General features: G+C 68.0%; 47 protein-coding genes, 1 tRNA gene and 1 pseudogene (1 of these 49 running past the window's edge). 23 read left to right on the forward strand and 26 right to left on the reverse strand.

All coding sequences use genetic code 11. The features are described from left to right. Positions 1–748: 748 nt before the first annotated feature. A complete protein-coding gene (locus AB0E90_RS36880) occupies positions 749–958 on the reverse strand; it encodes a hypothetical protein (protein ID WP_360416284.1) in 210 nt (69 codons plus the stop codon). Between the two features lie 110 nt (positions 959–1,068). On the opposite strand from AB0E90_RS36880, the gene AB0E90_RS36885 reads away from it, so the two are divergent. Together AB0E90_RS36885 and AB0E90_RS36890 are read left to right on the forward strand one after the other, a co-directional pair. After that, on the forward strand, positions 1,069–2,517 hold the full coding sequence (locus AB0E90_RS36885; RefSeq protein ID WP_360416286.1) for an Ig-like domain-containing protein: 1,449 nt from the start codon (positions 1,069–1,071) through the stop codon (positions 2,515–2,517). A gap of 205 nt (positions 2,518–2,722) precedes the next feature. Next, complete coding sequence (locus AB0E90_RS36890) at positions 2,723–3,487, forward strand: hypothetical protein (protein WP_360416288.1); 765 nt, start codon at positions 2,723–2,725, stop codon at positions 3,485–3,487. A gap of 42 nt (positions 3,488–3,529) precedes the next feature. Here AB0E90_RS36890 and AB0E90_RS36895 read toward each other — a convergent pair whose 3' ends face one another. After that, positions 3,530–6,259, reverse strand: a complete 2,730-nt coding sequence (locus tag AB0E90_RS36895; RefSeq protein ID WP_360416290.1) for a hypothetical protein — start codon at positions 6,257–6,259, stop codon at positions 3,530–3,532. Between the two features lie 294 nt (positions 6,260–6,553). Between AB0E90_RS36895 and AB0E90_RS36900 the strand changes: the two genes are divergently transcribed. Both AB0E90_RS36900 and AB0E90_RS36905 read left to right on the forward strand, forming a co-directional pair. Continuing rightward, complete coding sequence (locus tag AB0E90_RS36900) at positions 6,554–7,663, forward strand: WD40 repeat domain-containing protein (protein WP_360416292.1); 1,110 nt, start codon at positions 6,554–6,556, stop codon at positions 7,661–7,663. Between the two features lie 136 nt (positions 7,664–7,799). Beyond that, the gene (locus AB0E90_RS36905; protein ID WP_360416294.1) at positions 7,800–9,149 is read left to right on the forward strand and encodes an FAD-dependent oxidoreductase; all 1,350 of its coding nucleotides are present in this window, start codon (positions 7,800–7,802) and stop codon (positions 9,147–9,149) included. On the opposite strand, the gene AB0E90_RS36910 is transcribed toward AB0E90_RS36905, so the two are convergent. Continuing rightward, entirely contained in the window at positions 9,142–11,643 is a 2,502-nt protein-coding gene (locus AB0E90_RS36910) for a hypothetical protein (protein WP_360416296.1), read from the reverse strand. The genes AB0E90_RS36905 and AB0E90_RS36910 overlap by 8 nt on opposite strands. Positions 11,644–11,778: 135 nt before the next feature. Between AB0E90_RS36910 and AB0E90_RS36915 the strand changes: the two genes are divergently transcribed. Beyond that, complete coding sequence (locus AB0E90_RS36915; protein WP_360416298.1) at positions 11,779–13,266, forward strand: HEXXH motif-containing putative peptide modification protein; 1,488 nt, start codon at positions 11,779–11,781, stop codon at positions 13,264–13,266. A 4-nt stretch (positions 13,267–13,270) separates the two neighbouring features. Here AB0E90_RS36915 and fxsT (AB0E90_RS36920) read toward each other — a convergent pair whose 3' ends face one another. The 3 genes from fxsT (AB0E90_RS36920) to AB0E90_RS36930 form a co-directional block, all read right to left on the reverse strand. Further along, positions 13,271–17,170 (reverse strand): FxSxx-COOH system tetratricopeptide repeat protein, encoded by a 3,900-nt coding sequence (fxsT, locus tag AB0E90_RS36920; protein WP_360416300.1) that lies wholly within the window; start codon positions 17,168–17,170, stop codon positions 13,271–13,273. 121 nt (positions 17,171–17,291) lie between these two features. Continuing rightward, positions 17,292–18,533, reverse strand: a complete 1,242-nt coding sequence (gene fsxC, locus AB0E90_RS36925) for an FxsC protein (RefSeq protein ID WP_360416302.1) — start codon at positions 18,531–18,533, stop codon at positions 17,292–17,294. An 88-nt stretch (positions 18,534–18,621) separates the two neighbouring features. After that, entirely contained in the window at positions 18,622–19,185 is a 564-nt protein-coding gene (locus AB0E90_RS36930; RefSeq protein WP_360416304.1) for a hypothetical protein, read from the reverse strand. A gap of 267 nt (positions 19,186–19,452) precedes the next feature. Between AB0E90_RS36930 and AB0E90_RS36935 the strand changes: the two genes are divergently transcribed. Together AB0E90_RS36935 and AB0E90_RS36940 are read left to right on the forward strand one after the other, a co-directional pair. Then, positions 19,453–19,659 (forward strand): hypothetical protein, encoded by a 207-nt coding sequence (locus AB0E90_RS36935; RefSeq protein WP_360416306.1) that lies wholly within the window; start codon positions 19,453–19,455, stop codon positions 19,657–19,659. A 54-nt stretch (positions 19,660–19,713) separates the two neighbouring features. After that, on the forward strand, positions 19,714–20,877 hold the full coding sequence (locus AB0E90_RS36940; protein WP_360416308.1) for an FxsB family cyclophane-forming radical SAM/SPASM peptide maturase: 1,164 nt from the start codon (positions 19,714–19,716) through the stop codon (positions 20,875–20,877). Here AB0E90_RS36940 and AB0E90_RS36945 read toward each other — a convergent pair. Next, positions 20,846–21,658, reverse strand: coding sequence for an AAC(3) family N-acetyltransferase (locus AB0E90_RS36945; protein WP_360416310.1), 813 nt, complete (start codon positions 21,656–21,658; stop codon positions 20,846–20,848). The genes AB0E90_RS36940 and AB0E90_RS36945 overlap by 32 nt on opposite strands. A 138-nt stretch (positions 21,659–21,796) precedes the next feature. Here AB0E90_RS36945 and AB0E90_RS36950 point away from each other — a divergent pair, with 138 nt between their 5' ends. The 4 genes from AB0E90_RS36950 to AB0E90_RS36965 all read left to right on the forward strand — a co-directional run bounded on the left by AB0E90_RS36950 (position 21,797) and on the right by AB0E90_RS36965 (position 29,182). Beyond that, positions 21,797–23,497: a RyR domain-containing protein gene (locus AB0E90_RS36950; RefSeq protein WP_360416312.1), complete on the forward strand. Its 1,701-nt coding sequence runs from the start codon at positions 21,797–21,799 to the stop codon at positions 23,495–23,497. A gap of 93 nt (positions 23,498–23,590) precedes the next feature. Next, on the forward strand, positions 23,591–24,829 hold the full coding sequence (locus AB0E90_RS36955; protein ID WP_360416314.1) for a TIR-like protein FxsC: 1,239 nt from the start codon (positions 23,591–23,593) through the stop codon (positions 24,827–24,829). A 9-nt stretch (positions 24,830–24,838) separates the two neighbouring features. Further along, positions 24,839–28,735 (forward strand): FxSxx-COOH system tetratricopeptide repeat protein, encoded by a 3,897-nt coding sequence (fxsT, locus tag AB0E90_RS36960; protein WP_360416316.1) that lies wholly within the window; start codon positions 24,839–24,841, stop codon positions 28,733–28,735. A gap of 258 nt (positions 28,736–28,993) precedes the next feature. Next, on the forward strand, positions 28,994–29,182 hold the full coding sequence (locus AB0E90_RS36965; RefSeq protein WP_360416318.1) for a hypothetical protein: 189 nt from the start codon (positions 28,994–28,996) through the stop codon (positions 29,180–29,182). Here AB0E90_RS36965 and AB0E90_RS36970 read toward each other — a convergent pair. Continuing rightward, the gene (locus tag AB0E90_RS36970) at positions 29,179–30,786 is read right to left on the reverse strand and encodes an HEXXH motif domain-containing protein (RefSeq protein WP_360416320.1); all 1,608 of its coding nucleotides are present in this window, start codon (positions 30,784–30,786) and stop codon (positions 29,179–29,181) included. The two genes, AB0E90_RS36965 and AB0E90_RS36970, sit on opposite strands and share 4 nt — an antisense overlap. Beyond that, on the reverse strand, positions 30,783–32,000 hold the full coding sequence (locus tag AB0E90_RS36975; RefSeq protein ID WP_360416322.1) for an FxsB family cyclophane-forming radical SAM/SPASM peptide maturase: 1,218 nt from the start codon (positions 31,998–32,000) through the stop codon (positions 30,783–30,785). Before AB0E90_RS36975 ends, AB0E90_RS36970 begins: the two co-directional genes overlap by 4 nt. Positions 32,001–32,125: 125 nt before the next feature. Between AB0E90_RS36975 and AB0E90_RS36980 the strand changes: the two genes are divergently transcribed. Further along, a complete protein-coding gene (locus AB0E90_RS36980) occupies positions 32,126–32,314 on the forward strand; it encodes a hypothetical protein (protein WP_360416324.1) in 189 nt (62 codons plus the stop codon). Between the two features lie 7 nt (positions 32,315–32,321). Here the strand turns inward: AB0E90_RS36980 and AB0E90_RS36985 are convergent, their stop codons facing one another. Both AB0E90_RS36985 and AB0E90_RS36990 read right to left on the reverse strand, forming a co-directional pair. Continuing rightward, positions 32,322–33,599, reverse strand: coding sequence for a DUF4407 domain-containing protein (locus AB0E90_RS36985; protein ID WP_360416326.1), 1,278 nt, complete (start codon positions 33,597–33,599; stop codon positions 32,322–32,324). 17 nt (positions 33,600–33,616) lie between these two features. Further along, the gene (locus AB0E90_RS36990; RefSeq protein ID WP_360416328.1) at positions 33,617–34,195 is read right to left on the reverse strand and encodes a hypothetical protein; all 579 of its coding nucleotides are present in this window, start codon (positions 34,193–34,195) and stop codon (positions 33,617–33,619) included. 192 nt (positions 34,196–34,387) lie between these two features. Here AB0E90_RS36990 and AB0E90_RS36995 point away from each other — a divergent pair, with 192 nt between their 5' ends. Then, a complete protein-coding gene (locus tag AB0E90_RS36995) occupies positions 34,388–35,386 on the forward strand; it encodes a hypothetical protein (protein WP_360416330.1) in 999 nt (332 codons plus the stop codon). Here AB0E90_RS36995 and AB0E90_RS37000 read toward each other — a convergent pair. Next, positions 35,373–36,263: an oxidoreductase gene (locus AB0E90_RS37000; RefSeq protein WP_360416332.1), complete on the reverse strand. Its 891-nt coding sequence runs from the start codon at positions 36,261–36,263 to the stop codon at positions 35,373–35,375. The two genes, AB0E90_RS36995 and AB0E90_RS37000, sit on opposite strands and share 14 nt — an antisense overlap. A gap of 116 nt (positions 36,264–36,379) precedes the next feature. Here AB0E90_RS37000 and AB0E90_RS37005 point away from each other — a divergent pair, with 116 nt between their 5' ends. After that, entirely contained in the window at positions 36,380–37,249 is an 870-nt protein-coding gene (locus AB0E90_RS37005; RefSeq protein ID WP_360416334.1) for a helix-turn-helix transcriptional regulator, read from the forward strand. Here AB0E90_RS37005 and AB0E90_RS37010 read toward each other — a convergent pair. The 3 genes from AB0E90_RS37010 to AB0E90_RS37020 are packed head-to-tail and all read right to left on the reverse strand — an operon-like array spanning position 37,243 to position 40,564. Further along, entirely contained in the window at positions 37,243–38,202 is a 960-nt protein-coding gene (locus AB0E90_RS37010; RefSeq protein WP_360416336.1) for an aldo/keto reductase, read from the reverse strand. The two genes, AB0E90_RS37005 and AB0E90_RS37010, sit on opposite strands and share 7 nt — an antisense overlap. A 57-nt stretch (positions 38,203–38,259) precedes the next feature. Next, positions 38,260–38,583 (reverse strand): hypothetical protein, encoded by a 324-nt coding sequence (locus AB0E90_RS37015; protein WP_360416338.1) that lies wholly within the window; start codon positions 38,581–38,583, stop codon positions 38,260–38,262. Beyond that, positions 38,576–40,564 (reverse strand): hypothetical protein, encoded by a 1,989-nt coding sequence (locus AB0E90_RS37020; RefSeq protein ID WP_360416340.1) that lies wholly within the window; start codon positions 40,562–40,564, stop codon positions 38,576–38,578. Before AB0E90_RS37020 ends, AB0E90_RS37015 begins: the two co-directional genes overlap by 8 nt. A 265-nt stretch (positions 40,565–40,829) precedes the next feature. On the opposite strand from AB0E90_RS37020, the gene AB0E90_RS37025 reads away from it, so the two are divergent. Continuing rightward, entirely contained in the window at positions 40,830–41,543 is a 714-nt protein-coding gene (locus AB0E90_RS37025) for a class I SAM-dependent methyltransferase (protein ID WP_360416342.1), read from the forward strand. Between the two features lie 75 nt (positions 41,544–41,618). On the opposite strand, the gene AB0E90_RS37030 is transcribed toward AB0E90_RS37025, so the two are convergent. Next, positions 41,619–42,149 carry a YbhB/YbcL family Raf kinase inhibitor-like protein gene (locus AB0E90_RS37030; RefSeq protein ID WP_360416344.1) on the reverse strand — a complete coding sequence of 177 codons (531 nt, stop codon included), beginning with the start codon at positions 42,147–42,149 and terminating at the stop codon, positions 41,619–41,621. A 327-nt stretch (positions 42,150–42,476) separates the two neighbouring features. Here AB0E90_RS37030 and AB0E90_RS37035 point away from each other — a divergent pair, with 327 nt between their 5' ends. After that, positions 42,477–43,661 (forward strand): ATP-binding protein, encoded by a 1,185-nt coding sequence (locus AB0E90_RS37035; protein ID WP_360416346.1) that lies wholly within the window; start codon positions 42,477–42,479, stop codon positions 43,659–43,661. Here AB0E90_RS37035 and AB0E90_RS37040 read toward each other — a convergent pair. The 6 genes from AB0E90_RS37040 to AB0E90_RS37065 all read right to left on the reverse strand — a co-directional run bounded on the left by AB0E90_RS37040 (position 43,651) and on the right by AB0E90_RS37065 (position 50,481). Then, the gene (locus tag AB0E90_RS37040; protein ID WP_360416348.1) at positions 43,651–44,292 is read right to left on the reverse strand and encodes a GNAT family protein; all 642 of its coding nucleotides are present in this window, start codon (positions 44,290–44,292) and stop codon (positions 43,651–43,653) included. The genes AB0E90_RS37035 and AB0E90_RS37040 overlap by 11 nt on opposite strands. Positions 44,293–44,335: 43 nt before the next feature. Next, positions 44,336–44,758, reverse strand: coding sequence for an NlpC/P60 family protein (locus tag AB0E90_RS37045; RefSeq protein ID WP_360416350.1), 423 nt, complete (start codon positions 44,756–44,758; stop codon positions 44,336–44,338). Between the two features lie 640 nt (positions 44,759–45,398). Continuing rightward, positions 45,399–45,989, reverse strand: coding sequence for a DUF4352 domain-containing protein (locus tag AB0E90_RS37050; RefSeq protein ID WP_360416352.1), 591 nt, complete (start codon positions 45,987–45,989; stop codon positions 45,399–45,401). 178 nt (positions 45,990–46,167) lie between these two features. Then, the gene (locus AB0E90_RS37055; RefSeq protein ID WP_360416354.1) at positions 46,168–47,130 is read right to left on the reverse strand and encodes an NAD(P)H-quinone oxidoreductase; all 963 of its coding nucleotides are present in this window, start codon (positions 47,128–47,130) and stop codon (positions 46,168–46,170) included. Between the two features lie 88 nt (positions 47,131–47,218). Beyond that, on the reverse strand, positions 47,219–48,625 hold the full coding sequence (locus tag AB0E90_RS37060) for a ricin-type beta-trefoil lectin domain protein (RefSeq protein ID WP_360416356.1): 1,407 nt from the start codon (positions 48,623–48,625) through the stop codon (positions 47,219–47,221). Next, positions 48,622–50,481: a ricin-type beta-trefoil lectin domain protein gene (locus AB0E90_RS37065; protein ID WP_360416358.1), complete on the reverse strand. Its 1,860-nt coding sequence runs from the start codon at positions 50,479–50,481 to the stop codon at positions 48,622–48,624. Before AB0E90_RS37065 ends, AB0E90_RS37060 begins: the two co-directional genes overlap by 4 nt. 219 nt (positions 50,482–50,700) lie before the next feature. Here AB0E90_RS37065 and AB0E90_RS37070 point away from each other — a divergent pair. Next, positions 50,701–50,785, forward strand: a tRNA-Ser gene (locus tag AB0E90_RS37070). 460 nt (positions 50,786–51,245) lie between these two features. Here the strand turns inward: AB0E90_RS37070 and AB0E90_RS37075 are convergent. Beyond that, a pseudogene (locus AB0E90_RS37075) lies at positions 51,246–51,491 on the reverse strand (integrase); the annotation flags it as partial. 102 nt (positions 51,492–51,593) lie between these two features. Between AB0E90_RS37075 and AB0E90_RS37080 the strand changes: the two are divergent. The 5 genes from AB0E90_RS37080 (at position 51,594) to AB0E90_RS37100 (ending at position 54,477) form a co-directional block, all read left to right on the forward strand. After that, positions 51,594–51,809 (forward strand): HAD-IA family hydrolase, encoded by a 216-nt coding sequence (locus tag AB0E90_RS37080; RefSeq protein ID WP_360416360.1) that lies wholly within the window; start codon positions 51,594–51,596, stop codon positions 51,807–51,809. A 234-nt stretch (positions 51,810–52,043) separates the two neighbouring features. Beyond that, complete coding sequence (locus AB0E90_RS37085) at positions 52,044–52,559, forward strand: hypothetical protein (protein WP_360416362.1); 516 nt, start codon at positions 52,044–52,046, stop codon at positions 52,557–52,559. 74 nt (positions 52,560–52,633) lie between these two features. Next, positions 52,634–53,101, forward strand: coding sequence for an SAM-dependent methyltransferase (locus AB0E90_RS37090; protein ID WP_360416364.1), 468 nt, complete (start codon positions 52,634–52,636; stop codon positions 53,099–53,101). 23 nt (positions 53,102–53,124) lie between these two features. Further along, positions 53,125–53,805 (forward strand): SDR family oxidoreductase, encoded by a 681-nt coding sequence (locus AB0E90_RS37095; RefSeq protein WP_360416366.1) that lies wholly within the window; start codon positions 53,125–53,127, stop codon positions 53,803–53,805. A 195-nt stretch (positions 53,806–54,000) separates the two neighbouring features. Beyond that, positions 54,001–54,477, forward strand: coding sequence for a crosslink repair DNA glycosylase YcaQ family protein (locus AB0E90_RS37100; protein ID WP_360416368.1), 477 nt, complete (start codon positions 54,001–54,003; stop codon positions 54,475–54,477). 242 nt (positions 54,478–54,719) lie between these two features. Here AB0E90_RS37100 and AB0E90_RS37105 read toward each other — a convergent pair whose 3' ends face one another. From AB0E90_RS37105 to AB0E90_RS37115, 3 genes are read right to left on the reverse strand one after another with little or no spacing between them, the layout of a single operon-like run. Next, a complete protein-coding gene (locus tag AB0E90_RS37105; protein ID WP_360416370.1) occupies positions 54,720–55,460 on the reverse strand; it encodes a CDP-alcohol phosphatidyltransferase family protein in 741 nt (246 codons plus the stop codon). Between the two features lies 1 nt (position 55,461). Continuing rightward, positions 55,462–56,523, reverse strand: coding sequence for an iron-containing alcohol dehydrogenase family protein (locus tag AB0E90_RS37110; RefSeq protein ID WP_360416372.1), 1,062 nt, complete (start codon positions 56,521–56,523; stop codon positions 55,462–55,464). Then, a complete protein-coding gene (locus AB0E90_RS37115; protein ID WP_360416609.1) occupies positions 56,511–57,242 on the reverse strand; it encodes a phosphocholine cytidylyltransferase family protein in 732 nt (243 codons plus the stop codon). The genes AB0E90_RS37110 and AB0E90_RS37115 overlap by 13 nt, the downstream gene beginning before the upstream one ends. 126 nt (positions 57,243–57,368) lie before the next feature. Here AB0E90_RS37115 and AB0E90_RS37120 point away from each other — a divergent pair, with 126 nt between their 5' ends. After that, positions 57,369–57,671: the 5' end (the start) of a PLP-dependent aminotransferase family protein gene (locus AB0E90_RS37120; protein WP_360416374.1), read on the forward strand. The gene runs 792 nt beyond the window's last position; only the first 303 of its 1,095 coding nucleotides appear in the window; it begins with the start codon at positions 57,369–57,371; its stop codon lies beyond the right edge, outside the window.

The raw sequence follows: 57,671 nt of genomic DNA on the forward strand, positions 1-57,671 counted from the left end.
TGAGGACAACCCCTCTATAGCGGGAGTTCCGCTGTTCCATACGCATCGACACACCCGCTTGACACCCCGCCACCACCGCTAACTACGCGGCATTGGCGTTAGCGTGGGGCATAGAGGACCTCTCGGGTGAAACGGAACTCTCGACAAGCTCCACTTCACCCGGAGGTCCTCACCCATTTCCGGACTTCCGCAGCGTTACCAACGTCCGTGGACAGAACACCTAGGGCCCGGTGGTGCTGGCGTTCAAAGTGTCGCCCGAGGTTCCCTTGAGGTACGCGGACTGCATGCGCATCTTCAGGTTCGTCGGGTGCGTGCCAACCGCCGAGATCGCGGATTTGCCCGTGCTGGACAGCCGGAAGTATTGGCTCCCGTCGGTGTGCCACTAGCCGTTGTAGTAATACTGCAGCGTGAAGAGCTGAGAACGCCCGACGCCGCGGTCATAGGGATACAAACCGGCACGACGCCGGACTTGCGCGCCGACTCGCCGTCCGATCTAGTGCATTGGTCGGCCGGACCAGCAGAAACGCAGCTGGACTCAAGTGGACGTGGCGCCCTCAAATTGGTACGGCAATTTATTTTGAGCCCTCGTAACTGAGTGGAGTGACCATCTGACTACGTCAGCACACGGCGAACTCCCGGAAGACCATGGGCATGGGCTTCCGGTCGAGACCTGGCGCGCGACTCTGGTGACTCTCGGCGGAGTGATCGACAAACTCCCGCGCCGAGCCGCGATCGCCGCTCTCGGGCATCACATCGACTTGCCCACGCTGAATCGGCCGCTCACGGCGACGTTGTAGTTCTGCCGGCACCCGTCGTCTTGGCGTGACGAGAGATCGGCACGCAGCCGCGAAAGAAGCTCTACTTCCCACTCACGGCCCTGGGACGGAGGCTGGCCGCTCTCGGCGTCGGGCCACTCCCAGGACATGCGTTCAGCGTAGGCGGCCGCGTCCACGATCACTATGGACACCGGGTCGCTGCCGGCCCGGCAGGATCAGCGGCAGCTCCGCTGGGCCCCCTACGCGCGCCCCCAAGATCGTATGCTCAAGCATCGATCGACGGGTGAGGGCGATGAGAGCAGCGAAGTGGACAACCTTTATCGGCGCCGCGGTCATGACCGCGACTCTGACCATGCCCTCCGTGGCGCTCGCCGATGGTCCGACGATCGTCGACGTCGGCCTCACCGCAGGGCAGATCGTCAACGGCACGGTGAAGGTGCAGCCGGCGTTCGCCGATGAGAGCCTGATCAGCCGAGTCGAACTGAAGGTCAACCACTACCCGGCCGGGAGCAGCGTCAAGGCACCCTTCGCGCTGTCCTGGGACTCGCGCAGCCTCTACGACGCCGACGCCTGGGTGGAGATCGTCGCCTACGACCGCGACGGCAACGAGACCACCTCGCCGGTCGTGGTCGTGCACGTCGACAACAACGCACCGTTTATCTACTTCCCGTGGATTCTCAGCGACGCCAACCCGCAGATGCCGAACATGAGCTTCACCGGGGTGGTGCCGGTCGACTTCGCCAAGAACGGCGTCGACGACGACACCGCCGGCATCCAGCTGTCGATCGGCTCGCAGACGATCGGCGTGGTCAACGAAGCGCCGTGGACCATCAACTGGGACACGACCGGCTATAACGGGCGGACGACGCTCACCGCGCGCGCCTGGGACCGTTTCAACAATTCGCACTCGACCAGCAGCACGGTTTGGGCCGACCACACCGGTCCTACGGTTGCCGTCGACTACGACATGTCACCGGGCTATGTCCGGGCCGGTGGCCGCATCTCCGCCACGATCGCGGACGGTGCCGGCATCGGGCCGGCCGACCTGCTGGTGAACGGAGTTTCCGTCGGCACCTATCCCGGCGGCGACGGGTTGGCGGCATTCACCTGGCCGCGCACCGTTCCGAGCGGCCCGGCCACCATGACGGTCCGGGCGCGCGACCTGCTCGGGAACGTCACGGACCTCAGCCGTACGGTAATTGTGGACAACGACCGCCCGGTCGTGACCGCCTCCCCGGCCACAACGCTGCTGCGCGGCAACGTCACCTCCGCCGTGACCGTTCGCGACTCATCCGGCGTCTACTCCTTCGGCACCGGCTTCGACCACGTGCAGACCGTCACCATGAAGTCACCGCTTCGCATCACGCTGAACAGCAACGCGATCCGAACCGGCAAGCACACGCTGATCTGGCAGGTCAGCGACCGGGCCGGCAACCTCACGGTGGTCACGCGCACGGTGACCGTCGACAACGCCAAGCCCTCGCTCCGCGTCACGGCGGCTCCGGCGAGCAACAGCAAGCTGCGCAAGCCCACAACGATCAAGGCCACGGCCACCGACACGTACGGCGTGAGCCGCGTCGAACTGCTGATCAACGGCAAGATCGCCGCCGTGGACCAGAAAGCCGCCTACCGGTTCACCGTGAACCCCAAGAAGTACGGCAAGAAGTTCACCTTCCAGCTCCGCGCCTACGACAAGGCCGGCAACGTCACCTACAGCCCGAAGCGCACCTACCGCCGCTGACCCGGGACCAGTCAGCCGGAAATTTTCGGCGATGAGCAAGCAGACTGGGCAGGTCACGACCCTTTTCCAGTCTCATTGACGCGCTGTTCGTCAGGTGAAATTTGGCTGAACGGACGGTACGGTTGCGTCGCGTCGTATTGGAAGATCACTTGCCCCGGCTGGTGCCTCGCCGGGTCGTTGATCCTCTCTCGTGACTGGGACTTTCATGACTTCTGTGCGCCACCGCGCCCTTGCTGTTCTGCTCGCTGTCGCGCCGGCTGCCGGTCTGCTGATGGCCGCCGCGCCGGCTCAGGCCGCGCCCTCCACCGCCTTGCCGACGGTCAAGTCGGTGTCGACGAGCAAGACGAGCTTCGTGCTCGGCTCGAAGGCGGGCTGCAGCAAGATCACCTTCACGGCGGTGCTCAGCGCGACCATGCCGTCCACCGACTACCTGTTCTCGGCCGTCGGCGTCGACCTGTTCGCGCCCGGCGCCTCCGGCGACGACAGCTACGACGGCACCGCGCTCAAGCAGGTCGGCACCAGCGCCACCTACTCCGGCTCGCTCAACTTCTGCGGCAAGTACACCGCGGGCAACTGGCGCGCCGAGGTCTATGGCGCGGCCGTCCCGAGCGACGCCGATGACGAGAGCGACGTCCAGATCACCAACGTCGTCAAGGTCGGCATCTCGCTCAAGCGGCCGTCGACGCTGTCCTTCAACGCGTCGCCGGAGCCAGTCAAGAAGGGCAAGAAGCTCACCGCCGCCGGCACCCTCAAGGTCGACGGCAAGGTGCTCTCCAAGGCCACGGTGCAGATCTACTTCAAGGCCACCGGCGCCAAGACCTACTCGCTCAAGGGCAGCACCACCACCAGCAGCAAGGGCGCCTTCACCAAGAAGTTCACCGCCACCAAGAGCGGAACCTGGAAGGCCGTGTACGCCGGCAGCAGCACCAAGAACACCGTCAGCGCCGCCGACGCGGTCAAGGTCAAGTAAGGCATCGCGGCCGCCCCGGTTTCCCGGGGCGGCCGCACACGCCTACTTCTGGATGGTGACCGGCGCGCTCGTTGCCCGGCCGTCGGTGTAGCCCGGCTTCACCGAGACCACCGTGACGGTGATCTTCTGGCCGGCCATCGCGGCGGTCAGGTCGAGCGACGCCGAGGTGGTGCTGAGGATCTTGCCGTTCGCCCGCCATTCGTAGCGGAACGAGTCGGCGGCCGGCTTCCACGTGCCGGTAGTGGCCTGGACCGTCTCGCCCGCCTTGGCCTTACCGGTGATCTTCGGCAGCGCGCCGACTACCGGGGCCGGGCCCTTGACGACCGCGGCCGTTGCGGTCGACGTCGCGGCAGCCGAGGTGTAGCCGGGCTTGACCGCGGTCACCGAAACCGACAGCTTCTTGCCGAGATCAGCGGCCTGCACGCGGTAGGTCGCGCTGGTCGCCTCGCTGATGGGCGTGCCACCCGCCGCCCACTGGTAGGTGAAGGTGGTCCCCTTCGGGCTCCACGTGCCGGTCGAGGCCTTCAGCCGGGAACCGACCGCCGCCACTCCGGTGATGGCCGGCTTGGCGACGATGCTGAGTGCCGGCGGGGCGACGATCGTGAAGGCGTTGCTGAGCCGGACCGCCGAGTTGTAGCCGTCCGGCTGGACGCCCACCGCGGCCGGACCGGTCGCGGCCCCGGTCAGGTCGACAGTGACCGTGAGGGTCCGGCGGTCGGCGGAGACACCGGTGATCGTGCCGTTCGCGTAGCCGCCGTCAGACATGTACACGTAGACGTAATTACCCGTGTTGAAGCCCGAGCCGGTGATGGTGAGCGTGCGCTCGCCGCCGGCCTCGACCGCGCCGGGCGCCACCGAGGTGACGGTCACCGGGTCGGCCTCGATGTAGAAGCGGTAGTACGTCTCGGACGAGCGGACGCCGTCCGCGGTCTTGCTCGTCGCGTGCAGGCTGAAGTAGCCCGAGATCGTCGGCGTCCACGCCACGCTGGCCGTGCCGTCGGAACCGACCGGAACCTCGACGTTGTAGAGGTCGGTGCCGTCGATCGAGTAGACGAACTTGGTCGCCCCGGGCTGCTGCGCCTTGAAGGTGAACGTGCCGGGTGCGATGTGGCCGGAGCCGCTCGTCGGGAAGTCGGCCGACGTGATCGCCGGCCCGTTGACCACCGACCAGGAGGTGCTGCCCTGGTCGGTGTGGACGCCGGCGGCGTTGCGCGCGATCACGCTGACCGAGGTGTACTGCGCCTTGGTCACCGGGAACTGGAACGTCGCGGTGCCGTCCGCGGCCGCCGGGACGATCTGCTTCGTCGTGGCGTCGTTGTTCAGGACCGCCTCGTATTCCGTGGGGTTCACCATCTCGGTGCGCGCCTTGATCGTGGCGGTCGTGCCGGCCACGTCACCGCCGGTGCGGGTGAGCGTCGGGGCGGCGCCCCAATGACTGATCGACAGCCAGCGCGCCTCGGAGAGCGTGCCGTCGGCGCTGCGAGCCTGCACTCGGACGCCGATCGTGCGCTCGTTGGTGTTGTCGGCCGTCCAGGTCAGATCGGCCGACCCGTCGGCGCCGGCCGGGATCGTGGTCTTGGCGGACTCGGACGAGTCGCCGGCGACATTCCAGTAGACGTACGCCGTCACGTCGCTGGTCCGCGGCGCGAGGTGGAAGTGGAGCGAGGACCCGCGAATCACGCCGCGGTCCACGTCGCCGGTGACCCGGGGTGCATTGTCGACGTAGAACTCGTACGCCTGCTCCGGATGTGTCGCCCCGTCACGGGTGATGGAGCGTACGTAAAGGGTCTGGTGTCCGGCTTTGGTCGGCGCGATCATCGCGCTGGCCTTGCCGTCGGAGTCCGCGTCGACGCTGCCGGAGGGGCCGTCCTGGTCGATGTGCCAGGCGAACGACGACGTGTCCGCGACGGTCGACGAGAAGTCGAACTGGCCCAGCACGCCGACGTTGTAGTTCAGATCGCCGTAGCCCTCGGAGTTCTGATAGGCGGCCGAGAAGACGCTGGGCCGGGTCTCGCGCACGGTGAACGTGTAGTACTGCTGCTCCGAGTAGTTGCCGGCGCGATCGATCCCATACACCGTCAAGGACGTGTTGCCCGAGGTCCGCGGCTTCCAACTGATCGTGGCCGGGCCGCCGAGGCTGGTGGCCGGGACGGTCTGGTCGCCGGTGCTGGAACCGGAGTCGACGCTGTCCCAGAACGAGTATTTGTAGCTGACCGTGTCGTCGGCGGCCGGGGTGAAGGTGAACGAGCCGGCGGTGCCGATCTCGCCGCTGGGGTCGTAGCCGGCGGGGTAATCGGTCGAGGAGACGGCCGGCGCCGAGCCGCCGCTGCGGTCGACCGCGTAGTAGCAGGTGTCGCTCCACGGCGAGGCGTCGGAGTCGTTGGCCACCCGGACCTTCCACGCGTACGTGACTCCGTCGAGCTGGCGTGCCGGGTCCTCGAGCTGGACGAGAACGTTGCCGTCCGACGCTCCGGCCCGGTCGCTCCAGTCCTGCGGCTGATCGGGGTGGGCGGTGTCCCACACCTGGAAGTCGGCGGTCGGTTCGGCGCCCCAGACCGCGGTGTCGTAGTTGCCACGCAGCACGACCGCCTGGGCGTCGTTGAGCCGCGTGGGGCTCAGATAGGGCCCGGGCGACGTGGTGGCGCAGGCCTGGCCCGCGGTGGTGAGCCCGGTCGGGCCGCGGTCGGCGGCGAAGGCCGGCGCGCTGTTGAGGCCGATGGCCCCGAACCCGAGTGTGGAAGCGACGATGAGTGAACACACACGCCTGTGCATGCGTTTCCCCCGTGCAGATCGATGGGCCTCAGACGGGCCCGAATGAGGAGAGCATCGCATAGGCGTATGACAGTTTTTGGATGTCTTGAAGGGTCGATACGATAACGTTGCGACGATCCTGGATCGGCCTGATCAAGAACTCGGGCGGATGAACTCCGGCGAACAGCGCGAACATTCCCCGAGCATGATCGTTACCGTGCAGAAGTGACTACAGCGAGGGATCGTAAAGCAACCCACAGTGACTCTCCGGTGAGTGGCCACCTGCGACGCGCTGGCTGGGCCGTCGCCGTGGCCATGATCGGACTACTGGCGCCCGCCGGCGTCGCGCACGCCAGCCCCCACCCCACGGCAGCCCACGCCGTCGGTGAGGCCGCCGGCGCCCGCCCGCGTAACGTCGTGCCCGGTTCGGGCGGCATCATCGCCGTACGCCCGGACGGGAAAGTGTTCGCCACCGTCAGCCACGGGACCGTGCGGCTGTGGAACACGGCGACCGGGCGCCGGGCCGGAGCAGCATTCGCCGGCGGCATCGGCCTCATCCGCGCCATCGGGTTCAGCCCCGACGGCAAGCTGCTGGCCGTCGCCGCCGACAACGAGGTCTCGCTGTGGGACACCACCACCGGCGAGCGGTCCGGATCGCCCCTGACGGGACACGTCGGGCCGGTCCGTTCGGTCGCTTTCAGCTCGAGCGGGCAACTGCTGGCCAGCGCCGGTGACGACGCCACGGTTCGGCTGTGGGACCCCACCACCGGAACTTTGGTACGCACCATCACCGGTCACGCCGGCGCGGTGGGTTCGGTCGTATTCAGCCCGGACGGCCGAAGCCTCGCGACCGCCGGCATCGACCACACCGTACGGCTGTGGCAGACCAGCACCGGCCAGTCGATCGGGGCGGCCATTTCGGCAAACCCCGGCCCGGTGTACGCGATGAGCTTCAGCCCGGACGGCAGCCTCCTGGCCACCTCAGACGGCGGCAGTGACGTACGGCTGTGGAACCCGGCCACCGGCGAGCCCGCGGGCGCACCGCTGACCGGCAGCACCGGCCCGGTGTTCGCCCTCACGTTCAGCCTCGACGGAACACTGCTGGCCACGTCCTCCGGCGGCGACAACACCGTACGGCTGTGGAACGTGGCAACCCGCCAGCCGGCCGCCGAACCGCTCGCCGGTCATACCGCCCCGGTTCGCGCCATCCGGTTCAGCCCGAACGGAAAGCTGCTGGCCACCGGTAGCGACGACGGGACCGTGCGGCTGTGGAACACCGCGACCGGAAGCGCCGTCGGCTCGCCGCTGACCGGTCACGAGGGGCCGGTCTGGGCACTGCGGATCAGCCCGGACGGCAAGCGCCTGATCACCGCCGGCAAGGACGAGAAGGTCCGGCTGTGGCGCCTGCCCAAGAACCCCGCCTGACCCCTTATTGATGGGACCGGCCCGAGCTGCGCAAACGCGGCTCGGGCCGGTTTTTGTGACGACCGCCATAAATTAGGTAAGGCATGCCTAACTATGATCGTGGTTCCACGTCTTCGACCGAATGAGGAACGCGACCATGGAACGCCCGCTGCGGGTTGCCGTCATCGGAACCGGCCCGGCCGGTGTCTACGCCGCCGACCACCTGATCAAGGCCACCGAGGCGGTGACGGTCGACATCTTCGATCGGCTGCCGACACCGTACGGCCTGATCCGGTACGGCGTGGCACCGGACCACTCGCGGATCAAAGAGGTCGTCAACGCCCTGTACCGGGTGCTGAACAACCCGCGCATCCGGTTCATCGGCAACGTCGAGTACGGCGTGGACGTCAAGCAGGAGGAACTGCGGCGCTACTACGACGCCACGGTCATCGCCACCGGCGCCGAGAAGGACCGGCCGCTGGACATTCCCGGCATCGACCTGCCCGGCAGTTTCGGGGCCGCGGACTTCGCCTCCTGGTACAACGGGCACCCGGACGTGCCCCGGGACTGGCCGCTGGAGGCTCGCGAGATCGCGGTGATCGGCGCCGGCAACGTAGCCGTCGACGTGGCCCGGATCCTCGCCAAGACCGCCGACGAGCTCCTCACCACGGAGATCCCGGACAACGTCTACCAGGCGCTGAAGGCCAGCCCGGCCACCGACGTGCACATGTTCTCCCGGCGCGGCCCGGCGCAGGTGAAGTTCACGCCGCAGGAGTTGCGCGAGCTCGACGCCTCACCGAACGTCGAAGTGATCGTGCATCCGGAGGGCATCGAGTTCGACGAGGGCAGCCTCGCCGCCATGCGCGAGACCCGGCACGTCAAGATGTGCGTCGACATCCTCCAGAACTGGGCCGTCCGCGACCCGCGGGACCGCCCGCGCCGCCTGCACCTGCACTTCCTGCAGTCCCCGGCCGCGGTCCTCGGCGACGGACGGGTCGAGGGCCTGCGCACCGAGACCCAGGAACTGACCGGCGACGGCTCGGTGCGCGGCACCGGCGAGTTCACCGACTGGCCGGTGCAGGCGGTCTACCGGGCCGTCGGCTACCTCAGCCAGGCGCTGCCGGAGCTGCCGTTCGACAACGGCAGCGGAACCATCCCGCACACGGCCGGACGCATCCTCGACCTCGACGGCGAGCACATCCCGGGCATGTACGTCACCGGCTGGATCAAGCGCGGCCCGGTCGGCCTGATCGGCCACACCAAGGGCGACGCCGGCGAGACGATCGCCCACCTGCTGGCGGACGCGCCCGGACTGCCGGCCGCACCGGACCGCGACCCGGACGCCGTCCTGGCCCACCTGGCCGGCCGAGGCCTGCGCTACACGACGTGGGCCGGCTGGCAGCGCCTGGACGACCACGAGATCGCCCTCGGCGCCCCGCACAGCCGCAAACGGATCAAGGTCGTCCCCCGAGCCGACATGCTGGACATCTGCGCCCCTCTCATTTGATGAACGAGAAGTACTGGTACGCCGTCCACGTGGTGGTGTTCAGGCTGTCGCCGGCGCTGCCCTTGACGTACGCCGCCCGGACCCGCAGCTTCGCCCCGGTCAGACCGGCGCCGCTCAGATAGAGCGTGTCGGAGGCATCGAAGTAGCGGCTGTCCATGGCCTTCCACTTGCCACCGGAGTAGCGCTCGAGCCGGACGAAGACCTTCCGCGAGGCGCCACTGGTCATCGGCGTGGTGAAGATCGCCTTCTTGCCGGCGTGGTAGTAGCGGTACGTCGTACCGCTGATCTTTGCGGTCTTGTAGTAACTGGCCAGCTTGAGCGAGAGGCTGACCTTCGTGCCGACCGTCGCCGTCACGCTCCGCGGCGCGGTCCGCGCGTCGCCGGTGAAGACCGCGCTCACCGCGGCGTTGCGGGTCAGCTTGAAGCCGGCCGCCAGGTTGCCGCTGCTGTTCACCGTGCCCCGCTTGAGCAGGCGCTTGACCTGGTCGTTGCCGCTCGGGTCGGCCCAGATCTCGACGGTCCGGTTCTGGTAGGTCGCCCCGAGGTGCGCGGTGAAAGTCACCGTCTGGCCGTAGTTGTAGACCTTGCCGTTGTTGGTCAGCGTCAGGCTCGGCGTGACCCGGGAGACCGCGACCGACCGGGTCGCCGACGCCGGCGTGTGCGTGCCGTCGCCGGCGTAGGAAACCCGGTAGGTCACCGTGCCGCCGGCCGTCGGGGTGTCGGTGAAGGAGATCGAGCCGTTGGCGCCGACCGGCTTGACGCCCAGCGACAGGCCAGCCGGGTGTTCCAGGTCGGTCCGGGTGACCGACACCGTGGTGCCGCCGGCCAGCGGTGACGGCGACGCGAGCGTGCCGGTGATGGTGAGCGGCTTGGCCCGGGTCGCCGAGACCGGCCCGGCCAGCGTCAGGGTGGACGCGGTCCGGGAGACCACGACCGACGCGGTCGCGGTGGACGGCAGGTGGGTGTCGTCACCGGCGTACGCGACCGCGTAGGTGACCGTGCCGGCAGCCGGCGGGGTGTCGGTGACCGCGAACGAGCCGTCCGCCCCGACCGTGGCGGACACCGGCGCGGCGCCGCCCCGGGAAACCGCGACCGTGACGCCGGCGGGCAGCGAGAGGGCCGACGTCAGCGTGCCGGTGAGGGTGATCACTGCCCCCGGGACCGCCGTCGACGGACCGGACAGGGTCACCGCCGACGCGACCCGGGCGATGCCGACCCAGATGGTGGCGGTCGACGGCGAGTGGTTGCGGTCGCCGGCGTACGAGACCTGGTAGCTCGCGGTGTCGGCGACCGGCGGAGTGTCGGTGAAGGAGAACGAGCCGCCCGCCCCGACCGTGGCGGGCGCCAGCGCGGTGCCGGCCCGGGAAACCGAGACCGTGGTGCCGGCGGGCAGCGACACCGAGGAGGCCAACGTGCCGGTGATGGTGATCGCCGCGCCCGGAACCGACGTCGACGGCGGGCCGGACAGGGTCAGCGTCGACGACGCATGCTTCACGTCCGCGTAGCTGCGCAGCGTGTAGGCCGGACCGTTCGACGAGACGGTGAACAGCCGGCTGCCGTCCGGCTCCCACGCCACGCCGTGCGGATCGATCTGCCCGAGGTCCGGCAGGTTGAACCGCTGGATCATCTCGCCGGCGGCGGTGAAGACGTACCCGTCCCAGGCGTCGTAGTAGGCGGAGTTGCCGCTGGCGATGGTGCCGTCGGTCGCAATGTCCACGGCCACCGGGTACGGATCGGTCGCCAGCTGCTGCGTGGCCGCCAGGTTGTCGGCGTCGCGAAGAGTGACTCGTTCGTCGCCCGGGTAGACGGTGGCGATCTGATTGCCGTCCGGAGAGAGCGCCGCGTCGGCGACGTCCTGGTTGGTCAGGACGGACCCCACCACCGTGACCGTGTCGCCGGACACGTCGAGGATGGCGGTCTTGCCGAGGGACGCCACGCCCAGCCGGTTCGGCGCGGCCGAGGCGGTGGCGAGCTCGGCGACACCGGTCCAGCCGGTCTCGAACCGGTCCAGTACGACCGTCGGGGTCGCGGTGGACGGGTCGATCGTGCCGAGGTTGCCGGGGATGCCGTTCGCGTACGAGAACCAGATCCTGCCGCCGGCGATCGCCACGTCCTTGGGCGCGACGGTGCCGGTCGAGTATTTCGCCGTCTGAGCCAGCGTGGTGGGGTCCAGAGCGAAGACCGCGAGCCCGTTCGGCGAGGTCACGTACAGCTCGGACGAGTCGGCGGAGAGAGCCAGATTCGTCGCGTTGTTCACCGGCGCGCTGCCGAGCTGGTTTCCGCTGTAATCGGTCGCGACGACCTTGCCGCTGGTCGGGTCGCTGACGAAGACACGCTGGTGCGCGCCATCGACGAGCAGGTCGCCGACCGAATTGATGGCAATCACCGCGCCGGGGCTGGAGTCGGCCAGCGCCGACTTCGTGATGCCGAACGTCAGCCCGGTGGCGCCGACCACCACGGCAACGGTGGCCGCGCCGATCCTTTTGCTACCCATGTTTCCCCCGTGCTCGAGTTTCCGGGCGTGACGTTATATCGAAGATCACCAACGGCGGATCATGCGAAAGGACGAGCCGGACCAGGATCGTCGTAACGGTCTAGTAACGACGGTGCCGCCGTGTGAGGATGAGGCGTGCGAACGCTGCCATTGACCGTGGACGAGTTCGACAGCCTGGCGGCCGGTCACGGGTCGGATTCGGCGCTCGCCCACCTGGTCGCCGGGCAGCTGGCCAAGCGGCGGCTGCTGCTCTGGGGCGCCGTCCGGGACGCCCGCCGGCTCGGCATTCCGGTCGACGAGCCGGTCGCTCTGCTGCTGCGCGTGCTCGAGCGGTCCCCCGCAGCCTTCGACGAGGTGATCGCGCATCCGCAGGTCGACGCGTGGGCGGCCGGCTTTCCGGAAAAAATCGACATCAATTATCTGTACGGGCTGGCCGCGGCCGCCGCGATGCGTGCTCGGATGCCGTTCGCTTTGGACACCGCCGCGTCGCTGCCCGGGTTGGGGCTCGTAACCGGCAAGGAATTGACCTTCGACGGAACTCGGGTCACGACCGGCGAGCTGCAGTCCCTCCTGCTGCTCGATCTAACCGATGTGGACGGACCGGTGATCGCGGTCGACCATCTCGACCAATACCGCGACCGGTACGGCGAAACGGTGGCCGCCCAGTTACCCGACCCCGACCGGTTCGCCGCCCGCTGGCGAGAAGCCTGGGAGCTGCTGGCCGCCGACCATCCGGCACACGCTCGAGCCGTACGAGCAATGCTTCGGTCCTTCGTTCCGCTTGAACCGACCACCGACGGGATGGAACGCAGCGGCGTCAGCAGCCGGGCAAACGGCTCGATCGCCATCGCGCTGCCGGCAACCGCGGCGGCGATGGCCCGGCTGGTGCTGCACGAGACGCAGCACCTGAAGCTCGACGCACTTCTCGACCTCGTCGACCTAACCCAGGGCGACGGCCGGCCACGCCACTATGCCCCGTGGCGAGGCGATCCCCGACCCGCAAGATCACTACTGCAGGGCACGTACGCCCACCTGGGCGTCGCCGAGTTCTGGCGCGGCCGGGACGCCCGGCAGTTCGCATACTGGCACGGGCAGACCGCCCGGGCGGCGATCACGCTGGCCGCGTCCGGCGAGCTCACCGCGGACGGCGAACGCTTCGTCGCCGGCATGCGAGCCACCCTCGACGACTGGGCGGACGACCCGGTGCCGGCCGCCGACCGGCACGCGGCGGACGTGTGCGCGAAAGTCAGCGAACTGGTGTGGCGCCTAGGTCATCGAGCCCTGTCCGGGGACGCCCTCGTCGCAGCTTGGAGGGCGGGCACACCGGCGCCCGCGGATCTAGAGGGCGAGGCCCAGCAGGGCCGGTCCGGTGGAGCTCGGATCCTTTCCGCGATCCACGGCGGACGCCTCTCGGACGGCGATCGTGAGCTGCTCGCCGGCGACGACCACGCCGCCGCCCAGCACTACGTCCAACGGATCACGGCGGGCGACGCGACGAACGACGACTGGGCCGGCCTAGCGGTGGCGACGGCGGCCACGGCGAGGCCGGAGGTGGCACGGGACGTCTACGCCGCGGTGCGACCGGCCGACCCGCGAGATCTGCTCCGCTGGTCGGCCGGATGATCGATCAGGTCCGCAACTCGATGTCGACGTCGATCCGGCGGGCCTCGGTGGCGGCCAGCGTGTATGGATGCGAGGCCCCCAAAATGTCGACGGAGCGCTCCTGAACCCGAGGCAGTTCGGCGCGAGCCTGTGGCCCGTCGCGGCGCTCCCTGGCACTCAAGGCGAGGTTGACCTCGGCCGCCAGCGTGGTCGGGTGCCGCTCACCCAGCCTCTCGGTCAGTCGGCGCAGGATCTCGACATCCAGGTCGTACGCGTCCTCGAAGCCGCCGCCCTTGAACCGGCTGGTGGCAACGCTCATCTGCGCGATCAGCGTGTGCGGGTGAGCCGGGCCCAGCACAGCCTTCAGCCCGGTGGCCGCTTCCTCGGCTCGTGTGCGGGCTCCGACCAGGTCCCCGTTGGCCCGCTCGATCATGGCGAGATTGGCCAGGGCGACGAACCGGTACGGGTGGCGCGAGCTGTACCGATCACGGAAGTAGTCGTGCACCCGCTGGGCGTGCTTGCGGCCCTCGCCCGGCCGACCCGACCACCACATCGCACAGGCCAACTCCAGCTCGGCCGTGATCGTGTCGGGGTACTGCGGGCCGCCCAGCGTGACCAGTCGGTCGTAGGCCTCATCGACCAGCGCATAACCGCGCAGCGACTCGCCCACCGACCGGAGAACCCCGGCCAGGTTGGCGGCAATTCGCCAGGTCAGGATTGCATCCTCGGCCCTCGAACGCTGATTCCCGAAAAGTTGCTCGAGAACCTCCAACGCTTCGCGCTGCCGACCGGTGGCGCGCAGGAGGCCGGCGATGTTGTCCTGGTAAGTGACGATGCGGTAGTCGTTCGACGCCAACGCTTGCCGCGGGTGACTCGCGATTACCTCCTCCTGGCCTTGGAGCGCAGCGGCGAAGTCACCCGTGAGCCTGATCGACTGCGCCAGGTTGTTCTGCTGAATGATCGTCCGCTCGTGACTGGGGCCGAATGTCTCCCGAGTGCGAGGCGCGTTCTTCTCGTCCAGTTCACGCGCCCGCGTGAACTCGCCGAGACCCCGCATCGACGCGGCCAGACCGGTGGTGGCCATGAGCGTGTAGGCGTGCGCCTCGCCGAGGCCGGACGCCTTGGTCATTCTCTCGACGACGTCGAGGTCGATTTCGTAGGCGCGCCTGACCCGCCCGGCCTCCCGAAGGATGTTGCCGAGCTCGGATTGCAGTCGGAGGGTGAGCGTGTCGTCCTTGCCGTGCAGCTCCGCCCAGCGGTCGTAGACCCGGGTGGCGAGATCCTCGGCGCCGATGAAGTCGTTGCGGTTGCGTAGGTAGCTGGCGAGGTCCAAGAACAGCCGCCGTACGTCGTCGCGCGACGCCTCGACCGCACCGGACGCCTCCAAGTGGGCGCGGAGTTCCTCGTAGACCGGCCAGTTGTCGCGGTCCTCGCGTGGGCCGCGCCGGACGCCGGCCAGGATGCGCCAGAGTTCCTCCCGCGTGCTTGTCTGCTCTTCAGCACTCAACTCGTCGCGAATGATGCGCTGGGTGAGCCGGTGAACAACCGCGCCACCACCGGTGGACGTGTTGACCCGGGCGAGGGCATAGCGGCCGATGACGCTGATCAACGTGCGCTGCAGCAGCGGGTCATGCATCGTCGGGTCGATCTCGGCCAGGTATTCCGAGAGTCGCTCGCTCTCCAGCAGCCGGAACGGGATCGCCTCGGGCGCCAGGAACGCGAACAGCCGTAGCAGGCGCGCGGCCGCCGGACTCTCCATGCTCAGCCGCTCGTAGGACAGCCGGACGCTCGCCGTGGTCGACGGCTGGTTGGGCGGCGCCTGCTGGTCGAGCACCTGGGCCGTGCGGATGGCCAGCTCGGCCAGGTAGTCGGCCGGGGTCGAGCCGGTCAGCGCGAGCCAGGCGGCCGCCTGCTCGAGCGCCAGCGGCAGGTCACCGAGAGCGTCGGCGATCCGGTCCGCGTCGTCGGCCTTCAACCCGCGCACCCGCCGCTGGAGAAGCTCCACGCTCTCGCCGCGGGCGAAGACCTCAACGTCCAGCCGCGGCACGTGGTACTTCTCGGACCAGTGCGGATTGCGCGAAGTGATGATCACGTGTCCCGTTCCAGCTGGAATGAAGTCGTGTAGTTCCTCGGGCGAGTCGGCGTTGTCCAGCACGATCAACCAGCGTGACGAGGGCTCGCCCTGCCGGAGCATCTCGCGGACCGCGAGGAGCCGCTCCTCAGCATTGCCCGGAATCCCGAGGCGTTCGGCGAGTTCGGCGAGACTGGTGCGGACGCGGTCGGTCTGCTCGGCCGAGATCCACCACACGATGTCGTAGGTCGCCGCGAAGCGGTGAGCGTATTCGAGCGCTATCTGAGTCTTGCCGACACCGTTGATGCCCTCGAGCGCGATCCGGCCGCCCTCGGCCGGGTCGGCCGCCGCCAGTTGATCGCGAAGAGCCTCCAGCAGTCGGTGCCGCCCCGAGAAGCTCGCGTTGCGGACCAACTGGAGGTTCCAGTGTTTGGCCTGCAGGCGCGGATAGCGGATGTTCTCGTCGGAGTCCTCCAACGAGGCATGGCTCGGGTCGGCCTGGATTTTCAGCGCGTCGAGCACGACGTCGAGCGCACGGTCATTGCCGATCCTGGTCAGGTCCACGCTCGGATAACGCCGCAACGCGGCTGGGAGTGGCACGGCGGCCGTCTGAACCGACAACGCGAAGTCGTCGTCGATCCCGGCGCCCCGGCGCTGCAGGGCGTCGGCCAGCTGATCGTTCTCCGGGAAAGTTTCGTAATCACGCGAGATAAGCGTGATCGCCCGATCGAATTCGTCGAGGTCCGGCGTCGCTGCCCCGGCAAAGTGCAGCTGCGGGGTATGACCGTTGCGCAGCAGCTGCTCCCTCAACCACTCGGCGTAAACCCGGTCCAGCGGCACATAGTTGATCAAAATACGGCTCGGCTCAATGGGATCGGAACGTTCGAACATGCGCAGGTAGCGCTGTCGCACGCTTTCCTCGATCGCCAGGGCCGAGACCGGCAGTCCGGCGATTCGCCGGGCCAGGCGTAGATAGGGTGCCAGCAGCGAATTCTCGAGATTCGGCAGGTCACCGAAGGTGGCGAGGATCTCCTCGTACGCGTAATAGGACCGATAGGGCAGCTCGATCGAGCCCCAGTAGTCCTCGAGGTCGCCGATGCCGGTCTGAACGAGCAACGGCGAGAACATGCGGTGTGCGTACGCCCGTCCACGCTCCAGCCGGCGTTGCTCGCCGTCCTCGACCCGGGTCGGCACCGGCAGGATCCTGGGCACCGGTCCGCCCCGCGCCTCACGTGCGCGCACGATCGACTTCGCCACCGCGGCCGAGCCCTCGATGCTCTGCGTGTTGAGCGTGAAACAAGCAACGACCATGTCCGGCATCTCGACGGTGCAGATGCCGGCCGTGTCGCTGAGCCCGGTGCGACTGTCGATCAGGACGAAGTCGTATTCCGCGAGCATCTGCCGTCGCAGCTCCGGAAAGAACTCGTTGCCCCGGGCACGCCAGAACGCGTCCCAGCCGAAGGTACTGACGATCTTCGAGTACGGCGGTCCCTGACGGCCGGCGCCGAGGAAGTCCAAGCGGCCGGTGCCGAAGTCCCACTCCAGCGACACCGTGTATTCACGGAAGTCAGTGATCTCGATGGGATCTTCGTCGTCACCCATCGCCGCATCGGAGAACCGGCGGATCATTTCGATCACGCCGTCGGTCTCACGCAGGTTCTTGTCGCGCAGGAATGGGTGGAAGTATCGATGCAATCCCGGCGACTCAAGATCCCAGTCGACCGTGAGCACGCGATAGCCGTTGGCCGCCAATATCCACGCGATATTGGCGAGCGCCATCGTCCGCCCGGTGCCACCCTTGTACGAGTAGAACGTGACGATCTGCCCGGCTGTGCGGTTATCGGGTGCGGTCACGCCTAACTCCTCGTCATCCGTGACGTCATCAGAGTCGGTGCACCGATCGCACCGATCCCAGCCTAGGACGAAAGCGCCACCGTCGAGCGTTAGCCACTCGGCGGCGGCCCGAACATCACGTTCAAGGACCCCTGAGGATCGGCCGTTCGACCGCACCGGTGCCGGACGAGGGGTCCGGCGGATGACCGCTGCGATAGAGCCGGTTCTGGCCCTCCTCGAGCGCCTCGACCAGCTGATTGCCGAAGCTTTCCGGCGTGGGCAGCCGCCCGAGGTAGAGCGCGTCCGACTGTCCAAGGAACCGGGCCAGCGTCTGCCGGACGTCGAACAGCAACTCGTCGCGGCTGAGGTCGCTCTCCGGATCGGCGCTGTTGACCGGGACCAGCACGGCGGCGTCGACCAGGCCCGAGTGGTCGGCCTCGGTCAGTTGCCGCCGGCTGTCCGGAAGCCGGGTCGACCACGGATCCAGCAACAGAACGACCAGGTCATTGGCTTCTTTGGCCTGGTCCAGCGTCTGCCGCAGGTCCTTGAGGTCGGCCACCTCGGAGCCGAACAACCGCCCGGCCGCAACGGCCTGAGCCTGGTCGATCAGTGGCTGTGGCTGCACCGGCCGATAGGGGGCCCACTCGGTCGAGTCCTTGCCGTAGTAGTCGACCTGGGCCCGGATCCGCTCCATGTCGTCGCGCGATCCGGCCGCGACCACGAAACGCACGTTCCGCGTGCCTCGCACGAGCGGGCCGTCGACCCCGGACTCGGACGGCGCGAATGCGTTGGGCGTGCGCGACGGCGTCGGGAGCGGCCAATAGTCATGCAGCGGGTGCAGCCGAGCGGTCTTCACGACCCGCTCGGCCAGCTCGCGCACGAAGGCGCGGTACTGCGACCGCATCGCCCGCAGACGCACGAACTGCCGCAACGGCCGGCGCGGGTCGGCCGGGTCGACGGCGACGAATTCGGGAAAGCCGCTCGGCAGATCGGGAACGGCCGACCAGCGCAGCGGTAGCAGCGACGGCGCCTCGCGGCCGGTCTCGTCGCGGAACCGCCGCAGCCGCTCTCGAAAGATCCACCACTGCCGGCCGGCGCTGGTGTTGAGCAGCAGGCGGGGCGAGCAAAGGGGCAACAGCACCTGGCAGGCGGCCAGCGCGGGGGCATCGGAGGCCGGCCAGGCGTCGACGCCGGGGTCGAGATCGGCGGCCAGCACTCCGGCGTCCGCTCGGCGGCTCAGCCCGGTGAGTGCGGCCACCTCACGGCCGAGGTCACGAAAGAACTCCTCAACGTACGTGTCGTCATCGCCACGGACGTAGCTGACCAAGAAGTAGGGCACGTGCTCCTCCGGAGCCAGCGCCGCATCCACCGCGTGGCCACGCATCAGACTGTCGCCGACTCAGCCATGTCAGAAAACTCGACGGTCGTGTCCCGGAGGACAATAGAGGCAGGGCGCGTCACGACCCGAGCCATTACCTTGTCGCAATTCCGACAGAAAGCCGATCCGCAGCCTGCGGCCGGGCACGGCCCAGTTCGGCGGCCGGACGCGCCAGACGTTCCGCGCCGGTCGGCCAGAGCGGGATGACCGGAACGCCCGCTCGGCGCGCCAGCGCGACCGCATGCGCGGTCGATCCGGGGCGGTCATCGGCCATGCCGTCCCAGACCGCGATCAGCTCCCGGCATCGTTCCACCAGCCGGTTGTTGGCCAGCGCGTAGGCGGCCGGATGATCGTGGGCGAACTCGGTCGGCACGACCTCGGCGGCCCCCGCGAGCAGCTCGTCGAAGTGACGGCGGCCACGGGGTCGAATCACCCGATCGCGGTAGTCGCGGGCCGGCAGAATCACGTCATACGTGCCGCCCAGCTCGCGAATCAGCTCGATGAACGTCTGATCGGGCCCGGGCGCCAGACAGCTGACGCCGTGCAGCGGTTTGGGCGACGCTCGAAGGAGATCGGCCAAGGCCTGGCGAACCAGCCGCGTCGTGGTGCGCCGGAGGTGGATGTGACCGGTGATGCCAACACCGAGCACCGCGTCCACCTCCTCCCGGAAGTACCGGCTCAGCAGCGACGCCCCGCTCCGACTCGTTACTGGAAGGTCGGCGAGAACCTCTACCCTAGTCGGTCAATCGTCGCTCTGACTGTCAAGTCGGGAACTTAGCGACCACTGATTAATTTGGCCATGGGTTGATCCAATCGACATCCATTCGACACCTGTCTATAGGCTAACGTCGTATGGCTCTGGACGATCGGGTGGTCGCCGAGTCAGACTCATGGCTGGGAGCCGTCCAGCGGGGAGTGGATATTCATGCGCAGCGATGACGATCTCATGGTGCGAACTGCCCTGCCGGACATCAGCAGCGAGTTCGCGGCACTGCTCGCCGGAACCGACAAGATCGAATTGCGGCCCCCGACAGCGCTGGATGCATCTTTGGCACGAATCCGGCGAGGCGACCACAATTCCGAGTTCGTGAGCGCCGCGCCCGACGACACGTCGGGCAGCGAGACCGGGTGACCAAGTTCCGCCCTGTCCGGAACGCCTCATTCGATGATCCGGCAGACATGTTGAGTGACTGAATCCGTGCCGATCAGACCGTTCAGCGAGGTCGTGGTCAAAGTCCACGGGCGGTGCAATCTCGCCTGTGACTACTGCTACGTCTATCAACATCAAGATCAAAGCTGGCGGCGCAAACCGGCCGCGATGACCCGGCCGACACTCGATGTCCTGGCCCGGCGGCTGGGTGAGCACGCCCGTGCCCACGATCTCCAAGACCTCCGGGTGGTCCTGCACGGCGGCGAGCCGCTCCTGGCCGGCCTCGACTTCCTGACCTACGCCGTGCACACCATCCGGGCGGCCGTCCCGCCCGGAACCACCGCGCGGTTCATCATCCAGACCAACGGCGTGCTGCTCGACGAGAAGACCCTCCGCACCCTGGCCGACGAGGACGTCCGCGTCGGGGTCAGCCTGGATGGCTCGCGAGCGACCAACGACCGTCATCGTCGCTTCGCCGGCGGTCGCAGCAGCCATCCCGCTGTCGCCAAGGCGCTCGACCTCCTGCGGGGCGACCGATTCCGGCACCTCTATGCCGGCATCCTGTGCACGATCGACGTCCACAGCGACCCCATCGAGACCTACGAGCACCTCATCTCGTACGAGCCGCCCGCTCTTGATCTGCTCCTGCCGCACGGGAACCGGGTCAGCCCGCCGCCCTCGCGCCCAGTCGACGAGCGAGGCTCGGCCTACGGATCCTGGCTGACCGCGGTGTTCGACCGCTGGTACGGCGCCCCGAAGCTAGAGACCCGGATCCGGCTGTTCGAGAGCCTGCTCGACCTCCTGCTCGGCGGGCACAGCGGCACCGAGGCGCTCGGCCTCGATCCGATCGACATCGTCACCGTGGAGACGGACGGCTCGATCGAGCAGAGCGACATCCTCAAGACCGCCGCCGAGGGCGCCGCAGCGACCGGACTACACCTGTTCTCCGCCTCGTTCGACCAGGCCGCGGCCCATCCGGGCATCCGTGCGCGGCGGGCCGGGCTGGCCGGTCTGGGCCCGGAGTGCCGCGCCTGCCCGGTGGTCCGCATCTGCGGTGGCGGCCTTTATGCCCACCGCTTCGACGGCGCCGGCTTCGGCAGCCGCAGCGTCTACTGCCCCGATCTGTACGGCCTGATCGCCCACGCGCACGAACGGCTGACCGCCGACCTCAAGCGCCGCCGCCGCCTCGGTTTCGCGTGAACCACTTCCCGGCGTAGGCCACCGCGTCCGGGATGGCGAACAGCCGGCAGTCCGCCTGCCCCACCGGCCCGGCCGTGACGGCGTCGGTCTCCTGTTCGAAGTCACGGCCGAGGTCGCCGAAGTCGTGGTCGTCGAGCACCACGTCCTCGTATTCCATCCATCGCCGGCCGCCCGCGGGCGTCCGGACCGCGCACGCATAGTTACGGCGCGGCGGATCCGGCTGCCGATATTCGGCCAGATGGAACACGGTGGTCCGGTGGAAGCTGACGCCGAGCAGCAGCGTGGCCCCATTGACCGCGTCGAGTGCCGCGAGCGGCGACGCCTCGCCGAGGTGACAGTCGGTGTCGTGCCGGCTCATCAGGTCGGCCGCCTGGGCCCCGACGGCCGCGAACGACGTCTGCGGATGGGCGCTGCGAACCGCTCCCGGCCAGGTGCGCACCTGCTCGGTGATCACCCCCACGCGCACGCTCGGGCTTCGGTCTGGATCGAAAGCCGGCAGCGAGTCGCGAATGGCCGGCCACCAGGCTTCCGGCGGACGAGGCATCCACGTCGACGGATCCCGGTTGTCGGCGGTCTGGCTGGGCACGACGAGCGTGCCGGACGGACCAAGAACATCAAGCATCGCGTGTACGACGGTGAGCGCCCCGCCGCTGACCCAGCCGAGCGAGCTCAGCGACGAGTGCACCAGCAGGACGCTGCCGGCCCGGACCCCGAGGTCGGTCAGATCGGCCGCGATCGATTCACGCGTCTGCGGCGCCGGCCCGGCATAGTCGATCAGCACCAGTGGATTGTGGCATCAAGATTGTCGTAAAGTAATCCTCCCATCGCTGTACGTTGATCAGTCAAGGCACGGGGGTGGCTTTTGGCGGCGTCCGACGAGCGGCGGAGTTGGTCACGCGCCGTCAATATCGTCTGGTGGTTGCTGTTTCCGGCCATCGCGATCACCGCGGCCCTGCTCGGCTACTTCGGAATGTCCGCGTTGCTGGCCGGCCAGACCGAGTACGCCAACGATCTGTGGGACCGGCTCTACTACACCGCCCAACTGTTCGTGCTCGGCTCGCCGCCGCTCGACAACGGCGGCAGCATGCCGCCGTTTCTGCAGGTCGCCCGCTTCCTGGCGCCCGCCGTGACGATCTACGCGGTGATCGAGGCGGTCCGCCTGCTGTTCGCGGCCGAGCTGGTCCGGCTGCGGGCCCGCCGCTCGCACGACCACGTGATCGTCAGCGGCGACGGCCCGGTGGCCGACGCGTTGACCGCCCGGCTGGCCGACCAGGGGCGCCGAGTGGTCCGGGTGGTGCGCCCCGAGGAACGCGCGGCTGGCCGGCGCCGCCAGTTGCTGGTGCCGGGCGATTCGAGCCGAAGTGACCTGCTGCGCGGGACCGGGATCAAGCGGGCCGAGACGCTCTATGTCTGTTCCGACGACACCGCGCGCAACCTCTCCGTGGTGCTGGCCGTCACGGAGCTGCCCCGACGCGTACCGCTGCGGGTGCATGTCCAGATCGACGATCCGGAGCTCTGCCTGGCGCTTCAGGCACGCCGGCTCGGGCGGCGCGAGCAGGACCGGCTCAACGTCAACTTCTTCAACTGGCACGAGCAGGCCGCGCACGCGCTGCTCACCGCCCGGCGCCCGCCGATTCATCCGGATCGCTCGACCCGGGTGATGGTGGTCGGCATGTCGTGGTTCGCTCGCGCCCTGATCGTCGAGCTTTCCCGCGCCTGGCGGCTGCACCATCCCGCGGCCGCGCTCGAGGTGATCCTGGTGGACGCGGGCGCGACGGCGGCGATCCGCCGCCTGCGCCGGCTCTATCCCTTCATCGACGAGGTCTGCCGCTTCACCGCCCGCGACCAGGACGTGCCGATGCTGCTCGACGGAGACCTGCCCGACGCGCCGCCCGACCGGGTCTACATCTGCTGCGACGACGAGGAAGTCGGGCTCAAGCTCGCGCTGACCATGGACCACTTCTGGCGGGCCGGGCCGCAATCGGTGATCGTCCGGCTCGGACGGTTGGGCCGGCTGCGGCAGGCCTTCCACGGCCCTGGCGAGCGTCTGCTCGACCCGGTCTCCGGCACGCTGGACATGTTCGACGCGCTGCGCGCCGGCACCGACGTCGGCCTGGCCGAGGACAGCCTCAACGAGCGGCTGGCCAAGGCCATCCACGACCGCTACCTGCTCCAGCAGGTGCGATCGGGCGTCGCCTTCGGCGCCGCGCCGGCCATGCGCGAGTGGGGCGAGCTCACCGAACCGCTGCGCGCCGGCAACCGGGCCCAGGCCACCGACATCGGACCGAAGCTGTACGAGGTGGGCTGCGCACTCGCGCCCAATCCGGTCTGGGGTGAGCCGCTGACCCTGACCGACGGAATGATCGAGCAGCTGGCGCGGCGCGAGCACCAGCGCTGGTGCGCCTTCATGTGCGAGGCCGGCTGGAACGGGGCGGGTGCGCGCGACGAGATCGCGAAAGAACACCCAGACTTGATCGATTGGGATCAATTGCCTGAGTCAACCCGCGAGAAAGATCGAGATACCGTCCGACAGTTGCCGGAATTGCTGGCAGACGCGGGCTTCCGGATAGTCCGAGTACGCCACGTCGTCGAGGACGGAAATCCGACAGTCGACTTCTAGACCTCGGCGCTATCCACCAATGGTGCTGATCAATATACTGTCCGTTACGCGGCACCGTCCGCCGCCGGGGTTCCAACCTTTGCCGGAGAACGCGTGCTGTATTTCTTCCTCAGTTACGCTCGCGGGAGCGACGACATCTACGTGCGCAAATTCTTCGACGATCTTTGTGTCGAGGTGCGCCTGATCGCCGGCCTGCAGCAGGACGCCGAGGTCGGCTTTCTCGACAACGAGAGCATCGAGGCGGGCGACGTCTGGGCAGCTGCGCTGATCGAGGCACTTTCCCGATGCCGCTCGTTCCTGCCACTTTGTTCCCCGCGCTTTTTCCAGAGCGAGCCGTGCGGCCGGGAGTGGGCGATCTTCGAAGAACGGATCCGGCGCCACGAGGAGATCCACCGGAACCGGCCGTCCACCTTGATCCCGCTGCGGTGGCTCCCCTTGAGAAACGCGCCGTCGTTCGTCACGCGATTGCAGTACTTCGTCGAGCCGCAACTGAACGGCCAGCAGGCCAACTCCGGTGTCCGCCAGCTGATGCGGCTCACCCGCAACCAGGACGATTACCTGGTGTTCGTCACCCAGTTGGCGAACCGCATCGTCGACGCGGCGCACGACGATCCCATGCAGGACGCCTCCGATGAGCTCGACTGGCACAGCGTGCCCAGCATGTTCCCGCTACCGGCCGAGCTGACGGTTCCGCCCAGGGTCAACGCACACCCGGTCGCCAGCAGCGCCAACCGGGTGCACTTCGTCGTCTCCGCGCCGACCGCCGGGATCGCCGGCCGGGCCCCCGTCGGGCGCAGCGACATCTCCTACTACGGCGCCGACCCCACCGACTGGGCGCCCTACCGGCCGCAGTCACGGGAGCCGATCGCCGAGTACGCCGCGCAGGTCGCCATCCAGGCCAACCTCGAGTCTCAGGTGATCTCCGTCGACCACCTCGACGAGACACTGGCCGAGGCACGCGTCAACAACCAGGTCGTGGTGATCCTGGTCGACGCCTGGAGCACCCGGATACCGGCAAATCGCGAGATCCTGCAGCGCTACGACGATCGGGGCGAGCGCCCGGCGGCGATCATGATTCCGGTCAACAGCACGGACGACGAGAGCCACCAGAACGATCAGGCACTGACCGAGTCCGTCCGAGCGACCTTCCCCAACAACTGGGCTCAGCAGGAGAACTCGCGTTTTCACCGGCGCGTCCTCGACCTGACGAACTTCGAGCCGGAGCTGCAGATGGTTCTCGCCGAATCACAGAACCGGATCTTCGCCGATCCGGTGATCCGCCGCCCCCTGCCGCCGGTCACCGCCGAGCGACCGATCCTCGAAGGCCCCTAGGAGGCAACGATGAGCAACGGGCACATCGTGACGTTCTACTCCTACAAGGGGGGCACCGGGCGGACCATGGCGGTGGCCAATACGGCCTGGTTGCTGGCCAGCAACGGCCTGCGCGTCCTGGTCGTCGACTGGGACCTGGAATCGCCCGGCCTGCACCGCTACCTGCATCCGTTCCTGGTCGACAAGGACCTGACCGCCTCGCCCGGCGTGATCGACATGGTCCGCGACTACGCGGCCGCCGCGGTCGAACCGGGCCACGGTGAGGGCGAGGGCTGGATCGCCGAGCGCGCCGCCGTCCTCGACTACGCGGTGTCGCTGACCTGGTCCGGGTTCCCGGACGGCGCCGGCATCGACCTGCTGCCGGCCGGCCAGCAGGACCGTTCGTACGCCCGCCGGGTCAGCACGTTCGACTGGGCCAGCTTCTGGGAGCGGCTGGGCGGCGGCGCGTTCATCGACGCGCTGGCCCAGAACATGCGGCGGCATTACGACTACATCCTGATCGACAGCCGCACCGGCCTCAGCGACAGCGCCGGCATCTGCACCGTGCAACTGCCCGACACGGTGGTCAACTGCTTCACGCTGAGCACGCAGAGCATCGACGGCGCGGTCTCGGTGGCCCAGTCGATCAACGCCCAGCGCGATCGCAATCCGGTGCGCATCCTGCCCGTCCCGATGCGGGTGGAGGACGCCGAACAGCTCAAACTCGACGCCGGCCGCGACTACGCCCGCAGCGAGTTCCGGCCGTTCCTCTCCGCGGTCGGCGACGCGGCCGACCGCTACTGGGGCGACGTCGAAATTCCCTACAAGACCTTCTTCGCGTACGAGGAGACCCTCGCCCCCTTCGCCGACCGCCCCATGCTCGAAAATTCGCTGCTCGCGGCGTACGAGCGACTGGCCGGCTGGATCACCATGGGCCAGATCCGCAAGCTCGCGCCGATGGACGACAAGCTCCGCCGCGACTGGCTGGCCCAGTTCGAGCGCCGCCGCCCGTCCGTGACCTCAGAGGTGCTGATCTGCTACGCCCCACCGGACCGCATGTGGGCAGAGTGGATCTCGGCCGAACTGACCGCGGTCGGCTTGCGCCCGATGCTGTCCGACGCGGAGTTCGCCGGCAGCAGCGACTTCGAGGCCGAGCTCGACCGAGGCCTCTCCGGCGCCCGGCACGCGATGTTCCTGCTGTCGAGAGACATGGTCAACTCACCGCAGGCGCTGTCGGTGTGGCGCCAGATCATCCGTCGCGAAACCGGGAGCCGAAAGCTGCTCACCCCGATCCGGATCGACGGCACACGTCTGGAGCCGCCTTACAACGGCCGCATCGCCACCGACCTGACCGGCACGTCAGCCGAGCGGGCGCGCGAGTTGCTGGCCGGCGCGGTCGGCACCACCCCGGCCCCCACGCACGGGGCACGGACCGGCCCGCGTTTCCCCGGCACGCTCCCTCCGGTGTGGAACGTCCCGCAGCGCAACACCGACTTCACCGGCCGCGGCGTGGTGCTGGAACAACTGCGCGACCGCCTGTCGGCCAGCGTGACGGCGGTGGTCCCGCAGGCCCTGTTCGGCCTCGGCGGCGTCGGCAAGACCCAGCTGGCGATCGAGTACGCCCACCGCTTCGCCGCCAACTACGACATGGTCTGGTGGATCTCCGCCGAACAGCCGCACCTGGCCCGCTCGTCCCTGGCCGACCTGGGCCAGGAGCTGCACCTGGAACGAGGCGAAAACCTCGACGAGTCGGTCCGCATCGTCGGCGAGGCCCTGCGACAGGGCCGCCCGCACCAGCGCTGGCTCCTGATCTTCGACAACGTCGACCAGCCCGAGACGATCCGCGACATCATCCCCCAGGGCGCCGGCCACATCCTGCTGACCTCCCGCAACCAGGCCTGGAACCAGGAAGCACGAGCGGTCCAGCTGGGCGTCTTCGACCGCGCCGAATCGATAGCTCTGCTGACCCGGCGAGTGCGCAACCTGGACCGAGGCGACGCGGAACAGGTTGCCGATCGCCTGGGCGACCTGCCCCTGGCCATCGAGCAGGCCGCATCCTGGCTGAACACCACCGCGATGGACGTGCCGCAATACCTGGAACTCCTGGACACCCAGCTGCTGCGAATGCTGGACGAGAACCCCCCGCTGGGCTACGAGAAGACCACGGCGGCAACGTGGTTGCTGTCCCTGGAGCGCCTGCGAGAGCGCACCCCCGCGGCGGCCAAGCTGCTCGAGGTGTGCGCCTTCTTCGCCCCCGAGCCGATCTCGACGAAGCTCATCTACAGCAGCCGAATGACCCAGGTCCTGCTGCCGTTCGACCCGACGCTGCGAGACCCGATCCTGCAGGGCCGCCTGATCCGCGAAATCGGCCGCTACGCCCTGGCGACAACCAACACCGCCCAGACCAGCATCCAGATCCACCGCCTGGTCCAGGCCGTGGTCAGCAACAGCCTCGACCCGGAAACCCGCGCTCAAGACCGCACCGACGTCCAACTGGTGCTGGCGTCCTACGACCGCGGCGACCCCGACCTGCAGGCCAACCACCCGGCGTACGCAACGCTGTGGCCACACCTTCGGCATTGCGGCGCTCTGGAGTCGGACGACCCCGCCGTGCGCCAACTGGTCGTCGAGATTGCCCGATACCTTTACCAGTCGGGCGACTTCTCCAGCAGCCAGACGCTGGCCGAGGATGCGCTCGCAAGCTGGCAGGACCGATTCGGCAACGACTCGACGACACTGCTGATGAACTTCACCCTGGCCAACGTCTTGCGTTTGCAGGCTCGCTACGAGGATGCCTACGCACTGGACAATCAGGCGTTCGAGCTCCTCGGCCAACTGGTCGGACCGGACCATCCATACACCGTGATGGTGGCCGGAAGCCTGGGAGCCGATCTCCGCGCGCTGGGCCGCTACCAGGAAGCCCTCATGCGGTCCGAGGAGAATTCGAGAATGGCCGTCGAGGTCTTCGGCGAGGACAACACGCGCACGTTGATGGCTGCCAACAACCTCGGGGTCTCGTTGCGGCTGGTGGGGGACTTCAATCAAGCCCTCGACAACGACGAGGAGAACTACACCAGAGGCCGGCGGATCGACGGCCCCGCGCACCGCAACACTTTGAGCTTCGCTGACAACTATGCGCATGACCTGCGCGCTGTAGGTCGTTTCCGGGAGGCCCGAGAGCTCCTGGAAATAACCCTCAATACGTCCCGTGAAGCACTGGGCGAGAGCAGCGTCCTGTCGCTTCGTTTCGCTCGGAGCCTGGCGACCACGCTGCGCAAGCTGGGCGAGTTCGTAGCGGCTCGAGCCCTGACCGACGACACGTTGCGCCGGTATCGGGAGACTCTCGGCCTGGACCACCCGGATGCGCTGTCATGCCTGATGAACCGCGCGTGTGAGGAGTCGGCGCTTGGTCACTACGCGGAGGCCCGCCGAACCGCGGAGCAGGCGGCCGCGGGCCTGCGCCGCGCGTACCCGGACAATCACCCGTTCGTCCTGGCCGGTTTGAACAACGTAGCGGTCTTCACGCGCCAGTCCGGCGAGGTGACCGAGTCACGCAAATTGACCGAGCAAGTCCTCGACAGTTTCCGCAGCACGGTCGGGCCGGAGCACCCCTACACGCTTTCGGCCCAGGTGAATCGGGCCAACGAGCTGTTCGAGGCCGGGGAGTACGCAGCGGCGCTGGAACTCGACGAGCAGACATGGCACGCGATGACCAACGTGCTCGGTGCCAACAACCCCGACACCCTCGCGGCCGCCAACAATGTCGCGATCAGCCGACGGGTCGCCGGCGACGAGCGAGGAGCCAGCGATCTTCGGACAGAAGTTGTTAACCGCACCACCGAGGTGCTCGGCCGAGAGCATCCCAACGTTGTCGCGATGCGCGAGAGGCGGCGCCTCAACTGCGACATCACGCCACCGTCGATCTAGCGATGCCTGATCGAGCAAAGCCTTGTCATGGGACAAGGTGGCGTGAGACTATGTCCGTACGGCGATATCAATCGATCAAGCCACATTGCACGCATTTATCGGTTTTTATCACATGTTGAAAATCACAGTCTAGCTAACCGCACGTTCGCGGGATGGCGAAACTGATCATGTGGTTTACTTTGGCAGCGCATTTATGTCCAGACGAGCCCCGGGCAAGCTGGACCGTTCCGGGAACAGCGAGGCTCGACCATGCGGTTGATGAGCGACGGCGGGCGCGAGGTCAGATCTGATGTCATCGATCTGGCAGGCGTACCTCTAGAGGCTGTGCTCAACGAGAGCTTGCCGCCCGCGCTCCGGGGGGTTATCGACCGATTTCGCGCCCCATTTACCGTTTCGCGGTTCACGTCGTATATCGACGAGCCCTCCGAGCACGTCTACGCTCTTTAGCCGCCCTGGCAGGTCAGCGCGCGCATCCAGGTAGCGACTGCCACCGAGTCGGTCGACGGCGGCAGCTTGCGGACCACGGCCTGCAGCAAGTCCGGTCGCTGATGGGCGAGACCGCCGGTGGCCAGCGCGAAGCCCACCCACGCATCGTCTTGATCCTTGTTGCGTAACCGGTCGGCGTAGAGGCGCATCGCGCGCACGTCGTCACCCTCGATGTACGCCAGGTCCGCCTCGTCGGTGGGCCGGCGACCGGCCAGCGCTCCGCGAATCTGCCCCACGATGCCGGGGATGCTGGACGCCTCTCCCTGGCTCTCGCCACGGAGCACGCCGGTCAGGTCGACCGGCTCCGGACGCTCGCCGCGTTGCCACGCGCGAGCAAGCATCGTGACCTCGGAGTCGCTCGGATCCCAGTTCCGCAGCCGCCACCGGATCGTCTGGGCCAGCACCATGGTCTCGACCCCCCGTCGTACGTCGTCCGGGACGTGCTCCTGCTGCCAGGACTCCAGCGTCTGCCGCAGCCCGGCGACGAACCGGTCGCCGAGCTGGGTCAGTTCGCCCGACTGCGCCAGCGCCTCGATCGCGAGCCGATTTTGCTGCCGCCAGTACGCGAACTCGACGTCAGCCACCGCCGGCGCGTCGGCGGTGAGACGCCGCTTCCGCCAATAGTCGGTCACGCCGGCGTGGGCGTAAATGCCCTGAAAGAGGGGACCGACCGGGCGGGGATCCATCCGCCACGGCGCCAGGAAGAGGCCCTTCGCCTGAACGTGGTGCAGGTCGACCAGATCACGCAGCGCATCCAGCTTCATGTGCATGAACTCGTGCAGCATGAGCAGGCTCAATTCTTCCGCGGTCCGCGGGATCATGACCGCGATCGAACCGGACGCCTGTCGCGACGCCGCGCTCACGTTGCCGCCGCCGGCCGGCTTCGCCAGGGGCACGATCATCCGGAGCAGCACGCGCATCGCGTCCGCGTGCCGCGGATGCCGGTCCACCAGGATGGACCAGGCGTCACGCAGGAGGCCGGCGAACCGTGCGGCCGCGTCGTCGTCCAGGCGGGGTTCGGGCCGCCACTGATACACGTCTCGGAACGGCTCCTGGTCCTCGACGAGGATCTCGAAGGCCGGTTCCAGCTCCACCACGTGCGTGGCAGTCCAGCCCGGGCCGCCTATTCGCACCGGACCGACGGTGCCGTCGCCGCGCACGACGGTTTCCTCGCCGGGCACGGCCGCGGCACCCAATCCGGGCAGATAGACCTGTCCATCGGTCACCGGAACCGCGATCTCGAAGTCCAGACCGGCTTGGAGGGCAGCGGACGCGGCGACAAGACCGAGATATCCGAGATCTTCGTCCGTGCGCAGCGCCTGGGTGGCCCAGCCGTCGAGGTGTGGATGGCGCAGGACGTCGCCGACGACCGCCGGGGCCGCCGCTTCGGCCCGCAACAGCAGGTCTACGGCCAGGCCGTGGCCGTGCTTCTCGATCAGTGTGGCCAGCAGGAGTTTGCGCTTGGTCAGCTGCCCGTCGCGCAGGATCCCCAGTGCGTCGGGAGTGCCGTAGCCGGCGGACAGGCCGTCGAACTGATCGCCGCTGAGCACCAGATTGGTCGTCACCGGAGCACCGCCAGGTCCGCCGTGACTCGTCGCCGGATGTGGCTGATCACCGCGTAGAGATCCGCGCAGTACGCCGACGGGTGATCGAAGGTGCCGTCCCGGTACCGATGCGCGCGCAGGCCACCGCCGCACACCGTGAAAACCGGGCAGGCGAGGCACTCGGCGGCGGGCTCTGCGGGCTGGTCCAACCACGCCATCACGTCGTCGAGGGAGTCGGTCGCCACGCCCATGCCGGTCGCCGCGGCGCCGTCCGCCGTTGTCTTCAGCGAATCGGTCTGCTCGTAGGTTCCGTCGGTCTCGATCACCACGATGCCGGGCTGGTCTCCGCCGATCGCCTCGGTGTCGCTCTGCCCGCCGAGCAGACGCATCATCATCGACTCGAACAGGCGGATTCGCGTGCGTGCGACGGGCGCGCCGTACCAGGCGTCGAAGATCGCGATCAGCCAGTCCGCATAGGACATGGCGCCGGGCGGCCGGGGCGGTGGTGTCGTCCAATTCCCGTGCGGCAGCAACAGATCGATCGCCGGCGGATCAAACGAAATCAGATCCTCGTAAACCGCAACCGGATCATTTCGTACGTCGATGGTGCAGAGAATGCCGCTGTAGATGTCGCGATGTTCCGGCCGAGCGAGGCGACGAAGTCCGGCGGCCATCCGGTCATACGATCCTCGGCCGCTCACATAGATTCGGTGGCGGTCATTGGCCTCGGCGCCACCGTCGAGACTGACACCGACGCGGACCCCGAATTCGTGAAAGATCTCGAGAAATCGATCGTCGATCAGGATGCCGTTGGTCTGCACCCCGAAACGCAACCGAGTGCCGTCCGGGACCGACTTCTTGAGCACGGCCAGCGTCGCGGCCACCGCGTCGTGCCCGGCCAGCAGCGGCTCTCCGCCGTGCAGGACGACGGACAGATCAGACGGCCGGTGGAGTTCGACGTGCTCGGCGATCCGCTCCGCAACCCGCATTCGGGTCATATCACTCATCGTGACCGGCTGTCGCATCCAGCCCTGGTCCAGGCTGTGGTAGACGTAACAGTACGTACACGAAAGGTTGCACCGGCTGTGCAGCTTTAACACGACCTGACGGACCGTAACGGACACCCGGGCATCATTCCAGTCCGCACGGCTTTCGCCCAGCCATTCCCTGATTTGGTGCCTGAGGTTCACCCGGCGATGACCGCGGACAGTATCAGAACGATCACGATCCGGCACTAAATGCAGTTTCGGCCCGACAGATCCGTTTTGTGGTTTACTCGGTTCCGCCCGCTCTTCTCGGCGGGCCGGACAGTTCGCTTGCTCTGCCTTTTCACCTCAAACTTGCGCTGCGAGGTTCGATCATGACTGACGCCACAGATGACGAATCAGAGGTCAGATCGGACCTGCCTGACTTGTCGGGCCTGGATATGAGAGCGCTTCAACTCAGCCCCATTCTGCGCGGCGTGCTCGCCCAGCGCTTCCTGGACGCCGGCCCCACCTCCTATTCGTTTCAGTCCTACCTTGACGGAGAACCCGAACCGACCAATTGACGGGCCTTCACGGCTGCGTGATAAACGTCTGGGTGTCGGCCATGGATCGGGTGAAGGCCTGCCGGTCCAGATCTCGGGCGCGCAGGATGTCGGTCTCGGTGATGGCCTCGTCGGTGCCGGTGGCGACTTCGCGTAGGCGGCGGACCAGGCGTTCGAACTCGGCCAGGTGGCGTTCGCGTGACGCCAGCACGTCCATCGGAGCCTGGGTGATGACTTCGATCTCGCCGATCAGCCGCTCGGCTCGGGCGTTCATCAGCGCCAGCGCCTCCTCCGTCGGGCCGATCGTGTTGCGGCGGGCCAGTTGGGTGGCGACCGCCCTTTCCAGGCGGGTGTCGCGGACCTGTTCGTACTCGGCGGTCGGCGTCGTGATCTTCATGACCAGGGGGAGGATGTCGACGAAGACGAAGAAAACGATCAGGAACAGTTCGACGATCAGGACCTGTGGGCTGTTCTTCTCCAGTTGGGTCAGGGCCGACACGCGGGCCAGGTAGTCGTGGCTGAAGTGGGCCTCGATGTCGGCGATGTCGGCGGCCGCCCGGCTGCGGATCACGGCCACACGGCTCTGGTAGCGGGCGTTCGCCGTCGCGTCGATCGGGGCGGCCGCGGCGATCTGGCGGTCCAGAGCGGCGATCTCGCCCTGCACCGCGGTGATCTGCCGCTGCAGGTCCTGGCAGCGTGGCCCGCATTCGGGCTCGCCCGAGCTGATGCCGCAGGGCAGCGCCTTCTGGACGTTGCTCTGCTCGTACGTCTTGAGCCGGCGCAGACAGTCCTGTTCGCTCAGCCGGGCCGCTCGGCGCTGGATGAGCGCGGTGCTGGACACGGCCGGCTCGGGCTCGGCCGCGACGTCGCGTTCGGCCTGCTGCTGACGTGCCTGCACGGCGTCGCGGCGGTTCTCGGCGATGGTTTGGGTGAGGCTGTCGTTGAACCACAGGAGCACCAGCGGGTGGGCGACCGCGATGCCGACCAGCACCGCGAACAGCAGGCGGGCGATGATCGGGACGGTTCGGCCGTGTCCGGGCAGCGCCGACTTGTGCAGCGTCGCGACCAGGTAGCGGTCGATCGCCAGCACGATGCAACCCCAGACCAGCCCGGCCGGCACGAAGATCAACGGCCGAGCGGTCAAGGTCGAGATTGCGTACGTCATAGCGAAGCACCCGAGCACAGCCGGCACCACCGTGAGCGCGCCGAGGCCGGCGAACCGGATCGTCTCGGTGCGCCGCAGCGGGCCGCAGTCGTCGAGGATCACCGGGTCGGCCCCGGACAGCCAGAGAAACACGCGGCGCACCGGACTTCTCCTGCCGGTCAGTGCTGCTGGACCGCGTTGACGCGGTTGTGCAGAGACTGGTTGAAGCCGTCCAGCAGGGCGGCGTTGTGATTGAAGTAGACGTCGATCTGGTGCAGCAGGGACTGGTAGGCCGGCTTGTAGATCTCCGGACGCTGCTGGAACCGCTCGACCATGTCGAACTGCGGGGCGATCTCGGACAGGAAACGCTCGCGGGCCACGTTGATCGTCGAGTTGAGATCCTGGATCTTCTCGGCCGCGAAACGAGCGAGTTGGGCCTGCAGGTGCATGCCCTGGGTGGCGATCAGCGCGTCGGCCTGCTTGCGGGCGATCTCGATCTGCGTACGGGTGAAGACGTCGAGCAGGTCCCGCTTGGCCTCGCTCATCTGCCGCAGCGTCTGGACGCCGATCCGCTGGCGCTCCTTCTCGTACTGGCTGGGGAACAGCCGCTGCATGACTCCGCGGCGGTTCATCGACTCGAGGGCCGCCTCGCGGGATTCGGCGGTCGCGGCTCGCATGTACTCCTGCATGCCGGTGGAGACCTGCTCCAACTCGTCGAGACTGGTGTTCGGCAGGTGGGTGATCGGTTGGAGGGACATCGTCGACCTTCCTCTGGACAAGGGCGTTCATGCTGGTGGTAGGGGGCCATGGCGGAGACCTTCGGCACTGAGGAAAAGCATGGCGATTGACGCGGGAGTCCGGGCTCCACGCCGGACGCAGAGCTGGTCCGGACGACATCGAGGCAGGTCAACGCCCGATCGTCCGGTCCGGCGGCCGGACTTCGACCGGCCATGACAGAGGTACGAGCGTTCTGTCACCGGCTGGATCAACTGCGTCTCGAGAGCGGCGCCAAGATCCCCGACCTGACTCAGGACCCGGCCATCGGGCGCCGGCGATCGCAGCTCTACGCGATCCTGCGCGGTGAGATCGGGTCACCGCCGCCGTGGGAGTTCATCGACGCGTTCGTGCGGCATTGCGTGCGGGCCGCCCGGGCGAACGGCAAGAGGCTCTCGATCTCGACCGACCCGGAGTATTGGAAGCACGAGCTCGCGCTGGTCGTCGACCTGGCCGAGCGGCCGGAGCGGCCACGCGCGGAGCGCCCGAAGGTGTTGACCGCGCAGCAGAAGACCATCCGGGAGCTGCCGCCGTCGACCGACGGAAAGATCCGCCGGCTCGGCCTCATCACCGGCGACATCCGGCAGGTCCACGGCATCGACGCCTGGGTGAACTCGGAGAACACCGACATGGTGATGGCCCGCGTCCAGGACCGTTCGATCTCCGCGGTCATCCGGTACGAGGGCGCCGAGCGGGACGGCGCCGGCCGGGTCGTCGTGGACCACGTGGCCGACGAGCTGGCGGCCACGGTGGCCGGACTGCAGCCGCCGCTCGTCCCGGGCCAGGTGATCACGACCGACGCCGGCGAGCTGACCGGCAACAACGGCGTGCGGGCGATCATCCATGCGGCCACCGTCCACGGCGCGCCGGGCGCGGGCTTCACGCCGGTCCGCGAGCTCGGGCGGTGCGTGGCGAATGCGCTTGTCGCGGCGGAGATGCCGTACTGGAGCCCGCCGTTGTCCTCGGTCTTGTTTCCGCTTTTGGGCTGTGGTGAGGCCGGTGGCGATCCGGAGCTGATCGTGCCCGAGCTGATCGAGACGGCGGCCAACCGGCTGGTCGTCGCGGCCCGGCACGTCGAGACCGTGTGGTTCCTGGCTCGGACCGGCGCCGACCTGCGCGTCTGCGAGCGCGCGCTCGATCGGGCGAACCGGCCGGGCCGATCTACCGGTAGCTGACCCCGGTCAGCTGTTCGGCGGCGGCCCACAGTCGCTTTCCGATGGCCGGGTCGGTGGCGTCGCGGCTGGCCCGGGCCTCGGTGACCCGGCCGCGCGTCTCCCACAGGCTGGCCGGGCCGAAGAACTGGCCGCCGTGCACGCCGGGGTCGGTTGCGGCGTACAACTGCGGCTTTGTGCCCTGCTCCACCGATTGGGTGGCCAGCAGGCCGATCCGGGCGATGACCCGGCCGAGCCGGCCGCGATGTTCCCAGGCGCGCGGGGTGAGGTTGGTGCGGGTGAGGCCGGGGTGGGCCAGTGCGCTGAGGATCGGCGATCCGGCGGCGCGCAGGCGGCGGTCGAGTTCGAAGCCGAAGATCGTGGTAGCAAGCTTGGATCGGCCGTAGGCGGCGTTGGGCCGGTAGTCGCGCTCGAGCATCAAGTCGTCGAAGTCCAGGTGCGCCGGCTTGTGGGTGATCGAGCTCAGGCTGACCACTCGCGGGGCCGGCGCGGCGACCAGGTTGTCGAGCAGCAGGCCGGTCAGCGCGAAGTGGCCGAGAAAGTTGGTGCCGAGGTGCAGTTCGAAGCCGTCGGCAGTGGTGCGGCGCGGGCCGAGCAGCACCACACCGGCGTTGTTGATCAGCAGGTCGATCGCCGGATGGTCGGCGGCCAGCCTTTCCGCGAAGGCCCGCACCGAGGCGAGGGAGGCCAGGTCCAGCTCGCGCACCTCGACGTCGCCGCCGATCCGGCGGGCCGCCTCCTGCCCGGCGGCGACGTTGCGGACGGCCAGCACGACGTGGGCGCCGTGGCGGGCCAGCTCGGTGGCGGTGACCAGGCCGAGGCCCGAGTTCGCGCCGGTCACGACGGCGGTCCGGCCGTGCTGGTCGGGAAGGTTGCTCATCTGCTGCTCCCTGAGGTGTCGGTGCGCTCGACCGATGACGTTAGGAGCAGTTCGGGCCGGTTCGGTCGTTCTGCCAGACCTACCTTGGGGCGCGGACCGGGCGGCATCATGGGGGCATGACCCATCCGTACGCTCAAGAGTTGGGTGATTTTCTGCGTGCCCGGCGCAGCCGGCTGCGTCCGCGCGACGTCGGCCTGGAGCCGGGCGGCCGGCGCAAGGTCACCGGTTTGCGGCGCGAGGAGCTGGCCCTGCTGGCCGGGTTGAGCACCGACTATTACCAGCGGATGGAGCAGGGCCGGGAGGTGCGCCCGTCCGACGACGTCCTGGACTCGCTGGCTAGCGCGCTCGGCCTCGACGACGAGGAGCGCCGGCACCTGTTCACCCTGGCCCGCGCCGCTCGCCGGCCGATGCCGGCGCGGGTGGATCGCGAGCCGGAGCGGGTGCCGGACAGCACCCGGCGGCTGTTGCGGGTGATGAGCACCCCGGCGGTGGTGCTCGGCCGGCATCTGGACCTGCTCGCCTGGAACCCGATGGCGGAGGCGCTGCTGGGCGACCCGGACGGTTACCCGCCGGACCGGCTCAACATGCTCCTGCTGATGTTCGACGACACGCTGACCCGCCAGCGGAGCTGCTCGGACTGGGAGCGGCAGGCGCTCGACTACATCGGCATGATGCGCGCCGCCGTCGCCACTGACCCGACTCACCCGCGGGCCACCGCGATCGTCGGCGAACTGAGCATCCGCAGCGCCGACTTCCGGCGGTTGTGGGCCCGGCACGACGTGCGCGAGTCGGTGAGCGGCACCAAGATCTTCCGGATCCCCGAGGTCGGCGACATCGTTCTGGACTGGGACAGCTACCCGCTGCCCGGCAGCCCGGGCCCGGTCATGCTGGTCTGGACGGCCGATCCAGGCAGCGCCGACGCGGACCGGTTGCAACTTCTGGCGTCCTTGCACGCAACCCGATCCGCGTCCGCGGTTGATCAGTAACGGGTTCCGGCCGGCGTGGGCAGAGCGTCCAATTCGGCCAGATCGGCGGCGCCGAGGGTCAGGTCGGCGGCGCCGGCGTTGTCGGCCAGGTATTTCGGCGTCTTGGTGCCGGGGATCGGGATCACGTAATCGCCCTGCGCCAGCACCCAGGCCAGCGCCACCTGCGCCGGGGTGGCGCCGAGTCGGTCGGCGATGGCCCGCACCCGTTCCACGATCGCCTGGTTCGCCGCAATCGTCTCCTGCTGGAAACGCGGCAGCCCGCGACGGAAGTCGTCCTCGGGCAGGTCGTCGACCGACGCGAATCGGCCGGCCAGGAAACCGCGGCCGAGCGGCGAGAACGGCAGGAACGCGATCCCCTGCTGCTCGCAGTACGGCACCACCTCGGCGAGCGCGTCCCTGGTCCAGAGCGACAGCTCGGACTGCACCGAGGCCACCGGGTGCACCGCCTGGGCGCGCTTGATCTCGTCGACGGAAACCTCGGACAGCCCGATCCGGGCCGCCTTGCCGGACGCGACCGCCTCGGCCATCGCACCCCAGGACTCCTCGATCGGCACCTCGTCGTCGATCCGGTGCAGCTGGTAGAGGTCGACGTGGTCGGTCTGCAGCCGCCGCAGGCTGCCGTCGATCGAGGTGCGGATGTATTCCGGCCGGCCGTTCCGGACCAGGCCGTTCGTGCCGGCACTGACCAGCCCGACCTTGGTCGCCAGCACCGCCCTCTCCCGGTAACCGCCGACGGCCAGCGCCTGCCCGACCAGTTGCTCGTTGGTGTGCGGCCCGTAGACGTCAGCCGTGTCGATCAGCGTCATCCCGCGGTCGACGGCGTCATGGATGACGGCGATCGAGGTGGTGTCGTCCCGCTCGGCGGCCAAGTCGTAGGCGTGCGTCATGCCCATGCAGCCCAGCCCGATGACACCCACCTCGGGTCCGCCGCCACCCAGAGTGGTCTTGCGCATGCCGCTCTCCTCCCACAGTCGTTTGGACCAACCCTGCCTCGTACTCGATCTTTTTACCTAAAGTCCCGGTATGGGGTTCGGGTGGCGAGAAAGTGCTGTGACGGTCTCCGGCCTGCTGGTCCTGGCGAGCGCCTTCCTGCCCTGGTGGGCGGTCGACGTGCGGGTCGGCGGCGCGAGCGGCATCCACGTCGAGACGTACTCCGGCTCGGCCTGGCAGATGTCGACCCGCTGGACCGCCGCCGTGCTGATCGCGGTCGGCGCGACCGTCGCCTGGCTGATCCGGCGCTCGATCCGCGGCCCCGTCGCCTGGCCGGCCTGGGTCGGCGTCCTGGCCGCCGTCGTGGTCTCGCCGGTCCCGAGGGAACCGGCGGCCTCAGTCAATATCGGGGCCGGTGAGAACCGCGTTCGGGTCGTCGACCAGCTTGCGCACGTCCCAGATCCAGGCGCCGCCGGTCCAGGTGGGCTCGAAGCCCAGCAGCTCGGACATGGCGCGCAGCATCTCGGAGTCGCGGACCTGCGGGGTCAGCATGACCACGGCGGCCTTCCAGTAGCGGAGGTCGGCGAGGGTCATCTCCCGGCGGATGTCGGTGATCTCGGGGATCGGGTTGCCCTGCTTGACCGAGATGATCAGCCCGTTGGTGGGCCGCCACGGCGGCGAGAAGATCGCGGTGCGGTCGGTCGGGTTCAGCGGGTTCTGGTTGGGCAGCAAGGCGTACGCGCCGGCGATCCGCATCTCCTGCCCGGTCAGCGCGCTCCACCGGATCGCGTCGGGGTTGCCGGAGTCGGGCAGCGGGAGGCTGACCACGGTGTGGTTGTCGTCGACGTACTGCTTCCAGGTGCCGGAGGTCACAAACTCGGGCGTGGGCACCATCTTCTTGGTGGCCAGCGGGGTCGGCACGAGCGGCACCAGAGCCATCGCCACCGCAGTGATCATCGCCACGCGAACCGGGCCGCGGGCCGACGGCTGCGCCTTGACGAGCGCGATGGCCCGTTGCACGCCGAGGGCAAGCAGAATGCCGACGGCCGGGGCGATCGCCATCGCCCAACGGGTCGGAACGGCCGAGTTGAGCACCGGAACGCTGTGCAGGACGGCCCAGATGCCAGGAACGCCAGTGTTGATCCCATTGAGGAAAATTCGCGGTCCGAGCGACATCGCGGCAAAAAGAAGCGCAACACCACCAAGAACCAGGACCGCTGCCGTACGCCGCATCCAGACGATCAAGCCGAAGAACAGAATGACCAGTCCCCAGCCGAAGAATGCGTTCTCCTCCTGCGGATTCTGGGCGAGACGCTCGGCCAGCACGGAGTTTCCGGCGACCGACCGACTGGAATAAGCCGTGAACGAACCCAGATCCGAACCGAAGTTACGAACGAACTGCGGCAGGCCCTGATAGCTCTGCGGACCGAAGAACTGAACCGACAGCGGATAGGCCAGCACCGCCAGCGAGACCGACCCGGCCACCAGCAGGCCGCGCATGAATCCGCGCGCCTCCCCGGGGAACCTCTTGCGCCTGACCAGGCCCATGATCGCGCAGAAGAAGCCCAGACCGACCGCGGTCATGAACAGGATCTCGAGGTTGATGAAGGCCTGCCAGATCAGCAGCCCACCGAGAATGAGCCCGTTACGCAGCGCCCGGCCGGCCTCGCGCAGTCGTAGCGTCCGCCAAATGATCAGCGGGACCAGGAATTGCGAAACAATGTTCGGATGGCCACCGGCATGCGCCACCATGCTCGGCGCGAATGTGCAGAAGAGCGCACCCACCCAAGCGGCCAGCCGGGAACTCACGAACTGGCGGGAGAGAACGAAGTACCATGAAATGCCGGTGAAAGCCAAGGCGAGAGTGAGAAATACGTTGTACGCCACATGTGGGCCGAACAGAAGGGTCACCGGCGCCAGCGGCAAGGAAACGGCCAACACCGAGGTGTTGGCCATCATGTTCACCCCATCGGGGTAATTCATACGATCCGAGAAGAACGGATAGACGCCGTCGGTGAACACCCGCGCACCATGCGCCAACATCCACTCGAAGAATGCCTGATCCTGCGGATCGTCGAGTGACTCATGATCAAGATTGAGCCACAGCGGTGAGGTCAGGTAGAGCGCTACAGCGATGAACGTCGCTATCGCAAGGACGTCCCGCCAGTTGAGCCAGCGCCACCGGCGAGCGGGCTCGACGAGCTCCCGCTCCTGCTCAGGGGCGGCTTTGACCGCGGGAACGACGGAGACCGGTGCGGTCGTCGCGACGTCCGTGTCCAGTGCAAGTAGCTCCGCGTCCAGGTCCTCGGTGTCGGTCGATTGTCGAGGCGGCAGAACGTTCCCGCCGGCCGACTGGCCTGTCGAGTCAATACCCGTAATCGTCATAGCATCGGCGAGCCTAACCGAGGTTGGTAACAGTGTTGTGTCGAGCAGCCCATGCGTGATCGACCCGATATGAAGGTTGTATTCCGGGCATCGGCAGCTTGCGGGACAGGTAGACCGGCGAACCCCAGTACCCGACCCCGCTATGTCTCAATCAGGCAAATAATGGGTGGCTGGGGGCCGCTCAACTTTCGGTTCAGCGCGCCGGATGGTTAACTCGTTCGGTCCCGCTGTCAGCTTCGATCGGCAAGACGAGGGAACCACACTTATGGCAGACATCACTGGAGACCAGCGGATCCAGTCCGAAGTGCTCGAAGGCCTCGCCACGGCGGTCAACCACCGGCGATGGTTCGTCGAGCTCGCGCTCCCGTACCTGGGAGACAACCCGATCGAGATCGGTAGCGGTCTCGGCGACTACGCGATCGAATGGGCTGAGCACCTTCCGCGGTTCACGGCGACTGAAGCCGACCCCGACCGGCTGGTGCAGCTCAAAGAGCGCATGGCCGACCACCCGAACATCGACGTCCGGCAGATGCTGTTGCCGAGCGCCGAGGCGAACGGTGAGTACAGCGCCGCGGTGTCGTACAACGTCCTGGAACACATCGAGGACCATGTCGGCGCTCTGCGCAGCATGGCCGAGCTGGTCCGCCCCGGCGGCCGGATCATCCTGATCGTGCCGGCCTTCATGTTCGCGATGAGCCAGGTCGACATCGCGACCGGGCACATCCGGCGCTACACCAAGAAGTCGATGCGGGCGGCCATGACCGAGGCCGGCCTGACCATCGAGAAGCTGCACTACGCCAACGCGCTGGGCCTGATCGGCTACTACGGCGCGACCAGCATCTTCAAGCTGGCGCCGAAGGAAGGCCCGATGGTCAAGGTGTACGACTCGCTCGTGCTGCCGGTGACCAAGGCCGCCGAGTCGATCGTCAAGCCGCCGTTCGGCCAGTCGGTCTTCGTGGTGGCGCGCACCCCGGCGTAACCAAACTTCGCGGGACACAAAAGCCGCCGGGTTTCCACCCGGCGGCTTTTTGCGTGCGGTGTCAGCCCGGCCGGGTCAGCCGCGGACCTGGAAGGTCGGGCGGATGGTCGCGCGGGCCAGCGTGTGGAAGGCGAGGTTGAAGCCGACGTACGCCGGCGTGGCCTCCGGGCCGACCTCGAGCTTGTCGACGTCGATCGCGTGCACCGCGAACACGTAACGGTGGACCCGGTCGCCGGGCGGCGGCGCCGCACCACCGTAGTTGTTCTCCCCGTAGTCGTTGCGGACACAGAACGCGCCGTCCGGCAGCTGTTCGATGCCGCGCTCCAGCTCGGTCACCGTCGCCGGGAGGTTGACCAGCACCCAGTGCCAGAAGCCACTGCCGGTCGGCGCGTCCGGGTCGAAGCAGGTGACCACGAAGCCCCGCGTCTCGGCCGGGAAATCCGACCAGGCGAGCTGCGGTGACAGGTTCTTGCCGCCCACGCTGGTGTGCGCGAACAGATCGTCCAGCGGCTGCCCGTCCGTCACGTCCGTGCTGGTCACCGTGAAGGACGGGACCGAGGGCAGGATGTCGTACGGATCCGGGGCCGCGGCGCGGTCGAGACTCATGGCGATGTCCTCCGGCGAGATGGTGAAAACCTTCTCTGCATTCCCACTCCGAGCGAGACTAACCGCCCGAGATGACGCCGAGCTTGCCGCCCTATTGCGGCGCCCCGTCACCCGAGCGGGGAAACGCACAGGTGGTGCGGTCCGGTAATAGGGGACGGGTTCATGCTTCTGTCTGACATCCGATCGGGTGCGTGCGGCAGAGATCCCCGCGCCCGGTGGAGATTGCCAGCAAGTCGGCACTCGCCTGCGGGCGGGTGCCGACTGCTGTATCCGGAACCCATCGTGACGTGCCGCCCGGAATGAGAGCATTTGAGGGTGGAAGCCCCTGTGCCCGTCGATGAACCGGCCCGGCTTGCGGCGCTGCACGACGCCGGGGTCCTCGACACCGGGCCGGAAGAGGACTTCGACGACATCGCGCTGCTCGCCGCGGAGATCTGCGGCACACCGATGGGCCTGGTCAGCCTGGTCGACACCGATCGGCAGTGGTTCAAGGCCAAGGTCGGCCTGGACCTGACCCAGGTGCCCCGGGAGCTCTCCTTCTGCACACACGCCATCAATAGCCACGAGCTGCTCGAGGTGCCGGACGCGGTCGCGGACATCCGGTTCGCCGACAACCCGTACGTCAAGGGTGGCATTCGCTTCTACGCCGGCGCCCCGGTAGTGCTGGACGGCACGTACGCCGTCGGCACGGTCTGTGTGGTAGATCACGAGCCCCGCGAGCTCACCGACGCCCAGCGGCGCGCCCTGCGCAGCCTCGCCCGGCACGCCTCGGTGCAACTGGAGCTGCGCCGTTATGCCCGGCACGCGGGCGACATCGCCGACCGGATGCGCCAGCTCGACCGGATGAAGGACTCGTTCCTGGCCACCGTGAGTCACGAGCTGCGCACACCGCTGTCGACCATTCGCGGCTACCTGGAGATGCTGCTCGAGGGCGACTTCGACGGCGAGACGTCGCGCCGGTTCCTCTCCGTGATGTCACGCAACTCCGACCGGCTGCTGCGGCTCATCGACGAGCTGCTGCTGGTGGCCCGCCTCACCGACGAGGCGATGGAGCTCGACGTCACCGAGCTGGACCTGGCCGACCTGACCCATCAGGTGACCACCGGCTGCCGGGTGCTGGCCGAGCACAAGCAGGTCACCCTGCGTGACCGTACCCAGGGCCCGGTGCCGGCCCGGGGCGACGCGAAGCGCCTCACTCAGGCCCTCAACCACCTGGTCGTGAACGCCATCAAGTTCACCGCCGAGGGCGGCGAGATCATCGTGGACGCGACCGCCGACGGCGAGCCGGAAATGACGATCACGGACAACGGGGTCGGCATTCCCAGCGAGGACCTGCCGCACGTGTTCGACCGGTTCTACCGCTGCGCGTCAGCCGACGTGATGGCGGTGCAGGGTCCCGGTCTGGGCCTCGCGATTGTCAAGTCGATCATCGAGGCGCACCACGGCAGCGTGCACCTCGCCAGCGAGGCCGGGGTCGGCACGACGGTGCGCCTGACGCTGTCTAGCCGATGAACATCTCTCGGCAGGAGGCCAGGCCCTCGATCTCGACCGGGATGCGGCGGGCCGCCTCCCAGGACGGCCGGTCCAGGCGAAGACGACGACCGGTGATGGGTACGCCGCGGATGACGTGCCGTTCGATGCCGTCGTCGGCGTAACCGAGCTTGCGTGACACCGCGTACGAGGCGTGGTTGTCGGCGAACGCCTCCGACGTCGCGAACTGAGCGCCCAACCCGTTGAAGGCCAGCTCGAGCACGGCCGCGCGCATCTCGGTGCCGTAACCCTTGCCGTGGTCGGCGCGACCGATCCAGGAGCCGGTGCCGACCTCGCGCCGCACGGCGAACCGGGTCGCGTCGGTGCTCTGAATGCCCACCACCCGACCGTCGGCCAGCGCCACCAGACCGAGCGACCAGTTGTCCGGCTGCCACGACGCCCAGGTGCCCCAATGCCACTGGAGCACACTGCCGGCGACCTTCTCCGGCGGCTGGTCGGTCCATTCCGCGGTGAACGGCTGCACCGCCGGATCGTGCACGCCGGCGGCGGCGATCTCGCCCAGCTCGGCGAGCTGGGCGAGATCGGGCAACCGTAATTCGAGCCGTGGCGTGCGGAGCACGAGACCGAACAGCGGCCAATTGTCGACAATCATGATTGCGATTGTCGCCGCCGCAAACAATCAAGTGAACCGATTTTTACAGGCGCTCGACCGCCAGCCCCGAATAGAGCTTGCGATACACCACGCCGGTCCGGTGGTTACCGGCGTCGATCATCATCCCGTTGCCCATGTAGATACCCACGTGGCCGGGTCCGACGACCAGGTCGCCGGGGCGGGCCTGACTACGCGAGATTCGGCGGGCCCGGGCGGCCTGCGCGCCGGAGGAATGCGGCAGGCGGATTCCGGCGCGGGCGTACGCCTGCTGGGTGAGGCCGGAGCAGTCGAAACCACTCGCTCCCTCGCCCCCGCTGACGTAGCGCCGGCCGACTTGCTCCCTGGCGTACGCGATGACGGCGGTCATGTTGCCCAGCCGCATCACCCGCTGGTGCCTCCGCGGCGCCGCCGCGTGCCGGGTGACGACGGTCCGGACCCGGCTGACCGGCCGCCGCGCCGAGCGCACCCGGACGCTGCGCGTGACGTCTGCGCTCCTCCGAGGTTCGGCGGCCCGGGGCTCGGGACGCGCGTGGCGGGTGGGACGTGCGGGGCGGCGAGATGCTGGTGTGACACGGGGTCGTACCGTCGTCGGGCGCAGTGCCGCCCGACGGATCGTGGCGCGCGAGGCGCGCCGGGCAACGACCGCCCGTGCGGCGAAAGCGGACTCGGGGTCGAGACGGACCGTTTCCGGGCGGTTCCGGTCGTCACTGACCGGGGCTGCCGGAGGCGCCGCTTGGACAGCGACGGCACGCTCGACGGGCTCTAGGGCCGGGGTGACCGCGGCCAGCGCAATAGCGCCGGCGGTCAGAACCCGACTCGCGGACGGACGGTGCAGCGTTGCCTCCGAAATCGGCCCGGGGCACTCGCGCGAATCCCATAGGTACGGCTATAACGTCTAGCCGCAACCGTACCGCCCGTCGATGGACGGCAATGGGAACCCGGACAACTCGTCATTTCCGTCGACCATGCCAACACAGATCGGTATTCCGTTGGGGCCGAATTCGCACAATCACCCTCGCCCAATCGAGGAAAAGAATGGTTTTTGAGCTGTCGATCGCCGTGTTTCGATTTCCGGAATTGTCGCCCGTCCCGGGCGTGTCCGAACCTCAGGAGAGGGAGATTCGTGCCCCGCGGGCCTCCGCGGACCCATGTATCAACAGGGCGGAAAGCCTCGTTCCGGCCGGAACGTCAAAAGCCAGAACACCGCGTACGGTGGTCGCCGCCGGCACCTCGTCGAGCAGCTGTTCGTTGAGGAACGCGGCGGCGCGATCGTCGACCGCGTAGGCTCGCCCATGACGGTCAACGGCACGCTGAGCGCTGCCGTCGAAGAGCCGCGGCTCCCGACCGGCGTTCTCGACGACCACGCTGACCAGGCAGAACTCGCCTTTCGGCCGCTGACTGAGTTCGGCCGGCCCGATTGCCGGCACGCCGCACCGCAACCTGGTGACGGTGACGATGAAGGCGCCGTCCGCGCCGGTGCGGCTCAGAAGCACGCCGCCCTCGGCACGCGGGGAAACAGCGGACGGGGACGACCCGGCGGACGCCGGCGCCACGGCCCGGTCATCGCCGTCGCGGGTCGCCGCGAAGGCCCCCGAGCCCACGGCGATCGCACCGGCCACCGCGGCGGCGATCCAGGGCCACCGGCGTCGCCGGCGCGCGGCGGGGACGACGACTTGACGGTGCAGCGTGGTGGTCACGGCGGCTCCCCGAACCGGGGCTCGGCGACAAAATGCGCGACCTCAGCCCCCGGCTCACCGCCCAGAGTCGCGGCCACCATGCTGAGCACTGACTGACCGCAGGGCGTGTCGACTCGCCGTATATCGGACTTATCCGGCCATAAACTCCATAAAATGCACTCGAAAGTGCTACGTTCCCCTACGGCAACAGCAGAATCTTGCCGAGGTGATCGCCGGCCTCCATGAGGTCGTGCGCCTCGGCCGCCGCGGCCAGCGGCTTCGTCGTGTCGATGATCGGCTTGATGGCGCCGGCCTCGACCAGCGGCCACACCTCGCGCTGCACGCCGGCGACGATGCGGGCCTTGTCGGCGATGGGCCGGGCGCGCAGCGACGTGGACGAGATCGAGCCACGCTTGGACATCAGCTGGGTCAGGTCGAGCTCGGCCTTGCGCCCGCTCTGGAAGCCGATCACCGTGATCCGGCCGTTCGGCGCGAGCACGTCGATGTTGCGGGAGAGGTATTTCGCACCCACGATGTCGAGCACCACGTCGGCGCCGGCGCCGGCGGTGAAGTCCTTTGTGGCCGCCACGAAGTCGTCGGTGGTGTAGTCGATGACCAGGTCGGCCCCGAGGGCGCGCAGTCTCTCGTGCTTGCTTTCCCGAGCCGTGGTCACCACGGTGGCGCCCAGCGCCTTGCCGAGCTGCACCGCGAACGTGCCGATGCCGCTGCCGCCGCCGTGCACCAGGAGCGTCTCGCCCTTGCGCAGGCGGTCGCGGTCGACGACGTTGGACCAGACGGTGCACGCGACCTCGGGCAGCGCCGCCGCCTCCTGCAGCGAGAGGCCGGTCGGCACCGGCAGCAGCTGACCGGCCGGGATCGCCACCTTTTCCGCATAGCCACCGCCGGCCAGCAGGGCGGACACCCGCTCGCCCACGTGCCGGCCGGTGACGCCGGGACCAACCGCGCTGATCACACCGGCGCACTCGAGCCCCGGATAGGCCGAGGCGCCGGGCGGCGGCGGATAGAAGCCCTGCCGCTGGGACACGTCGGCCCGGTTGACGCCGGCCGCGGTGACGTCGACGACCACCTCGCCCTCGCCGGCCACCGGGTCGGGCACCTCGCGCAGGACCAGCCGCTTGTCTTCGATCACGATCGCGTGCATGGCCTTAGCTTGCCCGAGGCGTGCGACAAAAAACCGGAGGGGCCCGCGAGCAGCGCCCACCGCTGCTCGCGAGCCCCCGTTCTCCCGGTCAGCCCTTGTAGGCGCCGATGATCTTCGTGAACTGGTAGGCCGACTGGGACACGCCACTGCACGTGTCGTCGTTCGGATACCCGCCCGAGCACTGCCGGTCCCGGTTCAGCGACCAGAACGTCAGGCGGGCAATCGTGTGCTGCTGGGCGTACGCCGTGATGGTCTGCATGTCCGCGAGGGTGACCACCGCGTTCTCGTCGGTGATGCCGTTCATCGACGAGATGCCGACGTGCTTGTAGGCCTCCGCGTCCGACCAGCCGTACGCCGTCTTGAGCCGGTTCTTCAGCCCGTCCGCCGCCTGGATGGTGAGGGCGCCCTGGTTGTTGCCGGTGCTGCCCCAGTCGAACGTCATGATGCCCCAGCCGTCGACCACCAGACCGGCCGCGGCCGCCCGGTTGATCAGCGAGGCGTCCGGCCCGGTGGTGTAGCTGCCGAGCGTGATGTAGGTGGTGATGCCGGGGTTGTTGGCCTTGATGGTCTTCAGCGCGTCGACCGTCTTCTGCTGGTCGGCCGCGGTGTTGTACGGCGTACCTTCGATGTCGATGTCGATGGCCTTGAGACCGTACGCGTTGATGACCTTCTGGTAGGCCGCGGCCAGCGCCGACGCACTCGAGCAGGTGTGCTCGAGCCACGGTCCGGCAGCGCCGCCGAACGAGATGACGACGTCACCCCCGTTGGCCCGGATCGTGTTGATCGCGGTCTGGTCCGCACCGCCGGTCAGCGCCCGGCTGCCGTCCCACTTCGGGTCGCAGGTGCCGCTGTTCAGCATGAACGCCATCGTGAACCACTTGACCCCCGTTGCGCTCGTGACCGTGGTCAGGTTCGGCGGGTTGCCCCACCCGGTGTAGTAGTAGGGCGCGACCGCCTTGATCCCGGGACCACCGGTCGTCGGCGGCGTGGTGGTGGGAGGCGTGGTGGTCGGCGGAGTCGTACTTCCGCCGAATGTCCACGTCTGGTTCGACGTAGCCGTACACGACCAGATTTGAAGCTTTGCGCCGTTGGCGGTGTTCTTGTCCTTGACGTCCAGGCACTTGCCCGACGCCGTGTTGATCAGAGTGCCGTTCGACAACGTCCACTTCTGGCTGGCCACCGTGTCGTAGCAGTCCCAGAGGTGCACGACCCCGCCGTCCGCGGTCGAGTTGTTCGCGACGTCCAGGCACTTGCCCTTGCCCTGCACCGAGCCGTTGTCGGCGAGCGTCCACTGCTGATTGGAGCTGCCGGCCACGCAGTCCCACAGCTGCGGCTGATTGCCATTGGCCGTCGAACCCTCGGTGACGTCGAGACACTTGCTGTTCAGCCCGCTGACCAGGGTGCCGGCGCTGGCCGCCGAGGCGGTGGTGATGCCGATGATGCCCATCGTCGCGACCACTGCCGCGCCGCCGATGATTGCTAGGAGCCGTTTCATGCCGGAACCTGCCACTTCTGGTTGGCGGCGCCGGTGCAGCTCCAGATCTGCATTTTGGCCCCGTTGGTGGTCGAGTTGTCCTTCACGTCGAGGCACTTGCCCGACGCGGAGTTGATCAGCGTTCCGCCGGAGGCGGTCCACTTCTGCGAAGCGACGGTCGAGTAGCAGTCCCACAGGTGCACGGCGGCACCGTCCGAGGTGGAGTTGTTCGCCACGTCGAGGCACTTGCCGAGGCCCTTGACCGAGCCGTCAGCGCCGACCGTCCACTGCTGGTTGGCGCTGCCCGAGACGCAGTCCCAGAGCTGAGGCTGGTTGCCGTTGGTGGTCGACCCGCCGGTGACGTCGAGGCACTTGCCGCCGAGCCCGGTGATCGCGCCCGTTTTGTCGGTCGGGGTCGTGGTGGCGCCGCTCCACGTGAAGGTGGCCGACGTCTTGGTGGGCAGTGAATACGTGAAGGACTGCCCGCCCCAGTTGACCTTGATCGACTGGGTGCTGCCGCTCGTGTTGTACGCGATCAGCGCCTTCGACCCGTCGCTGTTCTTGAAGGCGACGTTGGGGACGGTCGAGTTGGCCGACGAGTCGATCCGCACCGCGCCCGGCTTCACGAACTTGGTGAGGTGACCCATCGTGTAGTACTCGACGGTGTAGTCGACCTGACCGCTACGGCTGTCGTTGCGGTGCACGGTCACCAGCCCGGTACACGTTCCGCAACCACCGTTGTGCGGACCCATCGCCTCATCGACGGCGAGCGACCACTTGGTCCAGCTACGACCCCAGTTGCGGAAGTAGTCGATCAGGTCGCCCATGTCGTCGGCCTGCTGGTTGCCGACCCAGGTGCCGCCCGAGTGCTCGGTCATGTAGGCATTGACCGACGGGTACTGGTTGTGGACGGTGGTGGCCGTCGACGGCGACCCGGCGTAGTCGTGCCACGCGATACCACCGAAGTTCGGGTGGTTACGGATCGCGGTGTCGGCGAGCAGCGGCGCCACCCACGTGTCGTACGTGTCGAAGTTCCAGTCGCCGACCAGCAGTTTGGTGCTCAGTCCGGCGGCCTGCAGCGCGGGCAGCAGGTTCGTCTTGGCGAAGTACTGCAGCCCCGAGGTGGTCCACTGCATCGACGGATAGCCGGCGCAGCAGCCGGGCTCGTTCTGCTCGGTGACGTACCGGATCGGCACGCCCTGAGCCTGATAACCCTGGATGTACTTGACGAAGTACTGCGCGTAGGCCGAGTAGTACTGCGACTGCAGATACCCCTGGCTGTACGCGTTGTTGTCCTTCATCCACGTCGGAGCCGACCAGGGCGAACCCATGACGAACATCGAAGGATTGAGGCCGTACGCCTGCTTCGTCAGCGCCATGATGTCGGCGTCCCGCGAGAGCGAGAAGTCGTTCACGTCGCAGCAGGTGGTGTCGTACGAGTAGCTGTTCTGCGCCAGGTCGGACGACCCGATGACGTTACGCAGAGCACTGACGCCGATGCCGCTGCTCGGACTGAACAACTTGGTCATGACGTCGCTCTGGGTAGCCGCGGAAAGCGCTCCTGAGCCCTTGATGTCGAAAGCGGCGGTGTCGGTCATCGACGCGCCGGCGCCCTCGAACGGCTGGTAGGTGGTGCCCTCGTTGACGGTGATCGTCTGGTTGGCGCTGCCGCTGCTGCTCGCGAACGAGGTGGGGGTCTGTTGCTGCAGCCCGCGGGTGACGGTGCGACCGCCACTGTCACTGGTAGTGGTCAGGTAGACATTGACCGCCTCGTTCGCCGCGAAGGCCTGCGGCGCCGCGACCACGATGGCCGCCGCAAGCACACTCGCGGACGCCGCAACGATCAGCGTCCTTCTTCGGGGAATGGGGATGGACATGGTTGGGGACTCCCTTGCCGTTGGTGGGGGCCGTGGCCGGGATTGGTAAGGCAAGTGAACAATAAACACCTGGGTCGATGCCTTGTCAACCAGCAAGCACCTCGAAAAACGCAGGGTTTTGCCAGCTCAGACCCCTGTTAAGACTCTTAATACAAGTTTCGCTTAAGAGGGCCCGGCCGACGGCGCAAGCCGATCTGGCAGACTGGGAGCGCAGCACCGGGAGGGCTCGCCTAGTGGCCGATGGCGCCGGTCTTGAAAACCGGTATGGGGAAACTCATCGTGGGTTCGAATCCCACGCCCTCCGCTCGATCACGAGCAGCAAAACCCCCGCCGACCTGCACCAGTGCAGGATGACGGGGGTTTCTGCGTCTTACCGCTAAGTCTCACCCGATCCATCGCGACCCAGTCGATCTCGCTCCGCGCGACAAATACGCGACAACACTTGTTATCAGGCGAGGCCCATCGACCAGCGGAAACGCTAACTACCGGTCGGCGGCTTCCGGCGCACTTTCACGGTCCAGAGGAGGTTGCCGGCACAGACCACGGTGCAGGCACCGAACAAAACCGGCGTCCACCAGGGGCCGCCCGGCGTCCACCACGACGCCAGAGCGAGCCAAGCACAAACAATCAGGAGTCCAGTCCAACCAGAAACCACGGCACACGCTGACCGGCCACGCGCATCCTCGATCCGTCAGGTCATCGATAGCTTTGAGTGAAAGGTATCGGACTTTCTGTAACCACTCCGTGTCAGGAATCGACGGAAAGAGTGCCGCACCGAACCGGCGACGGGCTGCCTCGTCCTTGCCTTCGATGCACTTCGCGTAGACCTTCGGCAAGGCGTGCACGCCATGCCCCGCCCACTCCGCGACCTGGGTTGCCGGAACGCCTTCGTTCAGACAGAGCGAGACTGCGGCGTGTCGCAGGTCGTAAGGACGCCAGGCCAGCGGCGAGCGCTGCTGGGCCGACGAGAAGGCCAGCCGGCGTGCGGCCCGCCAGACACGCGAGTACGTCTCCTTCGACACGGAGCCGTGGACCGCTCTGCGCGGCCGAGCTGGGCGCCGTCGAGAGCGCCGCGCCGCCCTCGTACAGCAGTAGCAGTCATCGCGTACCTGGTGGCATATCCCGTCACCGGCTACGCCGCCCCGATCGTCGTCCCCGCATCCGCCGATCCGGCACGGATGAAGCCGAACCCCGAACCGTTCCTGCAAGCAGTCCGAGACCTGGGTGTTCAGCCGGGCAGGTCCGTCCTCATCGGAGATTCTTTCGCCGACATCGAGGCCGGCCGCGCCGTCACCCCGATCATGGTGGCGATCATCGACAAGTTGTGACCTTCGCAGGTTGCCTCCAAGGCCCGGCCGGAGGCAACCTGCGGCCGATCGACTCAACCGCTGTCTGCTCCCTGCCGGAACACGGTGCCGGCGAAGCCTTCCGCGTGCTCAGCGGCCGTTCGGAGGACGGAAAGCTGTCCACGTGTAGGAGTCCGTCAAGATCAACATTTAGTTGATCATGGGACCTCGTACTGGAACTCAGACGGGGAAATTGTTTTGAACAAGAAGTGGTCCATGTTCCTGGTTGTGCCCCTGGCCGCCATGGCGCTGGCATGTGGAGCCGGTAACAGCGACGACAAGGGCGAAGCCGTCGCCGGCGCCAGCGCCGAGGCCGCCGTCGACAGCGCGGCCAAAGACACTGACGAGCCGGCCGACGGGGTCTACAAGTTCGGTCAGACGGTGAAGTTCAAGGACGGCAGCACCCTGACCGTCAGCAAGCCGCAGACCTTCAAGCGCGACAAATACGCCGCCGGGGGCGAGAAGTCGAAAATCTTCGTCAAGTTCAAGTCGACCTTCAAGAACAACACCAAGGAGGTCTTCGACCCGGCGCTGACCACCGGCTCCGTGTCGGCGGGTGGCGAGGAAGGCGACGACATCTACCAGGACGGATTCGATACGCCGCAGAACAAGCTGCTGCCCGGCAAGTCGGTCACCTGGTGGATGGGTTACGGCGTGAACACGAAGGACGATCTGCAGCTCGAGGTGAGCATCGGCTTCCTTGATTACGGCACCGTCTTATTCACCGACTGAGCCGGTCGCGGCCGAGCGCCCGGGAATCCGCTTCGAAACCCGGGCGCGGCCGTCGGCGGGGATAGCCTCTGGCGATGCTGACCTTCGAGATCACCCCGATAGGTACGGTTCGTAACGAGCGGACGGATGTTCAGCACACGGACAACTGGGGCGCGGTGCGCAGCACGATCGTCGTGGACGAACGTTTTGGTGATGCGTGCCTCCATGGGCTGGAGGGCTTCTCCCACGTGGAGGTCCTCTTCATCTTCGACCAGCTGGCGGAGCTCGACGATTACCGTGAGCCCGCCCCTTATCGCGGCCGGCCCGATCTTCCGCCGATGGGAGTGTTCGCCGGCCGCGGCCCCCGCCGGCCGAACCGCATCGGGGTGACGTGCTGTGCCATCGAGTCCGTTCGCGGCCGCGAATTGACGGTGGTCGGCCTCGATGCGGTCTCCGGCACTCCGGTCATCGACCTGAAGCCGGCGATGGTGGAGTTCAGCCCGCCGGACATCAAGCAGCCGGAGTGGGTCAGCCGGATGATGTCGGAGTACTTCCAGCCCTAGGCGTGGCTGATAGCGTCGAAGCCGTGGATCTTGAGCTTGGCGGGCACGTTGTCCTGGTGGTGGGTGGCACGGGGCTGATCGGGCGGGCGGTCGTCGAGTGGCTTCGTGAGGAAGGCGCCACGGTTGTCGTGGCCTCGCGGAATGCCGTCGACGGGCTGACTCTCGATGCGCGGGACCCGGACTCGGTGACCGCGGCGATGGACACGGTGCTGACGCGGCACGGGAAGCTCGACGCGCTCGTGGTCGCGGCGGCGCCGAGCGCGCGGACCCTCGACGCGTCCCGCCATGCCGATCCGGAGCAGGTCCTGGATGCGATCGACGCGAAGGCGATGTCGTTCCTGCGACTGGCCAACGCGGCGTTGCCGGTCATGACCCGGGCCGGCTACGGGCGGATCGTCGGTGTCAGCGGCCAGAACGCCTTCCTCACCGGCAACGTGACCGGTTCGGTGCGTAACGCCGCTCTGATCATTGCGGCGAAGAACCTCGCCGACGTGGTCGCCGGGTCCGGCGTCACCGTCAACACGGTCAGTCCGGGGATTGTGTCCGAGACTCCGGCGACCGAGGTGGAGGCCGGCCGCGGTGGGGAGTCGAGTCCGGCGCAGATCGCCGACCTCGTCGCATTCTTGGTCTCGCCGCGCGCGGCCGCGATCTCCGGTGAGTCCATCGCGGTCGGTCACCGCGTCCGTGGTGTGACCGCGATGTAAGTGTCGTACCCCACACCTAGGGTTTCCGCATGGAGATGGGGTGGCGGGAAGCGTGCGGGCGGCGGTTGCGACGGCATGGGCTGGCCGCGCCCCTGGCCGGGCCTGCTGCCGCCGCGGCGGCGATGTGCGGCACCCATGCGCAGGTGATGTCGGCCGCCGAGGTCTCGATCGGGCTCCGGCTGGCCGACGGGACGTGTGCGGGAGGCGTTGTCGGCCGACCACAGCCTGATCAAGACGTTCGGGCCGCGCGGCACGGTTCACCTGCTGCCGGCGGCCGACCTGGCCATGTGGTGCGGGGCGCTCGGCGGAGTGTCTCCGGCCGGTCAGCAGGCCTCCGGCGTGCGGCTCACGGCCGAGCAGACCGACGAGCTCGTGGCCGCTCTCGGCGTCGTCCTGGCCGGCGCCGAGCTGACCGTGGACGAGATCACCGCGGCGCTCGCCGACACGGTCGGCGCCTGGGCGGTCGAGCCGGTGATGCCCGCCTTCCAGACCAGGTGGCCGCGCTGGCGGCAGATGGTGAGCGTCGCCGCGTTCCGCGGAGTGCTCTGCTTCGGCGCGACGCGGGGCCGCAAGGTCACTTACACGAACCCGGCGCGCTGGCTGCCGGGCTTCACCCCCGCGCCGCACGACGAGGCGATCAGCTGGCTGCTGAGTCGCAATCTGCATGCGTAGGGGCCGGCTGCCCCGCGGCATTTCGCGCGCTGGCTGGCGTCGCGGCCGGGCTGGGCCGCCACGCTGTTCGGCGCCGCCGACCTCACCGAGGTCGGGCTGGAGGGCGGCCGTGCGTGGGTGGCTGCCGGCGATATCGATCCGAGCGAGCAGCTGGGTGACCAAGTGCAGCGGGTCGGCGCCGTCCTCGGCGTGCGACCGAGCCTCACCGTCGGCACGATCGCTGTCGGTGCGCACGCATAACGTCAGCCGCGCAGGGCCGCCCGGGCCGAGAAGACCACGCTGGCGGCCAGGAAGGCCGCGTTCACCAGGGTGAACAGGCCGATGAACCAGACCGTCCACTGTGGGGCGATGATCAGGACCAGGCCGGCCAGGGCGATCACGGCGCCGTAATCGCGGACCAGCTTCACCAGGCGGACCGGCAGGGAGCGGCTCGTCACCATGCTTGACGCCTGGTCGCCGCCCTGCATCACCGACGTGACCAGGTTGACCATCCAGGTGCCGGCGAAAGCGGCCAGCAGCCACGCGGGAGTGTCGGACACCTGCGCCTTGGCCGTCGCGGCCAGGGCCGAGACCAGGGAGATCTGCACGGCCACGTCGCAGAGCACGTCCAGGCGACCGCCGGCGATGCTCGTCTGGCGGGTCACTCGGGCCAGTTGGCCGTCGGAGCAGTCGAAGGCGTACGCCAGCTGCCAGCCGACCAGTGCGAGCAGGCCGATCGGCCAGGCCCACACCCGGCCGTCGGCCACCGGGCCGGCCGCCGCGATGACCACGAACGAGACCAGGCAACCCAGGCCGAGATTGAAGACGGTGAGCACTGACGGCGCCAGGCCGCGCTTCTGTGCACCGACCGCGATGCGAGCGCCGATGTGCTGGCTCACGGCCTCGCTGAAGAGCCCGCCTCCGCGATTCACGGCGTAGTAGTCGGCCGCGGAGGGGGCGGAGGATGCGGAGGGTGCGGCCGGGGCCGGTCCGTCGGAAGGCATTTCAGTGGTCCGCGACTGCGTCGACATACTGGGCCAGCTTTCGGCTTATCTCGTCCGGGCTCATGGCCAGGTGCTCCAGGATGGTGTAGCGGTCGGGGCGGGTGCGCGGAGCGAACGCGACCGCCTCGACGAACTGGTCGGCGTCGAGATCGACGTCGGCGGGCACCCGAGGCAGCCGGTGCCGGGCCAGGCATTGGGCCATCTGCGCGAAGCGGCGTTCGTCGCCGCGCAGGAACGTGCAGAACAGCGCGCCCAGCCCGGCCAGTTCGCCGTGCGAGGCGGTGCCGGGGAAGAGCGAGTCGACGGCGTGCATGATCTCGTGGCAACCGCCGGAGGCCGGCCGGCTGCTGCCGCAGACCGCCATGGCCAGGCCGCTGGAGATCAGGGCCTCGGCGAGCACCGTGACGAACGCGTCGTCGGTCATGTCGCCGGGCATCGTCAGGATGGCCTCGGCGCCCATCCGGGCCAGCGACGACGCCAGGCCGTCGACCGGCTCGCCGCGCACCTCACGGGCCAGTTCCCAGTCGGCCAGCGCGGAGATGTTGCTGATCACATCGCCGATGCCGCCGCGGTTGGCCCGTTCCGACCCATTTTCCACAAAATCCAAATCGACGATCACACCAAACGGGATGTGTACGCCGTACGAGCCCTTGATCCCGTCGTGGATGAGGCTGGCCACCGGGGAGGCGATGCCGTCGTTGGCGAGGCTGGTGGCCACCGAGATCATCGGCAGGCCCCAGCGGTTGGCCGCGTACTTCGCGGTGTCGACCGTGGTGCCGCCGCCGATGCCGACCACCGCGTCGTAGCTCCGGGCGCGCAGTTTGCCGGAGAGCTCGAGCGCGGCGTCCAGGGTGCCGCCGGAGGTGGTGTAGACGTCCGCCGCGCCGAGTGTCGGACGGATCAGGTTAACCACCCGTTCACCCAGACCGGGGCCGACCACCACCGCGACGTCGCCGCCGGCCGAGATCCGGCCGTCGGCCAGGATCCGACCGAGGTCGGCCACCGCACCTCGGCGTACGTCGATGTGCAGTGGCGTCTGGATGCTCCGGGCTAGTAGCGGCATGCAATCTCCCGGGCCTTGGTGAGGTCGTCGTGATTGTCGACCTCGACCCAGCTGACCTCGCCGATCGTGGCCGCGCGCACCTGGCCGCCGCGGTTCGCGTACTCCTGGAAGCCGTCCTCGTAGTAAAGGTTCGGGTCCCGTTCGAAGGTCGTCTTGAGCGCGTCGGCGAGATCGGCGGCGGCCGAGGCTTCGATGATGTTGGCGCCGATGTACTCGCCGAACGCGTCGGCCGGATCCATCAGCTTCGTGATTTTGGCGAGCTGTCCATCTTCCCGGAAGACGGTCTTCATCTCCTCGTCAGCCAGCTTCTTCACATTGTCGATGGCGAGCAGGATGCTCGGGCCACGATTCGCGAGGAGGGTCTGCTCGACGCTCACGGGATGCACGGTGTCGCCATTGACCATCAACGCGCCCTGCGCGAAGTGGTCACGGGCGAGCCAGAGAGAGTAGGCGTTGTTCCACTCCTCAGCCTTGTCGTTGTGCACGAGGCTGATCTTGACGCCGTACTTCTCCTGGAACGCGGACACCCGCTCCTCGACAGCGCCGGCGCAGTAGCCGACGACGATCGTGACGTCCGTCAGTCCGGCTGCGGCCAGATTGGCCAACGAGATATCCATGATCGTGGTGTCGCCGTCCACCGGAACGAGCGCCTTCGGCAGTGTGTCGGTGTACGGGCGAAGCCGACGTCCGGCACCTGCCGCGAGAATGAGTCCGATCATGGGTTTTTCCATACTTCCTGTCGGGGGCACGCGTGTGGCCCCGCGAGGATAACCGTCGGTGTCTCAGACCGCGGACCAGACGAGGCAGAGAAAAATCCTATAGAGGCTGCTCGTAAGCTGGAAAGTATGACCGCTGAGCAGCTGATCTCCTTTGCCCGTGGCGCTCCGTCGCTGGACATCATCGACGTAGAGGGCCTGAAGGCCGCCGCCATCCGCGCCTTCGACGCCGACCCCGCCGGTATGACCGCTTACGGCACGTCCGTCGGCTATGTCCCGCTTCGCAAGTGGATCGCGGCGAAGCACGGCGTCTCGGCCGACCAGGTCATCGTGACGAACGGCTCACTGCAGGCGGATGCGTTCCTCTTCAACCACCTGGTCCAGCCGGGCGACACCGTGATCGTGGAGAAGCCGACCTACGACCGCACCCTG

This window comes from Actinoplanes sp. NPDC026619, from assembly GCF_040638295.1.
Taxonomy (GTDB): Bacteria; Actinomycetota; Actinomycetes; order Mycobacteriales; family Micromonosporaceae; genus Actinoplanes.

Coding starts and splice junctions, on each gene's coding strand:
- AB0E90_RS36885 (WP_360416286.1), top strand. CDS start 1,069: ATGAGAGCAGCGAAGTGGACAACCTTTATCGGCGCCGCGGTCATGACC.
- AB0E90_RS36890 (WP_360416288.1), top strand. CDS start 2,723: ATGACTTCTGTGCGCCACCGCGCCCTTGCTGTTCTGCTCGCTGTCGCG.
- AB0E90_RS36895 (WP_360416290.1), bottom strand. CDS start 6,259: ATGCACAGGCGTGTGTGTTCACTCATCGTCGCTTCCACACTCGGGTTC.
- AB0E90_RS36900 (WP_360416292.1), top strand. CDS start 6,554: ATGATCGGACTACTGGCGCCCGCCGGCGTCGCGCACGCCAGCCCCCAC.
- AB0E90_RS36905 (WP_360416294.1), top strand. CDS start 7,800: ATGGAACGCCCGCTGCGGGTTGCCGTCATCGGAACCGGCCCGGCCGGT.
- AB0E90_RS36910 (WP_360416296.1), bottom strand. CDS start 11,643: ATGGGTAGCAAAAGGATCGGCGCGGCCACCGTTGCCGTGGTGGTCGGC.
- fsxC (WP_360416302.1), bottom strand. CDS start 18,533: ATGCGTGGCCACGCGGTGGATGCGGCGCTGGCTCCGGAGGAGCACGTG.
- AB0E90_RS36935 (WP_360416306.1), top strand. CDS start 19,453: ATGCGCAGCGATGACGATCTCATGGTGCGAACTGCCCTGCCGGACATC.
- fxsT (WP_360416316.1), top strand. CDS start 24,839: ATGAGCAACGGGCACATCGTGACGTTCTACTCCTACAAGGGGGGCACC.
- AB0E90_RS36965 (WP_360416318.1), top strand. CDS start 28,994: ATGAGCGACGGCGGGCGCGAGGTCAGATCTGATGTCATCGATCTGGCA.
- AB0E90_RS36980 (WP_360416324.1), top strand. CDS start 32,126: ATGACTGACGCCACAGATGACGAATCAGAGGTCAGATCGGACCTGCCT.
- AB0E90_RS36990 (WP_360416328.1), bottom strand. CDS start 34,195: ATGTCCCTCCAACCGATCACCCACCTGCCGAACACCAGTCTCGACGAG.
- AB0E90_RS36995 (WP_360416330.1), top strand. CDS start 34,388: ATGACAGAGGTACGAGCGTTCTGTCACCGGCTGGATCAACTGCGTCTC.
- AB0E90_RS37000 (WP_360416332.1), bottom strand. CDS start 36,263: ATGAGCAACCTTCCCGACCAGCACGGCCGGACCGCCGTCGTGACCGGC.
- AB0E90_RS37005 (WP_360416334.1), top strand. CDS start 36,380: ATGACCCATCCGTACGCTCAAGAGTTGGGTGATTTTCTGCGTGCCCGG.
- AB0E90_RS37010 (WP_360416336.1), bottom strand. CDS start 38,202: ATGCGCAAGACCACTCTGGGTGGCGGCGGACCCGAGGTGGGTGTCATC.
- AB0E90_RS37020 (WP_360416340.1), bottom strand. CDS start 40,564: ATGACGATTACGGGTATTGACTCGACAGGCCAGTCGGCCGGCGGGAAC.
- AB0E90_RS37025 (WP_360416342.1), top strand. CDS start 40,830: ATGGCAGACATCACTGGAGACCAGCGGATCCAGTCCGAAGTGCTCGAA.
- AB0E90_RS37030 (WP_360416344.1), bottom strand. CDS start 42,149: ATGAGTCTCGACCGCGCCGCGGCCCCGGATCCGTACGACATCCTGCCC.
- AB0E90_RS37040 (WP_360416348.1), bottom strand. CDS start 44,292: ATGATTGTCGACAATTGGCCGCTGTTCGGTCTCGTGCTCCGCACGCCA.
- AB0E90_RS37055 (WP_360416354.1), bottom strand. CDS start 47,130: ATGCACGCGATCGTGATCGAAGACAAGCGGCTGGTCCTGCGCGAGGTG.
- AB0E90_RS37060 (WP_360416356.1), bottom strand. CDS start 48,625: ATGAAACGGCTCCTAGCAATCATCGGCGGCGCGGCAGTGGTCGCGACG.
- AB0E90_RS37065 (WP_360416358.1), bottom strand. CDS start 50,481: ATGTCCATCCCCATTCCCCGAAGAAGGACGCTGATCGTTGCGGCGTCC.
- AB0E90_RS37085 (WP_360416362.1), top strand. CDS start 52,044: ATGTTCCTGGTTGTGCCCCTGGCCGCCATGGCGCTGGCATGTGGAGCC.
- AB0E90_RS37090 (WP_360416364.1), top strand. CDS start 52,634: ATGCTGACCTTCGAGATCACCCCGATAGGTACGGTTCGTAACGAGCGG.
- AB0E90_RS37105 (WP_360416370.1), bottom strand. CDS start 55,460: ATGCCTTCCGACGGACCGGCCCCGGCCGCACCCTCCGCATCCTCCGCC.
- AB0E90_RS37110 (WP_360416372.1), bottom strand. CDS start 56,523: ATGCCGCTACTAGCCCGGAGCATCCAGACGCCACTGCACATCGACGTA.
- AB0E90_RS37115 (WP_360416609.1), bottom strand. CDS start 57,242: ATGATCGGACTCATTCTCGCGGCAGGTGCCGGACGTCGGCTTCGCCCG.